At 65.8% G+C, this 54,695-nt stretch carries 54 protein-coding genes, 2 tRNA genes and 3 other RNA genes (2 of these 59 running past the window's edge); 29 read left to right on the top strand and 30 right to left on the bottom strand.

Going from position 1 to position 54,695, the window contains the following annotated elements; all coding sequences use genetic code 11:
- A protein-coding gene (locus ABQZ00_RS18115) for a haloacid dehalogenase-like hydrolase (RefSeq protein WP_055853237.1) crosses the window boundary here: on the top strand, positions 1 to 537 show its 3' portion. It extends 180 nt beyond the left edge of the window; 537 of the gene's 717 nt are visible here — the last part of the coding sequence; its start codon lies off the left edge, out of view; the stop codon is at positions 535 to 537.
- A 316-nt stretch (positions 538 to 853) separates the two neighbouring features.
- Here ABQZ00_RS18115 and crp read toward each other — a convergent pair whose 3' ends face one another.
- Complete coding sequence (gene crp / locus ABQZ00_RS18110; protein WP_055853235.1) at positions 854 to 1,546, bottom strand: cAMP-activated global transcriptional regulator CRP; 693 nt, start codon at positions 1,544 to 1,546, stop codon at positions 854 to 856.
- 137 nt (positions 1,547 to 1,683) lie between these two features.
- Between crp and speD the strand changes: the two genes are divergently transcribed.
- Both speD and ABQZ00_RS18100 read left to right on the top strand, forming a co-directional pair.
- A complete protein-coding gene (speD, locus tag ABQZ00_RS18105; RefSeq protein WP_005990692.1) occupies positions 1,684 to 2,478 on the top strand; it encodes an adenosylmethionine decarboxylase in 795 nt (264 codons plus the stop codon).
- 165 nt (positions 2,479 to 2,643) lie between these two features.
- The gene (locus ABQZ00_RS18100; RefSeq protein ID WP_055853233.1) at positions 2,644 to 2,958 is read left to right on the top strand and encodes a DMT family transporter; all 315 of its coding nucleotides are present in this window, start codon (positions 2,644 to 2,646) and stop codon (positions 2,956 to 2,958) included.
- 567 nt (positions 2,959 to 3,525) lie between these two features.
- Here the strand turns inward: ABQZ00_RS18100 and coq7 are convergent.
- Positions 3,526 to 4,179, bottom strand: a complete 654-nt coding sequence (coq7, locus tag ABQZ00_RS18095; RefSeq protein WP_115512737.1) for a 2-polyprenyl-3-methyl-6-methoxy-1,4-benzoquinone monooxygenase — start codon at positions 4,177 to 4,179, stop codon at positions 3,526 to 3,528.
- A 181-nt stretch (positions 4,180 to 4,360) separates the two neighbouring features.
- Here coq7 and rplM point away from each other — a divergent pair, with 181 nt between their 5' ends.
- Together rplM and rpsI are read left to right on the top strand one after the other, a co-directional pair.
- The gene (gene rplM / locus ABQZ00_RS18090; RefSeq protein ID WP_006451009.1) at positions 4,361 to 4,789 is read left to right on the top strand and encodes a 50S ribosomal protein L13; all 429 of its coding nucleotides are present in this window, start codon (positions 4,361 to 4,363) and stop codon (positions 4,787 to 4,789) included.
- A 2-nt stretch (positions 4,790 to 4,791) separates the two neighbouring features.
- A complete protein-coding gene (gene rpsI, locus ABQZ00_RS18085) occupies positions 4,792 to 5,184 on the top strand; it encodes a 30S ribosomal protein S9 (RefSeq protein WP_055853228.1) in 393 nt (130 codons plus the stop codon).
- A gap of 494 nt (positions 5,185 to 5,678) precedes the next feature.
- On the opposite strand, the gene ABQZ00_RS18080 is transcribed toward rpsI, so the two are convergent.
- Positions 5,679 to 5,752, bottom strand: a tRNA-Gln gene (locus ABQZ00_RS18080).
- A 52-nt stretch (positions 5,753 to 5,804) separates the two neighbouring features.
- Positions 5,805 to 5,881, bottom strand: a tRNA-Met gene (locus ABQZ00_RS18075).
- Positions 5,882 to 5,999: 118 nt separating this feature from the next.
- Between ABQZ00_RS18075 and ABQZ00_RS18070 the strand changes: the two genes are divergently transcribed.
- The 3 genes from ABQZ00_RS18070 (at position 6,000) to bfr (ending at position 7,646) form a co-directional block, all read left to right on the top strand.
- Positions 6,000 to 6,617: an RNA pyrophosphohydrolase gene (locus tag ABQZ00_RS18070; protein ID WP_055853227.1), complete on the top strand. Its 618-nt coding sequence runs from the start codon at positions 6,000 to 6,002 to the stop codon at positions 6,615 to 6,617.
- An 80-nt stretch (positions 6,618 to 6,697) separates the two neighbouring features.
- On the top strand, positions 6,698 to 6,907 hold the full coding sequence (locus tag ABQZ00_RS18065; RefSeq protein ID WP_115526897.1) for a (2Fe-2S)-binding protein: 210 nt from the start codon (positions 6,698 to 6,700) through the stop codon (positions 6,905 to 6,907).
- Between the two features lie 268 nt (positions 6,908 to 7,175).
- Positions 7,176 to 7,646: a bacterioferritin gene (bfr, locus tag ABQZ00_RS18060; RefSeq protein ID WP_055853222.1), complete on the top strand. Its 471-nt coding sequence runs from the start codon at positions 7,176 to 7,178 to the stop codon at positions 7,644 to 7,646.
- A 637-nt stretch (positions 7,647 to 8,283) separates the two neighbouring features.
- On the opposite strand, the gene ABQZ00_RS18055 is transcribed toward bfr, so the two are convergent.
- The 3 genes from ABQZ00_RS18055 to ABQZ00_RS18045 are packed head-to-tail and all read right to left on the bottom strand — an operon-like array spanning position 8,284 to position 13,211.
- The gene (locus tag ABQZ00_RS18055; protein ID WP_323538553.1) at positions 8,284 to 10,542 is read right to left on the bottom strand and encodes an ATP-binding protein; all 2,259 of its coding nucleotides are present in this window, start codon (positions 10,540 to 10,542) and stop codon (positions 8,284 to 8,286) included.
- A gap of 39 nt (positions 10,543 to 10,581) precedes the next feature.
- Complete coding sequence (locus ABQZ00_RS18050) at positions 10,582 to 12,546, bottom strand: EAL domain-containing protein (protein ID WP_323538554.1); 1,965 nt, start codon at positions 12,544 to 12,546, stop codon at positions 10,582 to 10,584.
- A gap of 38 nt (positions 12,547 to 12,584) precedes the next feature.
- Entirely contained in the window at positions 12,585 to 13,211 is a 627-nt protein-coding gene (locus ABQZ00_RS18045; protein ID WP_311239004.1) for a DUF4126 domain-containing protein, read from the bottom strand.
- Between the two features lie 128 nt (positions 13,212 to 13,339).
- Between ABQZ00_RS18045 and ABQZ00_RS18040 the strand changes: the two genes are divergently transcribed.
- From ABQZ00_RS18040 to ampE, 5 genes are all read left to right on the top strand, one after another.
- Entirely contained in the window at positions 13,340 to 14,077 is a 738-nt protein-coding gene (locus ABQZ00_RS18040; protein WP_055853215.1) for a DUF6776 family protein, read from the top strand.
- A 3-nt stretch (positions 14,078 to 14,080) separates the two neighbouring features.
- Positions 14,081 to 14,530, top strand: a complete 450-nt coding sequence (locus ABQZ00_RS18035; RefSeq protein ID WP_115552778.1) for a bactofilin family protein — start codon at positions 14,081 to 14,083, stop codon at positions 14,528 to 14,530.
- A gap of 80 nt (positions 14,531 to 14,610) precedes the next feature.
- Positions 14,611 to 14,997 (top strand): iron-sulfur cluster insertion protein ErpA, encoded by a 387-nt coding sequence (gene erpA / locus ABQZ00_RS18030; RefSeq protein WP_055853212.1) that lies wholly within the window; start codon positions 14,611 to 14,613, stop codon positions 14,995 to 14,997.
- 313 nt (positions 14,998 to 15,310) lie between these two features.
- Positions 15,311 to 16,210, top strand: coding sequence for an NAD(+) diphosphatase (gene nudC, locus ABQZ00_RS18025; RefSeq protein WP_115552779.1), 900 nt, complete (start codon positions 15,311 to 15,313; stop codon positions 16,208 to 16,210).
- A 136-nt stretch (positions 16,211 to 16,346) separates the two neighbouring features.
- On the top strand, positions 16,347 to 17,240 hold the full coding sequence (ampE, locus tag ABQZ00_RS18020) for a regulatory signaling modulator protein AmpE (RefSeq protein WP_115512732.1): 894 nt from the start codon (positions 16,347 to 16,349) through the stop codon (positions 17,238 to 17,240).
- Between the two features lie 217 nt (positions 17,241 to 17,457).
- On the opposite strand, the gene ABQZ00_RS18015 is transcribed toward ampE, so the two are convergent.
- From ABQZ00_RS18015 to ABQZ00_RS17995, 5 genes are all read right to left on the bottom strand, one after another.
- Positions 17,458 to 17,916, bottom strand: a complete 459-nt coding sequence (locus tag ABQZ00_RS18015; protein WP_323538555.1) for a DUF4240 domain-containing protein — start codon at positions 17,914 to 17,916, stop codon at positions 17,458 to 17,460.
- A 383-nt stretch (positions 17,917 to 18,299) separates the two neighbouring features.
- Positions 18,300 to 18,710, bottom strand: a complete 411-nt coding sequence (locus ABQZ00_RS18010; protein WP_055853205.1) for a DUF2752 domain-containing protein — start codon at positions 18,708 to 18,710, stop codon at positions 18,300 to 18,302.
- On the bottom strand, positions 18,710 to 19,054 hold the full coding sequence (locus ABQZ00_RS18005; protein WP_115512730.1) for a CD225/dispanin family protein: 345 nt from the start codon (positions 19,052 to 19,054) through the stop codon (positions 18,710 to 18,712). The genes ABQZ00_RS18010 and ABQZ00_RS18005 overlap by 1 nt, the downstream gene beginning before the upstream one ends.
- Before the next feature lie 308 nt (positions 19,055 to 19,362).
- Positions 19,363 to 21,285, bottom strand: coding sequence for an MFS transporter (locus tag ABQZ00_RS18000; RefSeq protein ID WP_323514474.1), 1,923 nt, complete (start codon positions 21,283 to 21,285; stop codon positions 19,363 to 19,365).
- A 66-nt stretch (positions 21,286 to 21,351) separates the two neighbouring features.
- On the bottom strand, positions 21,352 to 22,254 hold the full coding sequence (locus tag ABQZ00_RS17995) for a LysR family transcriptional regulator (protein ID WP_055853198.1): 903 nt from the start codon (positions 22,252 to 22,254) through the stop codon (positions 21,352 to 21,354).
- A 97-nt stretch (positions 22,255 to 22,351) separates the two neighbouring features.
- Here ABQZ00_RS17995 and ABQZ00_RS17990 point away from each other — a divergent pair, with 97 nt between their 5' ends.
- Together ABQZ00_RS17990 and ABQZ00_RS17985 are read left to right on the top strand one after the other, a co-directional pair.
- On the top strand, positions 22,352 to 23,542 hold the full coding sequence (locus ABQZ00_RS17990; protein ID WP_115552783.1) for an MFS transporter: 1,191 nt from the start codon (positions 22,352 to 22,354) through the stop codon (positions 23,540 to 23,542).
- A 61-nt stretch (positions 23,543 to 23,603) separates the two neighbouring features.
- A non-coding RNA gene (locus ABQZ00_RS17985) (sX9 sRNA) lies at positions 23,604 to 23,680 on the top strand.
- A gap of 165 nt (positions 23,681 to 23,845) precedes the next feature.
- Here the strand turns inward: ABQZ00_RS17985 and yccS are convergent.
- The gene (gene yccS, locus ABQZ00_RS17980; protein WP_323538556.1) at positions 23,846 to 26,059 is read right to left on the bottom strand and encodes a YccS family putative transporter; all 2,214 of its coding nucleotides are present in this window, start codon (positions 26,057 to 26,059) and stop codon (positions 23,846 to 23,848) included.
- Positions 26,060 to 26,436: 377 nt separating this feature from the next.
- Here yccS and ABQZ00_RS17975 point away from each other — a divergent pair.
- A non-coding RNA gene (locus tag ABQZ00_RS17975) (sX9 sRNA) lies at positions 26,437 to 26,512 on the top strand.
- A gap of 4 nt (positions 26,513 to 26,516) precedes the next feature.
- Here the strand turns inward: ABQZ00_RS17975 and purD are convergent.
- Genes purD through purH form a run of 3 tightly spaced genes read right to left on the bottom strand, consistent with a single transcriptional unit; the run spans position 26,517 to position 30,304 of the window.
- Positions 26,517 to 27,812 carry a phosphoribosylamine--glycine ligase gene (gene purD / locus ABQZ00_RS17970; RefSeq protein ID WP_323538557.1) on the bottom strand — a complete coding sequence of 432 codons (1,296 nt, stop codon included), beginning with the start codon at positions 27,810 to 27,812 and terminating at the stop codon, positions 26,517 to 26,519.
- 34 nt (positions 27,813 to 27,846) lie between these two features.
- Complete coding sequence (locus ABQZ00_RS17965; protein WP_323538558.1) at positions 27,847 to 28,698, bottom strand: hypothetical protein; 852 nt, start codon at positions 28,696 to 28,698, stop codon at positions 27,847 to 27,849.
- 22 nt (positions 28,699 to 28,720) lie between these two features.
- Positions 28,721 to 30,304, bottom strand: coding sequence for a bifunctional phosphoribosylaminoimidazolecarboxamide formyltransferase/IMP cyclohydrolase (purH, locus tag ABQZ00_RS17960; RefSeq protein WP_323538559.1), 1,584 nt, complete (start codon positions 30,302 to 30,304; stop codon positions 28,721 to 28,723).
- 75 nt (positions 30,305 to 30,379) lie between these two features.
- Here purH and ABQZ00_RS17955 point away from each other — a divergent pair, with 75 nt between their 5' ends.
- The 8 genes from ABQZ00_RS17955 (at position 30,380) to ABQZ00_RS17920 (ending at position 38,336) form a co-directional block, all read left to right on the top strand.
- Complete coding sequence (locus ABQZ00_RS17955; RefSeq protein WP_323538560.1) at positions 30,380 to 30,994, top strand: CDP-alcohol phosphatidyltransferase family protein; 615 nt, start codon at positions 30,380 to 30,382, stop codon at positions 30,992 to 30,994.
- Positions 30,995 to 31,079: 85 nt separating this feature from the next.
- A complete protein-coding gene (locus ABQZ00_RS17950; RefSeq protein ID WP_323538561.1) occupies positions 31,080 to 32,834 on the top strand; it encodes a bifunctional alpha/beta hydrolase/class I SAM-dependent methyltransferase in 1,755 nt (584 codons plus the stop codon).
- Positions 32,831 to 34,168, top strand: a complete 1,338-nt coding sequence (locus ABQZ00_RS17945) for a phosphatase PAP2/dual specificity phosphatase family protein (RefSeq protein ID WP_323538562.1) — start codon at positions 32,831 to 32,833, stop codon at positions 34,166 to 34,168. Before ABQZ00_RS17950 ends, ABQZ00_RS17945 begins: the two co-directional genes overlap by 4 nt.
- A complete protein-coding gene (locus tag ABQZ00_RS17940) occupies positions 34,165 to 34,608 on the top strand; it encodes a hypothetical protein (RefSeq protein WP_323538563.1) in 444 nt (147 codons plus the stop codon). The genes ABQZ00_RS17945 and ABQZ00_RS17940 overlap by 4 nt, the downstream gene beginning before the upstream one ends.
- Positions 34,605 to 36,092 (top strand): TIGR04222 domain-containing membrane protein, encoded by a 1,488-nt coding sequence (locus ABQZ00_RS17935; protein ID WP_323538564.1) that lies wholly within the window; start codon positions 34,605 to 34,607, stop codon positions 36,090 to 36,092. Before ABQZ00_RS17940 ends, ABQZ00_RS17935 begins: the two co-directional genes overlap by 4 nt.
- Entirely contained in the window at positions 36,092 to 36,736 is a 645-nt protein-coding gene (locus ABQZ00_RS17930) for a CDP-alcohol phosphatidyltransferase family protein (protein WP_323538565.1), read from the top strand. Before ABQZ00_RS17935 ends, ABQZ00_RS17930 begins: the two co-directional genes overlap by 1 nt.
- Positions 36,733 to 37,365 carry a lysophospholipid acyltransferase family protein gene (locus ABQZ00_RS17925; RefSeq protein ID WP_323538566.1) on the top strand — a complete coding sequence of 211 codons (633 nt, stop codon included), beginning with the start codon at positions 36,733 to 36,735 and terminating at the stop codon, positions 37,363 to 37,365. Before ABQZ00_RS17930 ends, ABQZ00_RS17925 begins: the two co-directional genes overlap by 4 nt.
- Positions 37,362 to 38,336: a phosphatidate cytidylyltransferase gene (locus tag ABQZ00_RS17920; RefSeq protein ID WP_055853171.1), complete on the top strand. Its 975-nt coding sequence runs from the start codon at positions 37,362 to 37,364 to the stop codon at positions 38,334 to 38,336. The genes ABQZ00_RS17925 and ABQZ00_RS17920 overlap by 4 nt, the downstream gene beginning before the upstream one ends.
- A gap of 79 nt (positions 38,337 to 38,415) precedes the next feature.
- Here the strand turns inward: ABQZ00_RS17920 and fis are convergent, their stop codons facing one another.
- The 3 genes from fis to ABQZ00_RS17905 form a co-directional block, all read right to left on the bottom strand.
- A complete protein-coding gene (fis, locus tag ABQZ00_RS17915; RefSeq protein ID WP_002804983.1) occupies positions 38,416 to 38,688 on the bottom strand; it encodes a DNA-binding transcriptional regulator Fis in 273 nt (90 codons plus the stop codon).
- A 114-nt stretch (positions 38,689 to 38,802) separates the two neighbouring features.
- Positions 38,803 to 39,879: a DUF3426 domain-containing protein gene (locus ABQZ00_RS17910; RefSeq protein WP_323538567.1), complete on the bottom strand. Its 1,077-nt coding sequence runs from the start codon at positions 39,877 to 39,879 to the stop codon at positions 38,803 to 38,805.
- Between the two features lie 301 nt (positions 39,880 to 40,180).
- A complete protein-coding gene (locus ABQZ00_RS17905) occupies positions 40,181 to 40,558 on the bottom strand; it encodes a helix-turn-helix domain-containing protein (RefSeq protein ID WP_055853170.1) in 378 nt (125 codons plus the stop codon).
- A gap of 144 nt (positions 40,559 to 40,702) precedes the next feature.
- Here ABQZ00_RS17905 and ABQZ00_RS17900 point away from each other — a divergent pair, with 144 nt between their 5' ends.
- A complete protein-coding gene (locus ABQZ00_RS17900; RefSeq protein WP_323538568.1) occupies positions 40,703 to 41,200 on the top strand; it encodes a hypothetical protein in 498 nt (165 codons plus the stop codon).
- 12 nt (positions 41,201 to 41,212) lie between these two features.
- Here the strand turns inward: ABQZ00_RS17900 and prmA are convergent, their stop codons facing one another.
- A complete protein-coding gene (gene prmA / locus ABQZ00_RS17895; protein ID WP_323538569.1) occupies positions 41,213 to 42,133 on the bottom strand; it encodes a 50S ribosomal protein L11 methyltransferase in 921 nt (306 codons plus the stop codon).
- 932 nt (positions 42,134 to 43,065) lie between these two features.
- Here prmA and ABQZ00_RS17890 point away from each other — a divergent pair.
- Together ABQZ00_RS17890 and ABQZ00_RS17885 are read left to right on the top strand one after the other, a co-directional pair.
- The gene (locus ABQZ00_RS17890; RefSeq protein ID WP_323538570.1) at positions 43,066 to 43,992 is read left to right on the top strand and encodes a hypothetical protein; all 927 of its coding nucleotides are present in this window, start codon (positions 43,066 to 43,068) and stop codon (positions 43,990 to 43,992) included.
- The gene (locus ABQZ00_RS17885; protein ID WP_311239392.1) at positions 43,989 to 44,354 is read left to right on the top strand and encodes a hypothetical protein; all 366 of its coding nucleotides are present in this window, start codon (positions 43,989 to 43,991) and stop codon (positions 44,352 to 44,354) included. The genes ABQZ00_RS17890 and ABQZ00_RS17885 overlap by 4 nt, the downstream gene beginning before the upstream one ends.
- A gap of 316 nt (positions 44,355 to 44,670) precedes the next feature.
- On the opposite strand, the gene accC is transcribed toward ABQZ00_RS17885, so the two are convergent.
- The 7 genes from accC to ABQZ00_RS17850 all read right to left on the bottom strand — a co-directional run bounded on the left by accC (position 44,671) and on the right by ABQZ00_RS17850 (position 49,815).
- Entirely contained in the window at positions 44,671 to 46,038 is a 1,368-nt protein-coding gene (gene accC, locus ABQZ00_RS17880; protein WP_055853158.1) for an acetyl-CoA carboxylase biotin carboxylase subunit, read from the bottom strand.
- Between the two features lie 42 nt (positions 46,039 to 46,080).
- Positions 46,081 to 46,410, bottom strand: a complete 330-nt coding sequence (locus tag ABQZ00_RS17875; protein ID WP_236699304.1) for a four helix bundle protein — start codon at positions 46,408 to 46,410, stop codon at positions 46,081 to 46,083.
- Positions 46,411 to 46,487: 77 nt separating this feature from the next.
- Entirely contained in the window at positions 46,488 to 46,970 is a 483-nt protein-coding gene (gene accB, locus ABQZ00_RS17870; RefSeq protein ID WP_055853153.1) for an acetyl-CoA carboxylase biotin carboxyl carrier protein, read from the bottom strand.
- A gap of 98 nt (positions 46,971 to 47,068) precedes the next feature.
- Complete coding sequence (gene aroQ, locus ABQZ00_RS17865) at positions 47,069 to 47,515, bottom strand: type II 3-dehydroquinate dehydratase (RefSeq protein ID WP_055853151.1); 447 nt, start codon at positions 47,513 to 47,515, stop codon at positions 47,069 to 47,071.
- Between the two features lie 329 nt (positions 47,516 to 47,844).
- Positions 47,845 to 48,141 (bottom strand): YciI family protein, encoded by a 297-nt coding sequence (locus ABQZ00_RS17860; protein ID WP_115512714.1) that lies wholly within the window; start codon positions 48,139 to 48,141, stop codon positions 47,845 to 47,847.
- 55 nt (positions 48,142 to 48,196) lie between these two features.
- Entirely contained in the window at positions 48,197 to 48,655 is a 459-nt protein-coding gene (locus tag ABQZ00_RS17855; protein WP_323538571.1) for a GFA family protein, read from the bottom strand.
- 347 nt (positions 48,656 to 49,002) lie between these two features.
- A complete protein-coding gene (locus ABQZ00_RS17850) occupies positions 49,003 to 49,815 on the bottom strand; it encodes an oxidoreductase (RefSeq protein WP_055853145.1) in 813 nt (270 codons plus the stop codon).
- A gap of 216 nt (positions 49,816 to 50,031) precedes the next feature.
- On the opposite strand from ABQZ00_RS17850, the gene ABQZ00_RS17845 reads away from it, so the two are divergent.
- Positions 50,032 to 50,607 (top strand): TetR family transcriptional regulator, encoded by a 576-nt coding sequence (locus tag ABQZ00_RS17845; protein ID WP_311239394.1) that lies wholly within the window; start codon positions 50,032 to 50,034, stop codon positions 50,605 to 50,607.
- 79 nt (positions 50,608 to 50,686) lie between these two features.
- On the opposite strand, the gene ABQZ00_RS17840 is transcribed toward ABQZ00_RS17845, so the two are convergent.
- Both ABQZ00_RS17840 and cutA read right to left on the bottom strand, forming a co-directional pair.
- Complete coding sequence (locus ABQZ00_RS17840) at positions 50,687 to 53,011, bottom strand: protein-disulfide reductase DsbD family protein (protein WP_323538572.1); 2,325 nt, start codon at positions 53,009 to 53,011, stop codon at positions 50,687 to 50,689.
- Between the two features lie 5 nt (positions 53,012 to 53,016).
- The gene (gene cutA / locus ABQZ00_RS17835; protein ID WP_055853136.1) at positions 53,017 to 53,349 is read right to left on the bottom strand and encodes a divalent-cation tolerance protein CutA; all 333 of its coding nucleotides are present in this window, start codon (positions 53,347 to 53,349) and stop codon (positions 53,017 to 53,019) included.
- 358 nt (positions 53,350 to 53,707) lie between these two features.
- Between cutA and ABQZ00_RS17830 the strand changes: the two genes are divergently transcribed.
- Positions 53,708 to 53,784: non-coding RNA, sX9 sRNA (locus tag ABQZ00_RS17830), on the top strand.
- Positions 53,785 to 54,139: 355 nt separating this feature from the next.
- Here the strand turns inward: ABQZ00_RS17830 and ABQZ00_RS17825 are convergent.
- Positions 54,140 to 54,695 carry the 3' end of an endonuclease gene (locus tag ABQZ00_RS17825; RefSeq protein ID WP_323538573.1) on the bottom strand. Its footprint extends 1,220 nt past the window's final position, so 556 of the gene's 1,776 nt are visible here — the last part of the coding sequence; its start codon lies off the right edge, out of view; the stop codon is at positions 54,140 to 54,142.

The raw sequence follows: 54,695 nt of genomic DNA, 5'->3' as shown, positions 1-54,695 counted from the left end.
CTGCCCACCCGCCGCCGCGGGGTGTCCGGCTATGTCTGGATCGCCACGTTCGGCCTGCACCGTACGCGCGAGTTCAATCGCTTCATCGATGCTTACGTGCTCAAGCATGAAGCGCAGATCCGGCAGCGTCTGCTTCCGCATGCATTGAAAGTCTTCACCGACCACCGGGCCGCCGGCGATCGCGTGGTGGTCGCCACCGGCGCGCCGCCCGAGCTGGCGCGCGCGATTCTCGGTTTCGTCGCCCATCAGGACGTGCCGGTCATCGGCAGCCTGGTCGGGCCACGGCTGGGCGCGGTCACTGCGCGGCGTCACTGCCACAACGAAGAAAAGATGCGCATGCTGCGCGAACGCGGCTACGCGGACATCGCCATCGCGTATTCGGACAGCACCGCAGACTTGCCGTTGTTGAAGGCCGCACGCGCACCGGTGGTGGTCAATCCCAAGGCCAATCGCGAAGACCTGTTCCGCCAGGTGCTGCCCGCCGGCACGCCGATCCTCAATTGGGGTTGCCGCGACCGTGGTGGCAAGGCGCTCTGAGACAGGCGCAAGCCTCTATGTGGCGGACTGTGTGCAACTGACAAAGACATCGCCCAGTCCGGCTACCGGCTGCCCGCCTCGCAAGTGAGTAGGCGGCACGCGCATGAGGTTGCTGCAATCAACGGATCGTCAGGACTGTGATGCAGTCGCGATGCAGACCGTGCGGTCTGATCGGTCGAAAACACTCGTATAAGAGGTATCGCGCAAAACTGCAGTATTGCGGCGCGCCAAGCGAGCCCAAGAACACAGCAACATTGCCTAAATTCTGCCGTCTCGGCATGCAGCCAGTGCGCTGGGCACTGGCTGCATCGTGCGCTTAGCGCGTGCCGTACAGCACGACAGTCTTGCCGCGTGCATGCAGCAGGCCATCGGCCTGCAGCTTCTTGAGCACACGTCCGGCCATCTCGCGCGAGCAACCGACCAGGCGTGCCAGCTCCTGTCGCGAGACACGCAGCTGCGTGCCCTGCGGATGGCTCATCGCTTCCGGTTCCTTGGACAGATCGTGCAAGGTGCGCACGATGCGGTCGGTCACATCCAGGAACGCCAGGCGGCTGGCTTTCCTTGTGGTGTCGAGCAGTCGTTTTGAAAGCTGAACGCCCAGCGCGTAAAGGATGCGGGGGGCATCCGGCGACAAACTGGTCTGAAACAGCTGCTGCAGGCGCTCGTAGCTGATCTCCGCCAACTCGCACTGGGTGCGGGTGCGCAGGATCACCTCGCGCGTATCGGATTCGATGAACAACCCCATCTCGCCAACGAACTCGCCGTTACCGAAGTAGCCCAGCACCAACTCACGATCGTCATCTTCCTCGGCAATGATGCTTACCGAGCCGCTGATGACGTAGTAGAGGGTGCCAGCCGGGTCTCCTGGCCGGAACACATCGGTCCGGGTCGGATAGCGCCTGCGGTGGCTGTGCGCAAGAAAACGCTCAATGGTGCCTGCGTCCAGCGCCAGCGAAGGGGAAGCGTTACGTACCGTCGTAGTGACAACCGTCGTGTTTCCTGGGCTCATGGTAGTTCCGCGTGTAATTCCTGAAGCTTAACGGCATGAGTCATGCAAGGTAAACCATTCTTAACATCGGCATTTCGTTGCTGGGATCTTTGGCTCATAATTGTTTCCTTTCCCGCCTTCCATAAGGACAGACCGACGTGGTCAAGCCGTTGCCTCGCCTGAGGCTACAGGGGTTCAACAACCTCACCAAGGCGTTGAGCTTCAACATCTACGACGTCTGTTACGCGCGTACTGAAGAGGAGCGTCAGCGCTACATCGAGTACATCGATGAGCAGTACGACGCCGATCGTCTGACGCAGATCCTGACCGATGTGGCCGAGATCATTGGCGCCAACATCCTCAATATCGCACGTCAGGACTACGATCCGCAGGGCGCATCGGTGACGATCCTGATTTCCGAAGAGCCGGTGATCGACAAGAAGCAGGCCGGCAAGGAGCTCATCTCCGACGCTGTGGTTGCTCATATGGACAAGAGCCATATCACTGTGCACACATACCCGGAGACGCATCCGCAGGAAGGCATCGCCACGTTCCGCGCCGACATCGACGTTGCCACCTGCGGCGTCATCTCGCCGCTGAAGGCGCTGAACTACCTGATCGAGAGTCTGGAATCGGACATCGTGATCATGGATTACCGCGTGCGCGGCTTTACGCGTGACGTGAAGGGTAAAAAGCACTACATCGATCACAAGATCAACTCGATCCAGCACTTTCTTGCCAAGAATGTGAAGTCGCGTTACGAGATGTTCGACGTCAACGTCTACCAGGAAAATATCTTCCACACGAAGATGCACCTGAAGGATTTCGATCTCGATCAGTACCTGTTCGAAGAGCGCGCCAAGAACCTGTCGTTCAAGGAGCGTATGAAGATCGAAACGCTGCTCAAGCGCGAGATCGAAGAGCTGTTCCACGGGCGCAACCTGAGCGAGTAATCGCAAAGAACGACCGCTTGCGCGCCTGTTCGCAGGTGCGTCAACGACTCAAGGCGGGACGGCCCGCCACGCGATGACCTCGCGTTCCACAGCCGACGGCGGCCCAGTGTGCAGACACTGGGTCGCTTTTTTTTTGTCCGTTTTTTTCTGTTGAGGAGTACTGCAATGCCCTGGATTTATCTCGTACTGGCCGGCCTGTTCGAAATCGGCTTCGCACTGGGCCTGAAATACAGCGACGGCTTTACGCGACTGTGGCCAACCGTGCTGACGATCAGCTTGGCCGGCATCAGCCTGTGGTTTTTGACCCAGGCACTGAAGACCATTCCGGTCGGCACCGGCTACGCGATCTGGACAGGTATCGGTGCGCTGGGCGTGACCATCGCTGGCATCGCATTGTTTGGCGACAGCGCATCGTGGTCGCGTCTGGCCTGCATCGGACTGATCGTTGCCGGTGTGATCGGCTTGAAGTTGGTCGGTTAGTCAGCCCCGCTACGCGGGCCTGACCCCCAAAGGTTTGCTTCGCAAATCTTGGGCCCCGACTTCGTGGCTGCCTATCCCCGCGCCCTCGGCCGTGGCCATGCACGCTTCGCGGACCTGACCCCCAAGGTTGCTTCGCAAATCTTTGGGCCCCGACTCCGTGGCTGCCTATCCCCGCGCTTATCGGCGCGCCCCCTTAACAAAGGGGGCTTTGCCCCAGTTGGGTGCTGCGGGGCGTGCTGCGATGTTTTAGCAGGCGACGAGTCGCGTGTTGCGCTTTATGGCCTGCTTGCGCTGCGATTGCTGCTAGGGATTTCGAATGCGTCGCTGCTTCTTGCTGCTGGTTGGGCGCAGCCATGTTGTGCTGAGTGGGCACTGCCTTCGAAGTGGCCGTGTTGACGGCAGGCTGCGTTTTCGCAATCACTTTCGGCCCGCGTTGCAGCGGTGTTTCTTACTCTGCGGTGTGTACGTCACTGCAGGCCGGAACCTGCTTGCCAACTGCCAACTGCCAACTGCCAACTGCCAACTGCCAACTGCCAACCGGAAATTCCCAATCCCCAATCCCCACTCCTAGAAGCGGTAAGCGACGGTCTTCATCAGCTTGGAAGCCAGGGCCATGGCGGTGGGGATGGGCGGCGGGAGGATGCGGGCGCCGGCTTGTTCGGCCTGGTCGGCGTGGCGGGCTTCGTCGATCTTCATCACGCGCAGGATCGCGCGGCTGCGTTGGTCGATCTCCGGCAGGGTCTCGAGATGTTCGTCCAGGTGAGCTTCCACCTGGCGCTCGGTCTCGACCACGAAGCCCAGGCTCCAGTCGTCGCCGCGCAGCCCGGCCAGGGCGCCCAGCGCGTAGCTGCCGGCATACCAGACCGGGTTGAGCAGGCTGGGGCGGCTGTCCAGTTCGTGCAGGCGATCCGCGCACCAGGACAGATGGTCGGTTTCTTCCTGCGCGGCTTCCAGTAGGTGGTGCTGGGTGTGCGCGTCGCGGGCGACCGCAGCCTGGCCGAAGTACAGGCCTTGCGCGCACACTTCGCCGACATGGTTGATGCGCATCAGGCCGGCAGCATGGCGACGCTGGTCTGGTTGCAGCGCGACATCGGGGGTGTCGGCAGCGGGGTTGGGGCGCTCGGCGGGCGGGTTGCCGAAGACGGTCTCCAGCGCGCGCTGGGCTTCGACCAGCAGCCGATCGAGCGGGCTGTGCAGTCGGTTGGGGGAGGTCTGGGTCATGCGTCGATTCTGGCGCCCGGCCGATCCGCTGCCAACCGCCTTGACCCTGATGGACGCGCGACTTGCGCCGCTGCGGGCTGCCGCGTACAATCCCGCCTCTTCTGTTTCGCCTTCACAACGCGTGGCAAAGTTCCAGCGGTCATCGCCTCTGCAATCCGCCCGACTACTCAAGAGCTTCCTCATGACTACGTTCACCGCCAAGTCCGAGACCGTCCAGCGCGACTGGTATCTCGTTGACGCCGCCGGCAAGACGCTTGGCCGTCTCTGCACCGAACTGGCTAGCCGCCTGCGCGGTAAGCACAAGCCGATCTATACCCCTCACGTCGATACTGGCGATTACCTCGTGGTGATCAATGCCGAAAAGATCGTGGTCACGGGCAACAAGCTGAAAGACAAGAAGTATCACCGCTTCACCGGCTACATCGGTAACTTGAAGACCGAGAGCCTGGAGCAGGCGCTGCAGCGCCACCCGGAGCGCGTGATCGAAATCGCCGTCAAGGGCATGTTGCCGAAGGGCCCCCTGGGCCGCACCATGTACCGCAAGCTCAAGGTGTATTCGGGTGCCGAGCATCCGCACGCCGCCCAGCAGCCGCAAGTTCTGGATATCTAATCATGGCTATCACGCAAAACTACGGCACTGGCCGCCGCAAGTCCTCCACCGCTCGCGTGTTCCTGCGCAAGGGTACCGGCAAGATCACCGTCAACGACCGTCCGCTGGATGAGTTCTTCGGCCGTGAGACGGCGCGCATGATCGTGCGTCAGCCGCTCGAGCTGACCAAGAACACGGAAAGCTTCGACATCCTGGTCACCGCCTCCGGCGGCGGCACCACCGGTCAGGCCGGTGCGATCCGTCTGGGCATCTCCCGTGCGCTGGTCGAGTACGACGAAACCCTGAAGTCCGAGCTGCGCAAGGCTGGCTTCATGACCCGCGACGCCCGTGAAGTCGAGCGTAAGAAGGTCGGTCTGCACAAGGCCCGTCGCGCGACCCAGTTCTCCAAGCGCTGATTCATTGCGTTTGCTGCGTCCCGGCTTGCTGGGACGCCTGCTTCAAAAGCCCGGCATTGTCGGGCTTTTGTCGTTTTGCAGTGGTGCTGGCCGGAATCCTTGTTGGTGTGCGCGGCAAGGCCACGGCTCTGATGGCGGCGCCAGGTGCGCGCCGAGGTCGCTGGCTGGCGCGGGGATCTGTGTCTTGGTGTGGCGCGATCGTGAGTGGGTACTGGTCAGCTGGTGTATGTCCACGTCCGTGCGCGCGCATGGGAAAAGGTCGGTGACATTCCCGCGCGACAAGGCTGCGCTACTGGTGGATTCCGGCGCGCGGCAGTTGCCCGATGTCGCGGAGATGTCGAAGGTTTGGGAGTTGCGTAGTTCCGGGGTAGGCAGTGGCCGGATGCAGGGCGCTGCCTCCGCAGGTGGGCCAAATGCTGTGTAGAGATTCGGGTCATCTGCATGAGGCGGATGCAACAAAAAAGGCCCGATCTTTCGATCGAACCTTCTGTGTTTGGCTGCCCCGGATGGATTCGAACCACCGATGCCTGAGTCAGAGTCAGGTGCCTTACCGCTTGGCGACGGGGCAATAAAAACATGTTGTCCCAGAGTATCGCATGCCTGTGCAGGCTTGAATACCGTGGTGGCTATGGGTGGACTCGAACCACCGACCCCAGCATTATGAGTGCTGTGCTCTAACCGGCTGAGCTACATAGCCTAGGGAGCCGGCAATTCTCGCGATGCGCCTGGGTGTTGTCAAGTATTTCGTTTTCAGCTTGTGAGCCGGGCGTCGCCGTGGCAGAGTCGGTCACAGTAGATTTTCAGGAGTCCGCATCGTGATCGATCCGGACGGCTTCCGGCCAAACGTTGGCATCGTGCTGATGCGGAAGGACGGTCAGGTGTTCTGGGCACGACGTGTGCGCAGGGACGGCTGGCAGTTCCCGCAAGGTGGCATGAACACCGATGAGACGCCCGTTGAAGCCATGTACCGCGAGTTGCGCGAAGAAACCGGGTTGTTGCCCGAGCATGTGGAATTGCTCGGCGCTACGCCTGGATGGCTACGCTATCGCCTGCCGAGCCGGGCGGTGCGCCGCAATGAGCGCCAGGTGTGTATCGGCCAGAAGCAGGTGTGGTTCCTGCTGCAGTTCACTGGCGACGAATCCCATCTCAAGCTCGACCACACCGATACCCCCGAGTTCGACCATTGGCGCTGGGTGGACTTCTGGTACCCGGTCGAGCACGTGGTGATCTTCAAGCGTGGCGTCTATGCGCGTGCGCTGCGGCATTTGGCGCCGCTTGCGCAGACGCTGGCAGGCCCTGCGGCGGTCGGTGTGATGCCCGAGCGTGCGCTGGAAGCCTGGTTGCCCGGTAGCAGCGCGGCCGGCCACGACAGTCCGCGCAAGCGTCCACGCAAGCGTGGCGGGCCTCGGCAGGTGCGGATTAATAATGATTAACGTTTGGAATTGACACCTATTCTCGTTTGCGGTGCAATCAGCACTGGTCCTCTCCGGATCGCCAGCACCCGACCGATACCGTGTACGTCTGCATCTGTAATGGGGTCACCGACCACCAGATCCGCGAAGCGGCCGAGAACGGCTGCGCCAGCCTTGCTGAGTTGACCATGCGCACCGGTTGCGGATCCAATTGCGGCTCGTGCCTGGACATGGCGGCCGACCTGTTGAGGCAGGCGCACGCGACCCGCGCGCTGCCGCTTCCGTTGCTGGGTCTGGCAAGCGCTGCCTGAGTGGTGTGGGGCGCGCTTGGGCTGCTTACAGCATGTGACGCGATCTGGCTGCGTTGCCGCCTCGATCAGCGGTTGGTATGCAAATCCTGTCTTACGTGGTGCACGGTTAGCCGCAAGGCTCTCCTGCGTCCCCTAGTCGCTTTCCATGCGGCATGCGTGGCGTGGTAGCCGCCCGGTCGGCATCACGCAACTGATCACGATTCGCGTTCCTTCATGCGCCGCGCCAACGCGTTAGAGTGCGGCCGGCTCACTGTCTCGGAGAAATCGCATGAAGGGCGATACCAAAGTCATCGAGTACCTCAATAAGGTGCTCTACAACGAACTCACTGCGATCAACCAGTACTTTCTGCATGCCAAGATGCTGAAAAACTGGGGCCTGAAAGAACTGGCCGAGCATGAGTACAAAGAATCCATCGACGAGATGAAGCATGCGGACAAGTTGTCCGACCGCATTCTGTTTCTCGAAGGGCTGCCTAATTTTCAGGCGCTCGGCAAGTTACGCATCGGCGAAAACCCGACCGAAATGTTTCGCTGCGACCTGACGCTGGAGCGCGAAGCTGTCGCGGTGTTGCGCGAAGCGGTCGCATATGCGGAAACCGTCAACGACTACGTGAGCCGCCAGTTGCTGGTGGACATCCTGGAGTCGGAAGAAGAGCACATCGATTGGCTGGAAACCCAGCTGGATCTGGTGGCGCGGATCGGCGAGCCGAATTACCTGCTGACCAAGCTGGACGACTGAGCGCGCGCTCAGCGCGGTGCTGGTCGGCGTTGTGTTGAGTGCAGCGCAGATGGTGGTTAGTGAGCGCGTGCCATGCTGGGGAGCATGCAAGCGCTGCGGTCGATGCGTGTGTGTTGTGTCGTGCTGTAGCTGCTTGGCTGCCTGTGGCTTCGCGCGCACGCTCACTCCAAACCCCGCTCTGCGCCCCCCCAGCCCGCGTTTGCGACGCGGGCGCTCCAAGGCACGCGCGCCAGTGGCGTGCGACCCGTGCCTTCTCGCCCCGTCCGGCGAGGGGCTTTATTTGATTCCCTCGCGCATCGCGTGAGTGAGGGTTTGCCGTTGCTGCTTTGTGAGTGGATCAGCGCCTCTGCGGAACTTCAGCCTGTCCAGTGCTGCTCAGGTAATGCTCCAGTGCTGCTCAAGTACCGCTGCAGATGTAGCGCAACGTTCGACGCCGATGACCGGTCAGCCTTGCGGTTGAGATGCAGGTGTTGCTGTGCCGGCATGGCACGCGATCGGGCGTCTTGGATCGGGTGATCCTTACCCTCACCCCAATTCCTCTCGCGAGGGGAGAGGGGCGCGACCGTTCTTTCGCTGCGGGATTTCTTCGACTGCAGTGCCTGGTCGGTTCTTGTCACCGGCTTACGAGCTGCGCGGCTTAGCCGGCTGCGCGGGTTGCGGCTTGCAGGCGGGCGACCTGGCCTAGCAGGGCCAGGCGGGCGCGGGCGTATTCGGCGATCACCAGGGCGACCATCACCGAGGGGCGTTCGATGGTGCCGGTGCGGGCGGCCAGTTCGATGCGCCGTGCGGCGTTGGACACGGCCTGGGCGCCGACGTTGGCGCTGGACGATTTAAGCGTGTGGGCCAGGTCGCGCAGCTGCATGCTGTCGCGGTTGGCGGCCGCTGCTTCCAGCTGTTCGATGATGCCTGGGGCATCGTCCAGGAACAGCTGCAGGATGGTGATGGTGTCCGCGCCGGCCACTTCGTACAGCTCGTCGATCACGCTGCTGTCCAGGATCGGCAGCGCACGTGCCTGGGCGCCCGCGCTGGCGCTTTCCGGATCGGCCGGGGCTGCGCCGTTGGTTGGGCCGGGCAACACCGGGTGGCGCGGCAGCCAGCGCTGCAGGCAGGCATCGAGTTGTTCGCGGGCGACCGGCTTGGAGAGGTAATCGTCCATGCCGGCGGCCAGGCAGCGTTCGCGGTCGCCAGCCATGGCGTTGGCGGTCATCGCCACGATCGGGATCGGGCGGCCGCCGCTTTCGGTTTCCATCGCGCGCCAGCGGCGGGTGGCGGCGTAGCCGTCCAGCACCGGCATCTGGCAATCCATGAAGACCATGTCGTAGCGCGTGGATTCCATGCTGCTCAGCGCGGCCTCGCCGTCGGTGGCGGTGTCGGCTTCGAAGCCCAGCACCCCCAGCAGCTTCTGCGCGACCAGCAGGTTTACCGGGTTGTCCTCGACCAGCAGGATGCGCACTTCGCGCGCGTTGGCCATCGGTGGCGGCAGCGGCTCGGGGATCATCGACGCGGCCAGCGCATGCACCGGCTTGGCGTCCTGCGGCAGCACCAGCGTCCGCAGGATCTCGTCCGGGCTCTGACGCGGCACCAGGGTGGCGTTGTCCTGCAGTTCGACCGGCACCGGCTCGTCGCCGTAGAGCCAGATCAGCTTCGAGCCGCTGATGTCTTCCGGGCGAGCCAGTGCGCGATGCACGGCGCGCGCGCTGTAGCGCAGCGTGTCGTGGTCGGCGATGACGCAACGGAAGCCCTCTCCATCGCTGTGGCGGCGCACGCGTTCCAGCGCTTCCTGGGTGGTTTCCATCAGCACGTGCGACACACCCCAGCCGTCGAGCAGGCGCTTGAGCCGTTGCGTCAGGCGTGCGTCGGAGCTGATCACCATGACGCGTGCCGCATCGGCGCCGGTGCTCTGCTGCAGGTCGCCGATCACCTTGAGCAGCGGGATCTCGAACCAGAACGTGGCACCGCGGCCGGGTTCGGATTCCACGCCGATGCGCCCGCCCATCAGGTCGATGATGCGCTTGCAGATTGCCAGGCCCAGCCCGGTGCCGCCGTACAGGCGGGTGGTGGAGGCGTCGGCCTGGGCGAAGGAGCGGAACAAGCGGGCCTGCTGATCCGGTGCGATGCCGATGCCGGTGTCGCGCACCTGGAAACGCAGCAGGTGCTGCGCGCGGGTTTCGCCCAGGCGGCGCAGCTGGATATCGATGCTGCCACGCTCGGTGAACTTGATCGCATTGCCGATCAGGTTGCCCAGCACCTGACGCAGGCGGATCGGGTCGCCGCGCACCAGCAGGCGCACCGAGGGTTCGATGTCCAGGCCCAGGCGCAGCTGGCGGCTTTCGGCGGTGCGTTGCAGCAGCTGCACCACACCGTCGAGCAACTCGCGCAGGTTGAAGGTGGTGATCTCCAGTTCGAGCTTGTTCGCTTCGAGCTTGGAGTAGTCGAGGATGTCGTCGACGATGCGTAGCAGCTGCAGCGAGCTGCCGGTGGCGGTCTGCAGCATGTCGCGCTGGTCCAGGCTGAGCTGGCCGCTGGAGATGAGCTCCAGCATCGGAATGATGCCGTTGAGCGGGGTGCGGATCTCGTGGCTCATGGTGGCCAGAAACTCACCCTTGGCCAACGTCGCGGCTTCGGCCGCCTGTTTGGCGCGCAGCAGTTCCTGTTCGAGTTCGCCGTGGCGTTGCAGTTCCTGTTGCAGGCGCTCGCGGGCCAGCTCCGCCTCGTCCAGGCGCTGCGACAACCGCTGCTGAGCGCGGGCGCTGCGCTGGGCGGCAACGGCTGCGCACAGGGCAAACACCACGACCAGCGCCGCAGCGATGGCGGTGAGCGCGCGCCACGGGCCCTGGATGTCGCTCCACTGCAGGCCTGCGCCCACCGCTGCGGTGAGTGCGGTCACCGTGGCCAAAGCGCTCCAGGCGCGAAGGCCTCCCGCCTGCGCCGTCATTTAGAGCACCGCGTTCGTGAAGTCGAAATCCAATTCCTTGCCGACGGTCTGCACCAGGTTGCCCTGAATGAAATCCACGCCGCTCATCCACATCGCGGCGGCCGCCTGCGGGTCTTCGATGCGCTGGCCGATGATCAACAGGCCACGCTGATGGGCGACATCGATGACGCTGCGCAGTTCGTCGCGCACTGCGGCATTGCCATGCGCATCGGCAAAGCGGTTGGCCATGCGCACGAAACTCAGCGGCAACTGGCTTAGCAGCGCGTTTGCTTCATCGCCAGGTTCGAACTGGCTCAGGCAGAACTGCACGCCGGCCGGCATGAGCTTGGCGCAGAACTGCTGCACGGTGACCGCGTGGATCAGGGCATCGTCCAGACGCAGGTCCACGATCAGCGATTGCCCGGCCACGCCGCGTTCGACCAATGCCTTGAGCAGCCAGTCGGCGAAGGCATCGCGGGCCAGCGTGCGCGGCGATTGCGAGACGAACAGGCGCAGCGGCGGGCTGGCGTGCTGATACAGATGCAGCAAGCCAAGCGCGTGATCCATGACCTGCTGGTCCAGATCGGCGATGCGTCCGGCCGCTTCGGCGGCAGGGATCACCTGGCCGGCCGACAGCAGCGTGCCGTCGGCTTGACGCAGCCGCAGCAGCACCTGGTACTGCGCGGTGTCGCCGCCAGCCACCGCCACGATCGGCTGATAGGCCAGTTCGAGTTGGCCTTCGACCAGGCGCAGTTGCTCCTGCTGCTCAGCCTGGCTGGGCGCCAGATAGGCCTGCACACCGTCGCTGCGCAGGCGTGCCTGCAACGCGGTGCGCTCGACCGCTTCCAGCGCGCTGCCGGTGTCGTCGAAGCCCAGGCCCAGCGGAGCCACGCCGATGGCGCAGCGCACATGCACAGATTCTTCTTCGCGCACCGGGAAGGCGTTGGCGGAAAGCCGCTCGCGGATATCCAGCGCGCGTTGTTCCAGGCTGGCTTCGTCCATTTCCACGGCCAGCAGCAGGAAGCTGTTGTCGTTCAGACGCGCCAGCGGATATGGCTGGGCGGCAGTGGCCAGGCGATGCCCGGCCTGGGTCATCAGGCGTTCGTAGGCGGCATAGCCGTAGCGTTCGCGCAGGCCAAGTGCGCTGGCGATCTCGATGAAGAACAGCCCGCCGGGCTGCTTGCGCTCCAGTGCATTGGCGAGCAGCTCCATCACATGGCCGCGCGTGGGCAGGCCGGTTTCCGGGTTGCTGCGCACGCTGACCTGCTCGCCGGCCAGCTGCAGCGCCTGTTGGCGCGCGCGGCGGATACGGTTGGACACCGCGGCGATCAGATGGCGCGGGCGGATCGGCTTGGTGAGGAAATCGTCGGCGCCGCTGTCGAGCACTTCGAACTGACGTTCCGGGTCCGGGTCGCCAGTGAGGAACACGATCGGCAGCAGCTGCTGCCCCGGCTGTTGGCGGATCAAGGTGGTCAGGCGGATGCCGTCCAGCTCGGGCATGTGCAGATCCATCAGGATCAGATCCGGGTGATAGTCCTGGATCGCCTGCGGCACGCTGGCGGCGGTCATTTCGACCTGCGCGTGCATGCCGGCTCCGTGCAGCACGCTCTGTGCGAACAACGCCTGCGAGCGGTCGTCCTCGACGATCAGAACGCGATACGGCGCATCGGCCGCGACGTTGTCGCCACCGTCGTTGTTGACTGCGGACGCGGCGGAGGACGGCGGCAACGCCTGCGCAACGCGCGTTGCGCCTGCGTTGGACACGGCACGCGCCGGTGCAATGGGTGTCGCATGGCTGGGAACGTTGGCGGCGGCGGGCGCGGGAATGATGGCCGCACTCACCGGCGCGCTGTCGTCGGGCGCGCTGGCAGCCTCGTCGGCCCAGCGACGCCAATAGTCGGCCGGCGGCGTCTCGGCGCGCAGCGGGCGATTACGCGTGGCGGTGTCGTCACGGGTGGTGAAAGGAACCGGATCTCGGGCGGCCATCGATACTCCCTGCAGTCGCGATGATTATGCGATGAACTTCACGATAGCGGGGAGCGGCGTGCAGCCGGCGTGCTTGAAGCGCGCATCGGCGCGACCAGCCGGCGCATGCCACGCCACAACAATCGCCACACCCACCACACCATCAGCGCGACCAGCACGCTGGACCCCACTGCCAGACTCAATGCCAACCAGGGGTGCGCCAAGGCCAGCGCCAGTGCAGTGGTGGCGATGGTGTCTTCGGCCAGCGACGCGACCCAGTTGCTGGCCGGCTCCGGCGAAGTGTTGAGCAGTGCGCGGGTGCCGGCCTTGAGCGTGTGGCTGGTCAACGCCACGCCAGCGCCGGCCGCCAACGCGCCCGCGCCCAGGTCGCCGTCCGGCGACAGTGTGGCGGCGGCCAGAAACGCGCCGGCCGGCACCCGCGCCAGGGTCTGCAGCAGATCCCAGCCCGAATCCACGCCGGGAATCTTGTCGGCGAAGAATTCGGCCACCGCCAGCGCGCCGGACGTGCCCAGCACCCACAGCGATTGCGCGGGATGCAGGGCCGGCGGCAGCTCGATCCAGCCGAGCAGGCCGGCCAGGCCGACGCCGAACACGGTGAGGTAAACGCGGATGCCGGCCAGCCAGGCCAGCAGGATGCCGATCACGAACAGATGGGCTTCGCTCATCGCGTTGCTTCCTGCGAACAATGCGGAACTATCGGATAACCGTCGGCCCAGCGCCAGCGCGACGGCCGTCGAGGCTCTGGCACACTACGCCGCCGCCCACACCGCCGGCCCGTCCGGACCCGATGCCCATGAGACCAGCCGCACGCGTTCAGATCGTCCAACGTGACTCCGGTGGTGGCCCTTCCAGCGGCCGCTGGCTGTGGATCGTGGTCGTCCTGCTCTGGCTGGCATCGCTGGGCGGTGTGTGGTGGATGGCCAGCCGCACTGCCGCGCCGCGCCTGGTCGAGGCCGAGGCTGCGCTGCAGCAGGCGCAGCGCAGCCAGGCCCAGCAGCGCCGGCTGATCGAGCAATTACAGCAGCGCCAGGTCAATCTGGCGATGTCCGACAAGATCAGCCGCGTCGCCAATACCGAAGTGCAGGCCTCGCTGGCCGAGCGCGACGAGCAGATCGCCGCGCTGCGCGCCGATGTGGCCTTCTACGAGCGGCTGGTGGGCTCCACCGCGCAGCGCAAGGGGCTCAATGCGCACTCGGTGCAGTTCACCGCCGAGGCCGGCGGGACCTGGAATTACAGCGTGGTGCTGACCCAGAACCTCAACCGTGGCGCGATCAGCCAGGGCCAGCTGCGCTTTGCGGTGGAAGGCGTGCGCGCCGGCAAGCTGGTGACGGTGAGCTGGAACGAGCTGCACCAGAAGCCCGATGCCGCCGCCCAGCCGTATTCGTTCCGCTATTTCCAGCAGTTGGACGGTAGCGTGATCCTGCCGAAGGATTTCACTCCGCAACGTGTCAAAATCTCCCTGAGCGGCGATGGGGCGCCGGTCAACCAGACATTCGATTGGAAAGTCGCCGGCAATGGCGCGGGGGAGTAGCTCATGTTCGGAAACAAGTCCAACCGTGGTGCGCAGACCGTGGTCGATACCTTGATCGGGCCGCAGGTGGTGATCCGCGGCGACCTGACCTTCAGCGGTGGCCTGTATGTGGAAGGCCGCATCCTGGGCAAAGTGATTGCCGAAGACGGCGCCAGCGCCATCCTGACCGTGGCCGAGCAGGGAAGTATCGAGGGCGAAGTGCGTGCGCCGGTGGTGATCATCAATGGTCAGCTGATCGGCGACGTGCACGCGGCCGAGCGGGTCGAACTGGCCGCCAATGCGCGGGTGCAGGGCAACGTGCACTACCAGGTGGTGGAAATGAGCGCCGGTGCGCAGCTCACCGGGCGGTTGATCCATGCCGCCACGGCGGGCGCGACCGCCGCGCTGCCGGCTCCGGAAGGCAGCCGCACCGAGCCGGTCAAGGCGCTGCAGGCCGAAACCGCCGAGGCCTGAGCGGGCACGCGGCTGAAGCGCGAGCCTGTCGCTGGCACAACCGGCTTGAAGTGGGGCCGCCTGGCCCCCATGCTGACGCCATGAGTACGCTCGTTTCACTTCCTACTGCCGCCCCGGCCCCGGACTATCAGTCCATCGACCGGCCGCTGAATTTTTCCGGAGCTGCCGCCGCCAAGGTGCGCGAGCTGATCCAGGAAGAGGGCAACGCCGAGCTGGCGTTGCGCGTGTATATCCAGGGAGGCGGGTGTTCCGGCTTCCAGTACGGTTTCGAGTTCGACGAGAACCGTGCCGAAGACGATCTGGCCGTGGCCACCGATGGCGTGACGCTGTTGGTCGACCCACTGAGCCTGCAATACCTGATGGGCGCCGAGGTGGATTACACCGAAAGCCTGACCGGTGCGCAGTTCGTGATCCGTAACCCCAATGCCAAGACCACCTGCGGCTGCGGTAGCAGCTTTAGCGTCTGAGGCTGTTCGGCGGTCTGACGCGGTCGTGATCGTTTGACGGCGCGGGTCTGCGTCGCCAATGGTCCTGTCGCACACTTGGCTGACGCGTCCTGATCGAGCACAGCGGGCAAGCCCTGTTGCGATGATCGATGCAGATGGAGCAAAACGCGTTTCGGCAGGTCCGCATTGCGGATGCATGGCGTCTGCAGCGACGAACCGGTTGTAATCATCAGCGACCTGTCACAAGTGCGAGCGCAGTGCATGCGATTACGCTGCGGCGATCGTCATGCACTGCCGGTTGCGGGTGTCGCCAATTATCGGCAGGCTTGCGCCGATGTCCGAGTCTATTTTTCCGTTGTCCGGTTTTGCCTTCACCCACGCGCCGCTCGATCGTGGAGATGCGTTGCGTGACGATCCCGCTGCGTTGGCGCAACTGTGGCCGCAAGGCAACGTGTTGCTGATCGATGCCAAGGGCACCGCGCTGGCCGATGCGCAGGGGCAACCGTTGCTGCTGCAGGGCTCGGCGCTTGCCGATAGCCCGGAGGCGGCGATCTTCCTGGGCGTGCGCGATGGCCAAGGCTGGTTTTGCCTGTCGGCCGACCCGCTCGACGTCAAGGCGCCGCAGCGTGTGGACCTGCGCCAGGCGGCGGCCGAGTGGCCGGCGGAGATCGCCACCGCGGTGTCGTATGCACGGGCCATGCTGCACTGGCAATCGCGCACGCGCTTTTGCGGCGTGTGCGGCGGGGCGATCGTGTTCCGCCGCGCCGGCTTCATCGCGCATTGCACGCAGTGCCAGACCGAGCACTATCCGCGCGTGGACCCGGCGATCATTGTCGCGGTCAGCGACGGGCAGCGGTTGCTGTTGGGCCGCCAGGCCAGCTGGGCGCCGCGGCGTTATTCGGTGATCGCCGGATTTGTGGAGCCGGGCGAGTCGCTGGAACAGACGGTGGCGCGTGAGGTGCACGAAGAGACCCGGGTGCGGATCCAGCGTTGCAGCTATGTCGGCGCGCAGCCGTGGCCGTTCCCGGGTGCGCTGATGCTGGGCTTTACTGCGCATGCGGCGGCGAGCGAAGTGCCGCAGGTGACCGGTGAGCTGGAAGACGCGCGCTGGGTAAGTCATGCCGAGGTCGGCGCTGCGCTGGCCGGGCAAGGCGGCGAGGACGGGATTGGGCTGCCGCCTGCCATTTCGATTGCGCGCGCGCTGATCGAGCAGTGGTATCGCACGCATGGCTGAGGGCATCGCTTGCGCATGCACGCGGCTTGCGGCGAGCGCATGCGCGCCCCTGCCCGGTGCGCACGGTACCGGCGCGCGAAACGCGTTACGGGGCGGTTGTGCCCGCTCGGCTAGACTCGGCTGAGGAGGGACACCCATGTTCACCACCCTGGTTGCCGTCGTCGTCGCACTCACGCTGGGCCATCTGGTGCCGGCGCAGGTGGCCAGGCTGCGGCGTTTTGAATGGTTTGGTCATTGGCTGCGGCGGCTGGACAGCTATGCCGCCGGACGTGGCGCCTGGCAGGGCCGCTATGGGGTGCTGCTGGCGCTGTTGCCGGCCCTGTTGGTGGTGCTCGTGCTGCAGTGGCTGCTGGACGATGTCTGGCACGGGTTCCTGTCGCTGCTGTTCGGCGTGGCGGTGCTGGCCTGGACCTGGGGGCCGCGCGATCTGGATCGCGATGTCGAGGCGGTGATCGATGCCGACGAACCCGGGGCGCGGCGCGATGCGATCTCGCAGTTGCAGGCCGCCGGCGGCAGCGTGCATGAGGACGCGCCATCGCTGGTTGAAGCGGTGGTAGTCAATGGCCTGCGGCGCTGGTTTGCGGTGCTGTGGTGGTTTCTGTTGCTGGGGCCATTCGGCGCGGTGTTGTATCGCCTGACCGCGCTGGCGGTGGAAAGCCCGCTGGCGGTGCTGCTGCCGCCGCGCAATCTTGCCGGCGCGCGCTGGCTGCTGGCGGTGCTGGAATGGCCGGTAGCGCAGCTGATCACGGTATCGATGGCATTGGTCGGCAACTTCGATACGGTGTTCCGCGCGTGGCGGCAAGCGCATGGCAACCGTTGGTCGTTGGAGCCGCATTTTCTCGGTGCCGTTGCGCGTGCCAGTGTCAGTGCCGAGCTGCGCGAAGAAGCGCACGACTATACCGATTCGGGCCTGGTGCCGGTCTGGCGCCGGCTACCGGAAGTGCGCGATGCAATGAGCCTGGTCTGGCGCGTGCTGCTGCTGTGGATGGTGGTGCTGGCGTTGTTGGTGATTGCGGGTTGGGTGCGGTGATACTGCGCGCCACACTAAAGTAGTTACGAGCGCAGTACTGCTTCTCGTTCCGGCACCAGGTTTCAATCGTTTCAGCGTAAGTTTTTGAATGCGGGTCCGGCGGTACGCCTTCCGGCACACGTTGCTTACGCGTTGAACGGGCGCCCATCGGCTCGTCCGCTATGGTTCGAGGCCCGAAGTAAACCGACACGCGAGACGTGTCGGCTTTGATGGGATGTTATGCGCCGGCCTCAGTCCAAAGATCGGGGTTACTGCCCGACTCATAGCTAACAGTTGCCTCAAATGGCCAGTCTGATGGGTCTCTGCCGCTACCTGCTGCCCAGGCGTTTGGGGCGACGTAAAGTAGCGACTCGCACCATTGGTCAGCCGAGCGTTGCATTTCAGCCGGAGTCCTCTTTACGCGTGAATAATATTCCTCACCACAAGCGACCACATAGCATCTGGCATAGAGAAAACCATCATCGGACTGCCCGGAGTCGCCGGCATTTTCTGCGTACTTCTCTCCGTCAATGGCGAAAAGATGCTGCGAGAGATGCTCATGGAAAGCTTCGATGCTTGTAATCTCCATGGCAGTTAAGGCCGGTGTGAGAGAGGCCAGAGCGCGATCCTCGTCTCCGTCCTTCAATGCAACACGATCAATAAGTTTCATGAGTTGCCAGAATTGGCTGTTTTCCATAACTTGCTCCATTGAGCGTCTGATTGCTGGTGCAATAGCGACCCGCGTCGCGAAGTGGTGTTGCTGTGACTGGTTTGCCAGTCGAGATACAGAGATTCCGGCTTTTCTGATCGAATAGATGAGTTCTAAGGCATGGGCGTGCTGCAATGCTTTTCACCAAAGCTAGTCGTAACGATCAAGGCGTTTCTTTGCAAGCACCTTTATTGTCGGTGGCGCTCGTTTCGTAGTGCTTGAAGTCATTACGGCCTACCCACTGCCCTAGTTATACGCGTTCACTTTCAACGAGAGGGTGGATAAAATTTTTCTCTGCGGATGCATTACGTACGATGTCGCGTAAGAAGCTCTCATCGATGAAGCACTGCCTCGTAACGTCTTTATTCCATCTAACCCGGCGCCAGCAGCGTAAACGGGTACCACGGCAGATTTCGTGCAATCCAGTACGTGGGGAGTGCCCATAACCAGAATTTCGGTTCGGACATCACGCTCACCACCGGTGCGAACCAGCGGGCGCGCCAACCGGCTTTCCAGGCGATCAGGCCGGGCAGGGTGAACAGGCCGAGTACGGCGGCCGGATTCATGGCGAAGGCGCCAGGAAGATCGAAATGCACCAGCGCATACAACGCGCGGGTCATGCCGCAACCGGGGCAGTAGCAGCCGGTGACGGTGCGAAAAATGCAGGGCGGGAACGGGCTGTTGCTCGCGTTCGGGTCGAAGCGATAGAGCAGCGATACGCCAAAGGCGGCCACGCTGGTGGCCGCCCCCAGTCCAAGCCAATGGCGTGGACGCAGTTCCATTACTGCATGTGCTGCAGCTGCTGCATGTAATCCGAGTACCCCTGCATGCCGCCGGTGGCGACCATGCCGATGTTGACCAGCAGGCCGATCGCGGCCAGCACGCTGGTCACGATGCACCAGGTCTTGGCGGTGTTGGAGGCGCGACGCGCGCCGTCGATGTCGCCCTGGTTGAGCAGGCCGTTGACCTTGCTGGAGAACACGATCGCCACGATGCCGGTGATCAGGGACGGGCAGCACAGGCAGAAGCCGAGCACGGTGGAGACGATCGCCCAGATCAGGTGATTGGGCACCGGGCCGGGCGCTGCGCTGGACGAGGGGTGGATCGGCGGTGGGATGGCACTCATGGTGAAGCTCCTTGGGTGGTAAACGACAACAAACGGATCGGGTGCGTGGGGAGGGTGATGCCGGTCGCAGCGCGACGGATGGCAGCGTGCGTCCTGCCCGCAGGACCGCGGTGCAGCGCTGCAACCGCAGGTCGCCGACAGGCGCGACGGCTGCCGGTTGCGGCAGATGCCTCAGACACGATGTTGCGCACGACGACTTCCCCCGGTACGACCTGCCGCGTCCGCTTGGCGAACGCGGCGACAAAGCGTGCAGTGGCGCACAGGCTACTCGCGGTCCGCGACGGACGCAAAGCCCGCGCCGGCGCGGCTCACGGTTGGTCCTGGCGCAGTGCGCGGACCTGCTGTTCAAGCAACGCGGCGCTAGCCTGGTCGCCGGCAACGGCGGGGCCTGCAGCCACTTCGATCTGCGCACGCATCCGGCGCGGCACGCGCATGCGGCCCAGGCGGGTATCGCGGCGGCTCCACATGCTCGACCACATGCCACGCAGCGCCATCGGAATCACCGGCACCTTGCGGCGCTCCAGGATCTTTTCGACGCCGGATTTGAACGCGGCAATCTCACCGTCCTTGGTCAACGCACCTTCCGGAAAGATGCACACCAGCTCGCCATCGGCCAGCGCGGCATCGATGCGGTCAAACGCCTGCTGCATCAGTGCAGGGTCTTCGCGCGCGCCGGCGATCGGAATGGCCTTGGCGGTGCGGAAGATCCAGCGCATCACCGGGATGCGAAAGATCTTGTAGTACATGACAAAGCGCACCGGGCGCGGAATCACCGCCGACAGAATCAGCGCGTCCATGTAGCTGACGTGGTTGCACACCAGCAAGGCGGCGCCGTTGTCGGGCACATGGGTGTCGATGTCGCGTGTGCGCAGCCGATACAACACGCTCACCAGCACCCAGCTGAGAAAGCGCATCAGGAACTCGGGCACCAGGGTGAAGATCCACAGCGCCACCAGCGTATTGGCAATCGCCAGCGCCAGAAACACCTGCGGAATGCTCAACCCCGGCATCGGGATGCGGTGGCCGAACAGCACCACCTGCGGCAGCTGCAGCGCAATGCCGATGACGGCGGCGGCCACGATGAAGAGCGAATTCTGGATATTGAGCCCGGCGATCACGCGCGAGAGTTCGGCCTTGGGCGTGCGGCTCTGGATCAGCGCGAACAACGGCACTACGAACAGACCGGTGAACAGACCGATGCCGACCAGGTCGATGATCAAGCGCACGCTGCCGGCCTGCTGCACGAACTGACCGATCGACAGATCGCTCACCGGCGCGGCACCGGGGCGGGCGAAATACAGGTCCAGCAGGAACGCGCTGATGCCGAACGCACCCAGCGGCACCAGGCCGATTTCCACCGTGCGCCCGGACAGCCGTTCGCACAGCAGCGAGCCCACGCCGGTGCCGATCGAAAACAGCGCCAGCGCAAACACGTACAGGTCTTGCTGGCCGCCGAGATTGAGCTGCGCGTAGGTGGGCAGCTGCGCGGTGAGCACGGTGCCGACGAACCAGAACCACGACACGCCCAGCACCGAGTTGCGCACGGCCGGCGTGCGCCGGGTCAGGCGCATGATGGCGCGCGATTCGGGGATGGGGTTCCAGTTGATCTTCAGCTCCGGCGCGCCGGCATCAACCTTGGGCACCAGCCGCGCCACCAGGTTGCCGGTGACGGCGATGGCGATCACGGCGGTGGCTGCAGCGACCGGGCCATGGCTGCCGGCGATCTGGAAGATCAGCCCGCCGAAGATCATGCCGCACAGGATCGAGATTGAGGTGCCCATCTCGACCAGGCCATTGCCGCCGGTGAGTTCCTCGGGTTTGAGCACCGAGGGCAGGATGGAATACTTCACCGGCCCGAACAGCGTGGATTGCAGGCCGGTGCAGAACAGCGCGATCAGCAGGATCACCATGTTCTCGGTGATGAAGCCCACCGCGGCCAGCGACATGATGGCGATCTCCATCGTGGTGGTGATCACGATGAGCTTCTGCTTCTCCATCTTTTCGGCGATCTGGCCGGCCAGCGCGGAGAACAGGAAGTACGGCAGGATGAACAGCGCCGGCGCCAGATTGGTGTAGAGCGTGCGCTGCGCCGCATCGATGCCGAGATAGAACAGCAAGCCGATGATGGCCTGCCGATAGACGTTGTCGTTGAACGCGCCCAGCGCCTGGACAGCGAAGAACGGCAAGAAGCGGCGCTGCCTGAGCAGGGCGAACTGACTGTGACCGGACATGCAGTTTCCTTTGCGAACGCGCGCAGCCTAGCAGGCTTCCACGGTGCTGGTGGAGGGCCTGTGCGCTTAGCGCGACCGGCCAGGCGATGGCGCACGCGGCGCCGCTTGGGCACGCAGCAGCGCCACGAACGCGCGTGCGGCTGGGGTGGGGTCGGGCCGCCACACCGCGTAGGTCAAGAAGCGGAAGCGCTCCTTGAGCGCGACCGTCACCACCTCGCGCATGGCACTGGCCATGGTGTGCGGCACGATGCCCACGCCCAGGTCGGCGGCGACCAGTTCGCGCATCAGGTCGGCGTGAGTCACCTCGTATTGCTGGCGCTGCCGCAGCCCGGCCTGCTCGAAGGCCGCATCGATGATGCCGCGCACCCCGGCACCGGGGATCAGCCCGGCCATCGGTTCGTCCTCCAGCTCGGCCAGGGCCACCCGCTTGCGCGCGGCAAAGCGATGGCCGGGGGCGACGATCAAGGCGAGCGGTTCTTCGTGCAGGAGCAGGCGCTGCTCCGGTACCGCGACCTGCGGGCCGACGCCGACCAAGGCCACATCCAGCCGGCCTTCGCCCAGATCGTGCAGCAAGGCCTCGCTCATGGCGGTGCGCAGGTGCACGTCTACCCGCGCATGTGCGGTGCGGAACTGGCGCAGCAGCTGCGGCACCTGCACCGTACTGAGCGAGGAGATCTGCCCCAGTGTGAGCCGGCCGCGTACGGTACCCAGTGCCTGGGCCATTTCTTCGTGCAGGCGTTCGGCCGCGCGCAGGGTTTCGCGTGCGTTGTGCAGAAAGACTTCGCCGGCCGCGGTGGGGCGTACCCGGCGGGTGCCGCGCTCGAACAGCCGCGCGCCAAGCGTCTCTTCGATCTTGGCCACCTGATGGCTGAGCGCCGATTGCACCGTGTTGCAGCGGCGTGCGGCCGCGGTGAAGCCGCCTTCGTCGGCCACGGCCACGGCAAATTCCAGCTGGCGCAGGGTGAGCATGCGATCTCGAAACGCGATGGTGACGGTGAAAACAATACATTGGAAAGATGCATCGCCGCTGCCCACACTGCCTCCATTCCTTCCACAGGCCTCTGCCATGACCGTCGACCCCGCCGCCCATCCGCCATTGCCGCGCCGCCTGGTGCTGTTGATGGCCGCCGCCACCGGGCTGGCAGTGGCGAGCAATTACTACGCCCAGCCGCTGCTGGAAACGCTGGCGCAGACCTTCGGCATCCAGGTGCGCAGCGCCGGGGCGGTGGTGACCGCGGCGCAGCTGGCGTATGCGGCCGGGCTGCTGTTGCTGGTGCCATTGGGCGACCGGCTGGAGCGGCGCAGCCTGATCGTGGGCCTGTTCGTGCTCAGCGCACTGGGCCTGCTGATCAGTGCCAGCTCGCACAGCTTTGCGATGTTGCTGGTCGGCACGATTGTCACCGGCGCCAGTTCGGTGGCGGCGCAGATCCTGGTGCCGTTCGCCGCCACGCTGGCGGCACCGCACGAGCGGGGGCGGGTGATCGGCACGGTGATGAGCGGCTTGCTGCTGGGCATCCTGCTGGCGCGCACCGCTGCCGGGCTGCTGGCCGGCGTGGGCGGCTGGCACACGGTGTACTGGATTGCCGCCGGCCTGCTGCTGATCACCGCCGCGCTGCTATGGCGCGGGCTGCCGCGGCATCCGGGCAATGCGCAGTTGTCGTATCCGCAGTTGGTGGGATCGGTGTTGACGCTGCTGCGCGACGATGCGGTGCTGCGCGCGCGCGCGGTGCTGGGTGGGCTGATCTTTGCCGGCTTCAGTATGTTCTGGACCACGCTGGCGTTTCTGTTGTCCGGTCCGACGTATGGCTATGGCACCGCGGTGATCGGGTTGTTTGGCTTGATCGGTGCGGCCGGTGCGTTGGCAGCCAATCGTTCCGGGCATTGGTCCGACCACGGCCATGGCGATCGCGTGAGTTGGGGTGGGCTGGTGATGTTGCTGGTGTCGTGGGGGCTGCTGGCGTTTGCGCCGCACTCGATGGCGTTGCTGATCGTGGGCGTGCTGCTGCTGGATATCGCCGTACAGGGCGTGCACATCGCCAATCAGAGCGTGATCTATCAGCGCAATCCGGATGCGCGCAACCGCATCACCTCTGCCTACATCACCTGCTACTTCATCGGCGGCGCGCTAGGGTCGACCTTGAGCACCGCGGCCTACGCGCAGGCCGGCTGGAACGGTGTGGTGATCGGCGGTGCGCTGCTGGCCGTGGCGGCGTTGGGCTGGGTGGGCTGGAGTGTGTCGCGCAACACCTGGAAGTAGCAGCGGCTAACACAACGACTGCGCTTACCGTCAGGCGGGCGTCGCCGGTGCTCGGTGCGGTAGGTACCACCCGTGCATTCCGGTTCTGCGTGCGCCGTCCGCACGCACCTGACGGCGGCTCGCTACGGTGTGTTAGCCGCTCCACGTGCTGCCGACACGCAGTGACGCGTCCTTGCATGCTTCACGGATGCGCGCATCTGAAAAGCTTGGCTTTTGCGGTGTTGCGCGCAGGTGTTGCGCCAACGCCGCCGGGCTGTGCGGCGTAGTCGATACCGGCCGCACCCGCACTGTCGTTAAACGCCGCTAGTGTTTGCTCACCGCCAGACGCGCCGCACTCTCGGCCGGCGCATCGGTCACCGCCACCGCAGCGGCGCGCAGCTTGGGCAGCAGGCGCAAGGTGAGTGCGAGTTGGTCGCGCACCAGACGCTGCTTGGGCGGCAGCTGCACGGCGTGCTGTTCCAGCGCATCGGCCATGGCCAGTTCTTCGGTTTCGTCATGCACCGGCAGTGGGTGGCGTTGGCTCAATGCGGTAGCGATGTCGCCAAGCGCACGCTGCAGATAGTCGCCGGCCCGGGCGATGGTGGGGTCGTGTTCGCCATCGAGCGCGGCGCGGTGCGCGCCTAGCGCCGATAGATAGCCCAGCAAGGTATTGGACAGCGCCAGGAAGCGGAAACCTGCATCCAGATTGCGTCGAAAGCGGCCCGGCTCGCGCAGCATGTTGGACAGCGCCACCGACAACGCCGCATCGGCGTTGTGCATGTCGCGGCGTGCGATGCGGTAGGGCAGATCGTCGCGCATGCCGCTCGCATATTGCTCCAGTACCTGGGTGAGATAGCGCGCGCAGCTGGCCAGTACTGTGGCCATCACCTGGTTGAGGCGACGGCCCTGCCAGTCGGGCAGGATCAGGAACGAGGCCGCCGCGGCGATGGCGCAGCCGATCACGGTGTCGATCAGTCGCGGCCAGATCAACACGAAACCATCGCCGAGCAGGTTGAAGCAGAACAGCGCCATGACCGTGATGCCGGCGGTGGCCAGCATGTAGCGATCGGTGCGGGTAATGAAGAACACCAGCGCCGCTACCAGGGCCAGCAGCAACTGCACCTCAGTGCCGGGGAATAGCTGCATCAGCGCCCAGGTGGCGACCAGGCCGATCAAGGTACCGGCGATACGCTGCACCAGCCGCAGTCGTGTGGCGCCGTAGTTGGGCCGGCACACGAACGCGGTGGTGAGCAGGATCCAGTAGCCGTTGTCGGCATGGATGGATTGCATCACCGCATAGCCCGCGACCAGCGCGATGGCCATACGCAGGCCATGCCGGAACAGCACCGAGCCAGGCGTGAGTTGCTGGCCGAGCCGCGCGGCCATTTCGCGCAAGGTGTGCGGCGAGGAATCGCGCAGGCGGGTGTCGAGGTTGTCGCTGGTGGAATCGGATTGCGCCGCTTCGGAGAGCTTGCGTTCGATGGTCTGCAGATTGGTGACCAGCAGTTCCAGCGCGCCGAGCAGGCGCGCCAGTGCGGGGTCGGCGCGCGCATGCAGATAATCCAGCGACTGGCGCAGGTCTTCGGTGGCCAGACGGCTGTTGTCGCCATAGTCGAACGGCTGCCGCAGCCGGATCGCCTCGCCCAACGCGGTGCAGGCCTTGCCCTGCAGTGCGAGCAGGCGCTGGCAGCGGTACAGCACATCGCTGTGGAAGAACGCATCGGTCAGCGCTTCGTAGGGATAGTGCGACGAACTGGCGCGTTCGTGGAACTCCTGCGCCATGTAATACAGCCGGAAATATAGGCCCGATTGCACGCCCGGCCGCCCCGAGCGCCCGAAGCGGCTGATGATCGCGGTCTTGGCGGCATTGAGTGCGCCGACGACCTTGGCGTTCTGTTCGGCCAGCGCCAGCCGGCGCGCATGCAGGTCGCTTTGCCGCACCGGTTCGAACAGGTCGGCCTTGCGCTTGAGATAGAGGCCCAGCTCGAAGAACAACCGCGACAGCCGCTCGCGCACCGGGCGATTGGCGAACAGGATGGTCCACAGGATCGACAGCACGCCGTACCAGGTGGCGCCGATCAACAGCAACGCCGCGCCATGCCAGGCCACCAGCGGATCGTGGCTGCCGTGCTGGTCCATGCCGATCATGGCGTAGATCGACAACGCCACCGTGGCCTGCGCGATGGAGGCGTAGCGCTCGCCCAGTGCGCCCAGCAGGGTGAGCGAGAAAGTGGCCACCGCCATGCCGATCACGAACGCTAGCGGGTACGGGAACAGCAGCGTCACTGCCGCCGCCGCTGCGGCAAAGCACAGCAACGACAGCAGCACCGATTTGATGCGGCCCAACCAGTTGTCGTCGGTTTCGGCGATGGCGCTGGCGATGGTGCCCAGAAACAGCGCCGGGACTGCGGTGAGTTGCTGCCAGTGCCAGCACACGCCCATGGCCACCGCCAGCGCGATGAACACACGCAGCCCGTAGCTGGCCTTTTCATGGGCCCACAGGCGGCTGAGGCGGGATTCGAAAGAAGTGGTGGCCACGGTCTCTGATGGGCAAGCGTGCCCGGGCATTATTGCCGCAGGCACGCGCCACCGGTGTGGAGAGCGGCTAGTTCTTTGTCAGTAGCCAGCATGTGTGCGGACTGGAGCGGAGTGCGCGATTGCACCGCCGCCCCCGCTGCACGGCCGTCTACCGCGCTTGGCGACCTTGCAACCTGTGGTTGCGAGCTTGAACACCGCCTTGTCGGCGACCACCAGCGAGCTGTTGCTCTGTTCGGCCGACAACCAGCGGATGTCCGTGCTTGCCCCCATCCGCCCTTCGGGCACCTTCCCCCGCCGGCGGGGGAAGGACGCGGCTTAGCAACTAACAAAACTATTGCGCTCCCCGCCAGGCGGGCGCGGCCGGTGCTCGGTGCGGCATGTACCACTCGTACACTGCGGTTCCTCCGCGCCGCCCACGCCCACCTGACGACTGCTCGCTACGTTTTGTTAGCCGCTCTTAGCCCTGCGCGTCGCGCTCGCGGGCGATCGCACGCCAGCCGATATCGCTGCGCTGGAAGGCGTTGGGCCAGTGGATCGGCTGCAGGCCGGCGTAGGCGGTGCGCTGTGCGTCCTGCACGCTGTCGCCCAATGCGGCAACGCACAGCACGCGGCCACCGGCGCTGATCACCTCGCCTGCGGCATTCAATGCAGTGCCGGCATGGAAGACCTTGGCGCTGGCCGGTACCTGGTCCAGGCCGGTGATGACCTCGCCGGTGACCGGGGTTTCCGGATAGGGCTTGGCGGCGATCACCACGCCCAGCGAGGGGCGCGGGTCCCACTGCGCCTGCGCGGTGGCGAGTTCGCCATCGATGGCCGCTTCGAGCAGCTCCACCAGATCCGACTGCAGCCGCAGCATCACCGGTTGGGTTTCCGGGTCGCCAAAGCGCACGTTGAATTCGATCACCTTGGGCGCGCCATCCGCATCGATCATCAGCCCGGCATACAGAAAGCCGGTGAACGGTACGCCGTCGGTGATCATGCCCTGCACGGTCGGCTCGACCACTTCGCGCATCACCCGCGCATGCACCTCGGGCGTGACCACCGGGGCCGGCGAGTACGCGCCCATGCCGCCGGTGTTGGGGCCGGTGTCGCCATCGCCGACGCGCTTATGGTCCTGGCTGGTAGCCATCGGCAAGGCGTGGGTGCCGTCGACCATGGAGATGAAGCTGGCTTCTTCGCCATCGAGGAATTCTTCGATCACCACGCGCGCGCCGGCATCGCCGAACGCATTGCCCGAGAGCATGTCGCGCACCGCGTCTTCGGCCTCGCTCAGCGTCATTGCCACGATCACGCCCTTGCCGGCGGCCAGACCATCGGCCTTGACCACGATGGGCGCGCCTTTCTCGCGCACGTAGGCGAGTGCGGCGTCCACCTCGGTATGCACGGCGTAGTACGCAGTGGGGATGCCATGACGGGCCAGGAAATCCTTGGCGAAGGCCTTGCTGCCTTCCAGCTGCGCGGCCTTGGCGGTGGGCCCGAAGATGCGCAGGCCGGCCGCGTGGAAGCGGTCGACCACGCCGAGTACCAACGGCACTTCCGGGCCGACCACGGTGAGCGCGACGGCTTCGCGCTGTGCCAGTGCGAGCAGGCCATCGAGGTCGTCGACCTTGATCGCGACATTGCGGCACTTGGCCTCGGTGGCGGTGCCGGCATTGCCTGGCGCCACGAGCACCTCGCTCACGCGCGCGGATTGCGCGATCTTCCAGGCCAGGGCGTGTTCGCGGCCGCCGGAGCCGATGACAAGGATTTTCAAGAGAGCTGCTCGCTAGGACGGGGGAAAGGGCGCGCTACTTGCAGCCTTCGCGCTGCAGAGCGTTGGGGAAGGGGTAGGTCCAGGTCTTGGGGTCGAGTGCGAACACATGCGTGGTGTCCAGCGTCTGCCCGCAATCGCTGCCGTGTTCGTGGATGCGCAGCGGCCAGATGCGTGCCTGTGCGTTGCTGCTGTCCACGTCCAGGGTGAAGTCCACATCGAACGCTTCGGCCATGCATTGCGCCTGGGTTTGATCCGGCTCGCGGGCCTGGTCGTCGCAGTCCAGCCCGCCGCTATTGTCGATATGCGCGCGCAGCGAGCCGGCGCCGACCAGTCCCTTGGGGCCGGGCACCACCAGATCCTGCGATTCCAGCATCAGGCCCTGACCCATCCAGAAACTGTGCACGATGAAGCCGTAAAAATCGCTGCCCAGCCGCAGCACGTCCACGCTGCCAGGATTGCCATCGCTGCCGAAGGTGTCGGACAGTTTTTCGGCCACCACCTTGAACGTGTCGCCGTCGCTGCGCAGCACGAAAAAGTCGATCAGCCCGGGATTGCCATGGCCGCCATCGCTAAGGCTGTGGCACACCGCCAGCAGCTGCTGAACCTGCTCACCAACCACCACCGGCTGCTCGGCGCAGACCTGGCTGTCGGCCTTGAAGCCATCGGCCTCGCCGCTCCATTGCGCGGCCAGACCGGCCTTGGCGCCATAACGCGTGCGCAAAAAACCGTCCAGGCGCTCGGTGCGGCTCAGCTGCGTGGTGGCGGCCGCAGCAGGGGTGGGCGCTGCGGCGGCGGCGGGCGCCGCTGCAGGCGCGGGATCCTGCTTGCATCCACCGAGCAAGCCGGCAGCAGCCAGCACGGCGGCGAGGGAGCGCAATCGGTACATGGACCTGTCCTTGTCGTTCGGCTCAGTGACGGAAATGGCGCACACCGGTGAACACCATCGCGATGCCGTGTTCGTCGGCGGCGGCGATCACTTCGCCATCGCGCATCGAGCCGCCCGGCTGGATCACTGCCTTGATACCGGCAGCAGCGGCGGCGTCGATGCCGTCGCGGAACGGGAAGAACGCATCCGATGCCATCACCGAGCCGGCCACTTCCAGTTTGGCTTCTTCGGCCTTGAGCGCGGCGATCTTGGCACTGACCACGCGGCTCATCTGCCCGGCGCCGACACCGATGGTGCGGCTGTCCTTGGCATAGACAATCGCGTTGGATTTGACGTACTTGGCCACGCGCCAGGCGAACAGCAGATCGCCCAGCTCCGCATCGCTGGGCGCGCGCTGGGTGACCACGCTCAATTCGCCCAGCGACATGCCGCGGTTATCGGCCGACTGCATCAGCAGGCCAGAGCCAATCCGCTTGGTGTCGTAGTTGTTGAGGCCGGCGCCGTGCGGAATCTTGAGCACGCGCACATTGGCCTTTTTGGTGGCGTATTCGAGCGCGCCGGCCTCGTAGTCGGGGGCGATCAGCACCTCGACGAACTGGCGATCCAAAATGGCCTTGGCGGTCGCTGCATCCAGGGTCTTGTTGAAGGCCAGGATGCCGCCGAACGCGCTGGTCGGGTCGGTAGCGTAGGCCAGCTCATAGGCATCGCCGCAGGCCACGCCCACGGCTACGCCGCAGGGGTTGGCGTGCTTGACGATCACGCAGGCCGGCGCATCGAACTGACGCACGCATTCCCACGCCGCATCGGCGTCGGCCAGGTTGTTGTAGCTCAGCTCCTTGCCTTGCAGCTGCTGGAAGGTGGCCAAGGTGCCCGGCACCGGATACAGATCGCGGTAAAACGCGCCGGACTGGTGCGGGTTTTCGCCGTAGCGCAGGTCCATGACCTTGATGAAGTTGGAATTGATCTGCGCCGGGAACGGGCTGCGCGTGGGGATGTTTTCCGCACTGTCGGCCACTGCCGAGAGATAGTTGCTGATTGCCGCGTCGTATTGCGCCACACGGTTGAACGCAGCTACCGACAGCGCAAAGCGCTTGGCGGCCGACAGCTGGCCGTCGTTGGCTTCCAGCTCGGCGAGCAGGTCGGCGTATTGCGCCGGGTCGGTGGCCACCGCCACGCGGGCGAAATTCTTGGCTGCGCTGCGCAGCATCGCCGGCCCGCCGATGTCGATGTTTTCCACCGCGTCGGCCAGCGTGCAATCGGCCTTGGCGGTGACCGACTCGAACGGATACAGGTTGAGCACCAGCAGATCGATCGGCGCGATGCCGTGTTCGGCCATCACCGCTTCGTCGATGCCGGCGCGGCCGAGCAGGCCGCCGTGCACCAGCGGGTGCAGGGTCTTGACGCGGCCGTCCATCATTTCCGGGAAACCGGTCAGGTCGGCAACGTCCTTGACCGGGAGGCCAGCCTCGCGGATCGCCTTGGCGGTGCCGCCGGTGGACAGCAGCTCGACCTTGCGCGCCACCAGCGCGCGGGCCAGGTCGATCAGGCCGGTCTTGTCGGAAACGGAGAGCAGAGCCCGGCGCACGGGCAGGAAATCGGAGGCCATGAGTGAGGGAACAGTCGTTGCGGGGCAGCCGATATTGTAGGCTGCGCCAGCGCTCGAATGGACTCAACCACTGGTATGGCCTCGATCTATGCTCTGAAAGGACGCTTCCAGGACCTGCTGCGGCCCATGGTCGGCGCGCTGTACCGCGGCGGCATCACCGCCAACCAGGTGACGCTCATCGCCGCAGCGGTGTCGGTGATGGTGGCCGCGGTGGTCTACCGCGCCGGCGCCAGCTGGCCGCTGCTGTATCTGTTGCTGCCGGTGTGGATGCTGCTGCGCATGGCGCTCAATGCGGTGGATGGCATGTTGGCGCGCGAGTTCGGCCAGCAGTCGCGCCTGGGCGCCTACCTCAATGAGCTGTGCGATGTGGTGGCCGATGCGGCGCTGTACTTGAGCCTGCTCGGCGTGCCCGGCGTGGGCGCGCACTGGCTATGGATCTTTGTGCTGCTGGCGGCGCTGACCGAATACACCGGCGTGCTCGGGCTGATGGTCGGTGCCAGTCGCCGTTACGACGGGCCGATGGGCAAGAGCGACCGCGCCTTCGTGATCGGCGTGGTGGGGGTCGGCCTGGCCTGCGGGCTACTGGGCGCGCGCGGCGTCACCTGGGTCGCCATTGCCTTGAGTCTTGCCTGCAGTGCCACGGTGTGGCGGCGGGTGCGCGCCGGGCTGGCCGAGGCAGCGGCGCGCTGACCGACATCGCGACGCGCCGTGCGCTGCCGCGTCTCATTGGCGCTGCACGGCTTTCACTCTTTCTCACTGATTTCAGGATGATCCGATGCGTGATGTCGTAGAGCGCGAATTCGCCAGTTTCGATGGTGCGCAGCTGTTTTATCGGCACTGGCCGGCGCAGCTGGCAGGTGCTGCACCCAAGGCGGTGGTGCTGCTGCATCGCGGGCATGAGCACTCCGGCCGGGTGATGCATCTGGCCGAAGAATTGAATCTGCCCGATGCGCAATTCTTTGCCTGGGACGCACGCGGCAATGGCCGCTCGCCGGGCGTACGCGGCGATGCACCGGGCTTCGATGCGCTGGTGCGCGATCTGGACAGCTTCATCGCGCATCTGGGCACCACGCACGGCATCGCCGTGCAGGACATCGCGGTGATCGCGCAGAGCGTGGGCGCGGTGGTCGCAGCCACCTGGGTGCACGATTACGCACCGCAGCTACGCGCGCTGGTGCTGGCCTCGCCGGCGTTCAAGGTCAAGTTGTATGTGCCGTTCGCACGTGCCGGGCTGGCGCTGATGCATGCGCTGCGCGGCAACTTCTTCGTCAACAGCTACGTCAAGCCGCAGTGGCTCACCCACGATGCGCAACGCGTGGAAAGCTACCGCACCGACCCGCTGATCACCCGTCCGATTTCGGTGCGCGTGCTGCTGGGTCTGTATGCAGCAGCCGATCGCGTGGTGGCCGATGCGCAGGCGATCACCGTGCCGACGCAACTGCTGGTGTCCGGCTCGGACTTTGTGGTGCATCGCGGCCCGCAGGATCGGTTTTACGAGAACCTGCGCTCGCCGATCAAGCAGCGGCATTGGCTGCCCGGTTTCTTCCACGACACCCTGGGCGAGCGCGACCGCGCGTTGGCCATCGCGCCCATTCGCGCATTTATCGAAGCGCGTTTTGCACAGCCGCCAGTGCGCGCGGACTTGCGCGATGCGCATCGCGCCGGACCCAGCTTCGAAGAAGCCGAACGGCTGGCCTGGCCCCCGCAACGCAACAGCCTGCAGGACCTGCGCTGGCGCGGCGTGCGTGCCGGGTTGCGCCTGGGCGGCACGTTGTCCGAGGGCATTGCGCTGGGCCTGCAGACCGGCTTCGATTCCGGTAGCACGCTGGATTACATCTACCGTAACCAAGCGCGTGGACGTGGCCCGCTGGGGCGCATGATCGACCGCAATTATCTCGATGCGATCGGCTGGCGTGGCATCCGCATCCGTGGCGCGCATCTGGGCGAACTGCTGCGCGATGCGGCAGGCCGCTTGCGTCAGGCCGGCCAGCCGGTGCGCGTGCTCGATGTTGCTGCGGGCCACGGCCGTTATGTGCTGGAAGCGCTGGGCAGCGGTGCGCAACGTGCCGATGCCATCGTGCTACGCGATTTCAGCGCGCTCAACGTCACCCAGGGCGGTGCGCTGATTGGCACGCTCGGCGCCGGCGACATTGCCCGCTTCGAACAAGGCGATGCGTTCGACCCGGCCGCCTTGGCGGCGGTGCAGCCGGCGCCCACCCTGGCGGTGGTGTCGGGGTTGTACGAACTGTTTGCCGACAACGACCAGGTGGCGCGCTCGCTGGCCGGCCTGGCCGCCGCGGTGCAGCCGGGCGGCTATCTGCTCTACACCGGCCAGCCGTGGCATCCGCAGCTGGAATTCATCGCGCGCGCGCTCACCAGTCACCGCGATGGCGTGGCCTGGGTGATGCGCCGGCGCAGCCAGCAGGAGATGGATGCGCTGGTGGAGGCGGCAGGCTTCCGCAAGGTGGCGCAGCGGATCGATGCATTCGGCATCTTCACCGTGTCGATGGCGCAGCGGATCGACGCATGACGCACGGCGCGCGCCCGAGTGGTCGTGCCGCGTTGTGGTTGGCGCTCCTGGGGCCATTTTTCTTCCTCAGTTATGGCCTAGCCAATACGCTGGCCGGGCGTGCGGTACAGGTGCCGTCGGTGGTGTTCGGCTGGGAACACGGCATGCCGTTCTGGCCGTGGACCATCGTGCCGTATTGGACGATCGATCTGTTCTACGCCGCCTCGTTCTTCGTCTGCCGGACCCGCCGCGAACTGGATACGCATGCGCTGCGCCTGCTCAGCGCGCAATTGCTGTGCGTGGCCTGTTTTGTGCTGTGGCCGTTGCGGTACAGCTTCGTGCGCCCGGACACGGACGGTGTGTTCGGCTGGTTGTTCGCCGTGCTGCTGGGCTTCGACAAGCCGTTCAATCAGGCGCCGTCGCTGCACATCGTGTTGCTGGTGGTGCTGTGGGTGCGTTACGCGCAGCATCTGTCCGGTGTGTGGCGCTGGCTGTTGCACGGTTGGTTCGGCTTGATCGGCGTGTCGGTGCTGACTACGTATCAACACCATTTTCTGGATATCCCCACCGGCCTTGCAGCGGGTTGGCTGTGCGTGTGGCTGTGGCCGGAGCGGATCGCCGCACCGTTTGCGCAGGCGCACCTGGCGCGCGATCCGCGGCGTTGGCGTTTGGCCGCGTTGTATCTGGTCGGTGCAGTCGCCAGCGCCGTGGCGGCGTTGTACATCGGCGGCGTCGGGTTGTGGATGCTGTGGGTGAGCCTGTCGCTGGGCCTGGTCGCGCTGAACTATGCAGTGCTTGGTGCGCTCGGCTTCCAGAAACGCGCCGATGGTGGCTTGAGCCTGGCCGCGCGCTGGTTGTATGCACCGTATCTGCTGGCAGCCTGGTGCAACTCGCGGCTATGGACCCGCCGCGACCCGCTGCCGCGCGTGGTCTGCGATGGCGTGTGGCTGGGCCGCATTCCGCTGCCCGGCCAGCGCGCTGCGTTCGCCGTAGTGGTGGACGTGAGTGCGGAGTTGTCCTTGTACGCAGCGCGTGCGCACGACCGCACGCTGCCGATGCTGGATCTGGTGGCGCCCACGCCCGCGCAGCTACGCGCCGCCGCCGACGCGATCGAATCCGCGCGCGTGCATGGCCCGGTGCTGGTGTGCTGCGCACTGGGTTACTCGCGCAGCGCCGCCAGCGTTGCGACCTGGTTGGTGCGCAGTGGCCGCAGTAACGATGTGGACGCGGCCATCGCGCAACTGCGTACCGCCCGCGCTTCGATCGTGCTGGGCGCACAGCATCGCGCTGCCATCGTGGCGGCGTGCACGGGTCAGCTAGAACACGACGGCGCGGCCAAGCGGAGTCTCCAATGAATACCTCCCCGATGACCTTGGCAGCCATGCGCGCGGTGTTGCGCCAGGGCGCGGCACTGGACCGGTTCTCGTTGCTGCTGCTGGCCGCCGCGATTGCCTTGCTGGGCGTTGCCGAAGCGCCGCCATCGATACAACTGAGCTTTGCGCTCAGTGCAGCGGCCGGGCTGATGCAACGCTATTGGGCATTCCGCGTCGGCCTGGATGCCGACCTGTTGGAAGGCGTGATCGCGCAGATCGCGCGCGGCAGCGACGAGACACAGGCTGCGCAACAACTCGACACGGCCCTGCATGCCATCGGCCTGCGCGCGACGCTGCCACCCACCCGCGATTGGTCGGCACGCTGGAGCGGCATGCGCCGCTTGCTGCGCTGGCAACTGGCGAGCGTGGCAGCGCAGTTGCTGTGGATGGTCGCAGCACTGGCACTGCGGGTGTTCGGATGAGCAACACGCACGCCTCCGGTCAGCCCGAACCGATGCAGGCCACCGCGGCGCAGTTGGCGCTGTGGCAGCGCTTGCAGGCGTATCGGTTCGGCAGCGATGCCGATGCGTTGCCGGCGTTCGTGCGGCGTGTCGCCAAGCAGGCCCACTGCAGCGTGGCGCAGGCGCAGCTGGCGGTGGACGAATACCGACGGTTCTGTTTTCTGGCTTGCAGCGACACCCACGATGTCACGCCCAGCCCCTTGGTCGATCAGGTCTGGCACACCCATCTCACCGATACCCGCGAGTACTGGCAGCAGTTCTGCCCGCAGGTGTTGCAGACCACGCTGCACCATCAGCCCGGACGTGGCGACAGCGACGACGCTGCGCGTTTCCAGACGCAGTATCGGCAGACCCTTGAGCGGTACAGCACGCACTTCGGCGCGCCGCCGACGCAGGTTTGGCCTGCAGCGCAGCCGCACTCGGCGCCGAGTGACGCCACGCCTGCGCAGCAGCACGATGCCGAAGCCAGCTTGCGCGCCCTGCGCGGCGAGCCGATGCGCGCGCGGCGCGGTGCCGGCCTCGGCACGCTGCTGGTCTGGGCGGTGGCGACGCTGGTGATTGGCGTGGTTGCCGGCAGCGGGGAGGCCGCCTCCCCGCTGCACTGGCGCGGCAGCAGTTTTCTGGCGGTGTTTGTGGTGGGCATCGGCCTGGCCTGGTCGGCTTCGGCGTGGTTGCGCCGCCAGTTGCGCAGTATCGGACGCGCCTCGCCGGTGCACGCGGTCGATGCGATGGAACTGGCCTGCCTGAGCGGTGGCGCCGGGCGTGTGGCCGATCTGCTGTTTGCCCGCTTGCTGGCCTGCGATGCGGTGCATCTGCAGCGCGATGAAGATGCGCAGGCGCGCAAGTGGGTGCATTGCGATCCCACCGTTGCAGTGCCGGCGGCGCTGCAACCGGCACTGCAGTGCGTGCGCGATGGAGAAGATCCGGTGCTGGCATGGCAGACGCTGCGCACGCTGGCCGCACCGGTGCAGCAGCGGCTGATCGACAAGGGGTTGTTGCTGGATCGGCGTATGGCGCTGCTGGTGCGCGCGATAAGCGCCGTGCCGGTAACCGCACTGTGGGCGCTAGGCGCGTGCAAGCTGGTGATCGGGCTGCAGGGGGGGTATCCGGTGGGCTATCTGCTGGCGTTGATGGTGCTGGTCAGCATGCTGCTGCTGGGATTTTTGCTGGTGCCGGTGCGCCGCAGCGGGGCCGGCGACGCGCGCCTGCACGAGCGCAGGTCGGAAGTCCGGCCCGATGCGGCGCGCACCGGCAACGACCCCGGCGAAGCGGTGGCGTTGTACGGCACCGTCGCCTTGGTGGGTACGCCCTGGGTGAGCTACCACACGCTGCGCGCGCCCACATCCAGCAATACCGACAGCAGCGGCAGCAGTTGCAGCGGTGGCGGCGATAGCGGTGGAGACGGTGGCGGTGGATGTGGTGGTTGCGGTGGAGGAGGCGACTGATGCAACGCAAGCAGACCCTGTTGCAACGACGCCAGCGCTGGGCACGCGCCTTGCGTGGACGCGGCGCAACGCCCAATGGCGTGTCGTGGGCCGGCATCGCCTTCGCCGCGCTGGCCGGCGTGATGTTCTACATCGCCTTGAGCGCACCGGCGCGCGAAGGCGCCGCCCCCCTGCTGCTGGCCTTGCTCGGCCTGCAGGGGCGGCTGTGGTGCAACCGCCTGGATGGCGTGCTGGCGCGACAGGCGCGGCTGGTGTCGCGTGCCGGCGAGGTCTACAACGATGCGCCGGACCGGCTGTCGGATGTGCTGGTCTGCGTCGGGCTGGGCTACGGCTTGCAGGCCAGCGTGCCGTGGGCCGCGCAACTGGGCTGGGCGGCGGCATTGTGCTGTGTGGCCACCGCCTACGTGCGCATGCTTGGCCTGGCCTGTGGCACCGCCGAGCCACGGCAGGGGCCGATGGCGCGCGTGCAGCGCATGCACTGGCTGTCGCTGATGACCGTGCTGGCGATGCCGTTGCAATGGATGGGCCAGCCGCGCATCGCGGCATGGGTGTTGATCGGCGCTCTGGCGGTGTTGATCGCCGGTGCGGTGCTGACGGTGGTGCTGCGGCTGCGCATGATCGTGCGCACATTGGAGTGGACATGATTGCCCGTTTGATTGCGCGTGCCTGCAGCGGCGCCATCCGTACCTTGACCGGGGCGCGCGCGTTGTGGCGCGGCTGTGCACCGTCCAACGAGCGCCGCGTGTATTACGGCAACCACGCCAGCCATGGCGATTTCGTGCTGATCTGGTCCTCGTTGCCGGCCAGCCTGCGCCACGAGGTGCGCCCGGTGGCCGCGGCCGATTACTGGCAACGCACTGCGTTGCGGCGCTATCTGATCCATGCGGTGTTCAATGGTGTGCTGGTCGAACGCAACCCGGCGCACCGCACCCGCGACCCGATCGAATGCCTGTGCGACGCGGTGGATGCCGGCGATTCGCTGATCCTGTTTCCCGAAGGCACGCGCAACCCGGACGAAGGCGTGCTGCCGTTCAAAAGCGGGCTGTATCACCTGGCGCGGCAACGCCCGGAACTGGAGTTCGTGCCGGTGTGGATCGACAATCTCAAACGCGTGATGCCCAAGGGCAAATGGCTTCCGTTGCCGCTGTTGTGCACCACCACGTTTGGCGCACCGCTGCGGCTGGATGCCGATGAAGACAAGGATGCGTTCCTGGCGCGCGCACGCGAGGCGTTGCTGGCGTTGTCGCCGGACCAACTGGAGGCGCGCGCATGAATCCTTATGCCTTCAGCGGGCAGTTGCAGCAGTCCTCGATGCATCAGCAGACGCTGTGGTTATTCAGCGGTATCGCACTGGTGCTGATCATCGCCACGCTGATTTCCGAAACGCTGCGTTGGCGTGCGCGCGAACGCCCGAGCGCGGTGCTGGACAACCTGGTGGCGCGGATCCGTGCGTGGTGGGTGATGGCGGCAGTGGTTGGCATCGCGTTCGTGTTCGGGCGCGCCGGTGTCATCGGATTATTCGCACTGGTGTCGTTGTTCGCGCTGCGCGAGTTCATCACCCTGACACCGACGCGGCGCGGCGATTACTACGCGTTGTTGGCCGCGTTCTACATCGTGCTGCCGTGGCAATACGGGTTGGTGTGGACCGGCTGGTACGGCATGTACACGCTGCTGATTCCGGTCTACGCGTTCTTGGTGTTGCCGATCCTGGCCACCATCGGCGGCGATACCACGCGCTATCTGGAACGCACGGCCAAGGTGCAGTGGGGCTTGATGATCAGCGTGTTCTGCATCTCGCACGTGCCCGCATTGCTGAATCTGGAAATCCCCGGGTATGCCGGGCGCAATCTGTTGTTGATCGCGTTCCTGGTGATCGTGGTGCAGTCGTCGGACGTGTTGCAGTACGTCTGGGGCAAGTTGGCCGGCCGCCATCTGATCGCGCCGAAATTGTCGCCGTCCAAAACGGTGGAAGGCTTCATCGGCGGCGTGCTGTCGGCCAGCCTGCTCGGCATGGCGCTGTGGTGGATCACCCCGTTCGCGCCGTGGCACGCGTTCGCGCTGGCGCTGGTGGCCAATCTGATGGGGTTCTTCGGCGGTCTGGTGATGTCGGCGATCAAACGCGACCGCGGCATCAAGGACTGGGGCCACATGATCGAAGGCCACGGCGGCGTGCTGGATCGGCTGGACTCGGTGTGCTTTGCCGCACCGGTGTTCTTCCATCTGATCCGCTACGGCTGGGCGTAATCGCGCAGCAAAAAATTACGCACATCGCAGGTCAGCAACGCGGCACCGCTCTCACGATTCGCCAATCCCGATTCCCGGCTCAGGTCAGCCCGTACTCTTTCAACTTCTTGCGCAAGGTGGCGCGGTGGATGCCCAGCATCGCCGCGGCGCGGCTCTGGTTGCCTTCGCAGTGATTGAGCACTTCGACGAACAACGGGATCTCCATTTCGCGCAGCACGATTTCGTAGACATCGTCCGCGTCGCTGCCGTCCAGATCGCGTAGGTAACGGCGAACGGACTGGGCCACGTGTTCGCGCAGCGGCGACTTCGGGGCGCCACGACTGGTGTCAGGACGAGAGGGGGCTGCGTTCAAAGAAAGTTCCCAGTGTCACGAGGCCGGGGCGCGGGCCGGCGAGGGGGAGTGAGTCTAGCGCGTGACCTCATCGCTCGCCACGCCCATGTGGCGATCGGACGAGGTTGTGTCCGCTTAGCGGAAGTCGAAACTGAAGGCAGCGGTACTGGCAGCCGGTTCGCGCACGCGAAATGCCACCTGCACGGCCTGACCCGGCGCCAGCGTGTCGTGCTCGGCTGGCGCCTGGCCCAGATACTCCTGCGGCGACAGCACCCGGGTGCCGATCACCCGCCCATCGGCATCGGACAGCGACAGCTGCAACCATGGCCAGGCCTGTGCCCAACGCGCATCGTTGCGGAAACTGGCCTGGATCTGCAGCACGCCGGCGAGGCCCGGCAGCGGGCGCACATCGCGATTGAGCAGGGTCAACGTTGCCGGTTCGCGCCATGCAGGCAGCGTGCAACGCATCACCGCGCAGGCAGCGGTGACCAGCGGCCGCCAACGCGCGTCGCCGGCCAGGTGCGCACGGTCGGCAATGACGATCTGCAGTCCCAGCAGCCCGACCAGACCGATCAACAGCACCCACTGCCGCCCGCTGGCGCGCAGCCGAGGGCGGCTGAGCCCGCGGCGTGCGAAGGCGGGCGCTGCCACCGCAGCGGTGGGCAAGGGGTGCAATTGCGCTGCGTGGGCGTGCGCCTCGCTGGCGCTGGTGTCGCGCTGCGCATGGGCTGCGATGTCGGCAGTGGACGCGGCGTTGCTGTCGTCATCCAGCGCCTCACTGTCCTGCCGGTCTGCGGCGTCGCGCGCGCTGTTGGACGCGGTCTCGGCAGCGGGCTCGTAGCGCGTTTCGTCGGCCGCCTGCCGCTCGACCGGCAGCTGCGGCGCCCCGCGTTCAATCGGCGCGGTGTCCTGCAGCCCGGCGGCGTCTGCAGCAGTGCTGCCGTGTTCGTTGGTGGGTGGCGGCGTCTGCGGCAGCGCGGTGCGCGGCGCGCTCACGACCGGCCCGCCTGGTACAGCGGCCTCGGACGTCGGCGGCGCAGGCACCGGTTGCCGCACGGGCGCAGCTGGCGTCTCAGCCGCGGGCATCGGCACCACCTGCTCCGCAGGCGCGGTGGCCGGCAGCACCGGCGGTTGAATCAACGTCGGTGCAGGCGGCGGCGTTGCCCGCAGAAAGGTGGCAAGGGGGCGGCGCGGTGGCGGAGTCTCTGACATCGGCAGGCGTGCAGCGGGAAGACCGCTATTCAACCACGTGCGCAGCGATGGGCGAACGCCCGGATGGGGAAGTGCGACGCGTGCTTCCTGGCGCAGTGCCTTGGCAACGATGCCGCGACGCTACCGAGAAAGACAGATTCACCGAAAGCAGGTGTCTGCGGCCAGCGCCTTGGCGGCGACGCTAACGAGCAATAGAGGTACGGAAAGTCGCTGTCCGCCTACGGAAAACGCCAACACCACCGCAGCTCACGCCACGGCGCAGCAAACCGCTGTTTCGATTCCCGATTCCCGATTCCCAGCCTCACCGCCTGCGCCGCGTCTTGCCCTCGGCCAGCAACAGATCCAGCAGCCCGCTGCGCTGACGCGGCGCCAGGGTGTCGAAGCGGGCCAGCAGCACGCGTTGCTGGTCGTCCAGGCGGCGGTACTGGGCCGGTTCCTCGGCAATCGCCGAGACCGGCGGGCCGAACACGCGATCGCCGCGGCCGGTGGCCAGGTATTCGAACGCCATGCCGCTGCGCTTGGCCAGGCCGATCAGGTTCTCCACCGACGGGGCGGTGCCTTCGGCCATTTCCCACTGCGCCACCGCGCTGCGGGTAACGCCCAGCTCGCCGGCCAGGGCTTCCTGGGTCAGCTTGGTGAAGCTGCGGGCTTCGCGTACTCGTTCGTACAGCTTGCTCACACGGCACCGGATGGGAGGCAGGCAGGGCCGGGAGATATAGCCCTAGCAGCACTTGGGGATAGTTCGTATGTCTTTCATATCGGCATATGTTTGCGATACTGTCGCGATGACATCGATGACGTGATCGCAGCGAACTCAAGGAGGATGTTCATGGTCGAGCCTGTCACTCCAACACCGGACCATCGCGATGGCCGGACACCGCCGCCGAGCGCGCCGTGGCCCGCCGATTCGCCGCTGGATCCGGCGGTCAGGCACTTTCGCGGTGCGGCCTGCTACCAAGTCTGGCGACGCGCCCAGGACTGGGCCGCCATCGTCGAGGGCGTGCACTGGTCAGCGGCGCTGGCGCCACGGGTCTGGGCGTTGCGCTATCGGCACTGGCCGTTGCTGGGAATGGGGGCGACGCTCGCTGGTTTGGCCGCAGGCATGGCGCTGGCCGGCGCGCAGGCGTGGTCGGCGGGCGTCTGGGGGGCGCTGTTGCTGGCCGAGGTGGTGCTGCGTGTGTATGCGGCCCGGCATGCCGAGCGTTGGCGTAGTGCGGCGTTGCAGCGTGCCGGCTGGCAGGCGGTGACCCGCCTGCGTGCGATCAGCGTGGCCGATGCGCTGACCACCGCGCAGATTCGCGCCGGCCGCCCGCGCCGGTGAGCCGGCCCAGAATCAGCTGCGGCGAACGCCGTCGATGCGCATCCAGTCTTCGTCGCGCTCACAGCGCAGCTGATCGAACCACGGTGCATAGCGCTGCAGCAGGTCGTCTTCCTGGCCGTGCAGGATGCCCGACAGGGCAATGCGGCCACCCGGCGCCACGCGCGCGGCCAGGGTGTCGGCCAGCGCATCCAGCGCCGAGGCCAGAATGTTGGCGACCACCACCGGATAGGTCTGCACCGGCTCGTCCTGGGGCAGATACACCGCCAGCTGCGCGGCCACGGCGTTGCGCTCGGCATTGTCGGCCGTTGCCAGCAGCGCCTGCGGGTCGTTGTCCACCCCCACGGCGCTGGTGGCACCCAGTTTCAGCGCGGCGACCGCCAGAATCCCCGAGCCGCACCCGAAGTCGAGCACGCTGCGCCCCTGCAGCTCGCCGCTGCCGGCCAGGCGATCCAGCCAGCGCAGGCACAGCGCGGTGGTCTGATGCGTGCCCGACCCGAACGCCAGGCCCGGATCCAGCCGCACCACGGCGGCCTCCGCTGTGTCGGCCGCCTCGGGCAGGTCGTGATTCCACGGCACGATGAAGGTGCGCGCACCGAACTGCATCGGCTTGAACAGATCCATCCACGCGCGTTCCCAGTCGCTGTCTTCGACCATGCGCAGCGCCACCTGGCTCCAGTCCAGCTCCGGGTCGAACGCTTCCAGCGCCGCAAGCACCTCCAGCGCGTCGCTCTCGCCATCGAACAGCGCAGTCAGCACCAGCGCATTCCAGAGCGGCATCTCACCCACGCCGGGCTCCAGGATGGCGCGCTCGTTGCTGGTATCGGCATCGGCATCGAGCAGGGTCACCGCCAGCGCGCCGACTTCCTCCAGCGCGGTCTGGAAGCGGGGCTGGGTGGTATCGGAGCAGGGCAGGGTCAGTTCAAGAAACGGCATCGTGGCAGTCGGCAATCATCAAGGCGTGCATCGTAGACGATTCGCGCCGGCGGGCTGACACGGTGCCCCAGGCGGGGCGCACGGTTCGTTGGAGGATGGCGGCACCGGAATCGAGCAGCGATGCGCAAGATCGGCCGATCAACGCCAGCGACCGATCTGCGTTGCTGTGGGCACTGGATGAAGATGTGTGCCTGGAGAGTGCTGCACGCACGTCGCAACCACGCCGCGCTCGGCTCGCGATCCGGGCAGTGGTGTGTCGGCCGCGCAAGCGTCATGCATCAACAACGCGCCAAGCCGGCCCCAAGCAGCCAGTACGCCACATCGCGCGTCACCCATTCCGTCTGTCAGACCGATCCGGCTAGCGCGCCGGCATCGCGATGTATCCAAAGGCGAGACGCGTGCTGGATGCGGCATCCGGGTCGCGATGCGACCAGACAAACTCAGCGCGAGCAGCATGCACATTGGGATGAGCGCGCTCGCTCACCGGCTGCCACGCATTCCGTTTGTCAGGTAGAAAGCCGCGAGTGCGCCGGTATCGTGACGTGTCTACATGCAATACGTACCTGCACACGCACACGCACCAGGACCAGGACCAGGACCAGGATCGCGATGCGACCAGACATCCGCAGCGCGCACGCAATAGGCGCATCCCACGAAGAAAGCCAAGAAGTGCAGCGAGTGGCTGACAGGCGGATCTGGACGCTGCGCAGAAACCGGTGTGTACGCGTGCTGCCTGCCGCACCCAGCACCGGCCGCGTCCGGTTGGTGGTCCCGTAGTCGTTGTTATCGGTCGCTCTCGCGATCACTGCAGGCACAGCCCATCGGTACCGCACGCGCTGGCAGCGACCGCTTGGCGGCCGCTGCCGACACAGCCGAGTGCTAGACTCCGCGCCGTTGCTGCGGGCGTCTTCCGCAGCTGGGTTGCCGCTGTCATGCCGCTTGTCCGTGCCCGCCATCTCTGGCTGTTGCTCGCTCCCGTCGCGCTCGCGGCGGCAGCCTGGTGGCAGCTGCGCGCGCAACCGACGGCGCTCGCCACTGCAGTGCCCGCCGCCAGCGCCACTTCCGCGCGCGCCGCTGTTGCAACGCCAGCGCGCCACACCTCTTCCGAACGCGGCAACGCGCTGCATCTGCCGTATCGCGATGCGGTGGATGCGCAGCCGGATCTGTATCGCTACGCGCAGCAGTTGCAGCAGAAGGCGCGCGCCGGCGATGCGCAGGCCGGCTGGCGCCTGAGCCGGGTCTACGATTACTGCGCGCCGTATGCAGACAGCCCGGCCGGCTACGCCGCCGATAGCGACTGGATCGCCGCGCACCAGACGCCTGGCGTGGCCGCGATGCACGCTGCGCGCGATCGTGTCGCGCAGCGCTGTGCCGGCTTCGCTCCCAGCGATGGGCTGAGCCCGCGCCTGGTGGCGCAACAACGGCTGCGCGCCGCGCGCGGCGGCAGCCTGGCCGCCGAAGCCGCGTTGCTGGCCCTGGGCGAACCGCTGCAGGCAACCCCCACCTACAAGCGCGCGCTGGTGCAGCGCGTGCTGGCCTCGCGTGACCCGGAGGCCTATCTGGCGCTGGCGCCTGCGATGGGCGCGCGTGCCAGCGGCGATGACAGTCTGGAAGGGTATGTGGCCGGCGATCAGTTCGCCGAACTCGCCTGGCAGGTGGCCGCGTGCCGCCTGGGTCTGGACTGCAGTGCCGACAGCACGCTGGTCACCAGTTATTGCGCCAACGCGGGCATCTGCTCGCGCGATAGCGCACAGGATTTTGTGTCGTTCGTATTCGACGCCGCGGTGCCGCGGCAGGGAGCAGACAGGGTGGATGAGATGGTCGATACATTGGTGTCCGATCCGGGAGCGCAGTCATGAATTACCGTCGGTTGGCGCATGGCGCCAAGTTCTGGTTCTGGGTGGCGTTATTCGTGGCGTATTCGGCCGCGGCGGTGGGCATCGTGATGATCGATACCGCCGATCACCGCTACCAGCCGCTGTCGATCAAATCGACCACGGTCGGCGCCGACGCGCAGCAGCGACAGCATGGCGCCAGCCAGGTGGCCGCGGTATATCGCGCCAGCAGCGCGATGCCGTTCTCCACCTTGTCGGCCGGCTCGATGTTTCAGGTGGTCTGGCCAGATGGCTCCACCGAAACCATGATGGTGGTCGACCCGGCATCGTCCAGCGGCATCGTGCCGGTACCGGGCAGCCAGCAGGCGCCTGCGCCGCGGCGTTGAACGATGCAGCGCATCGCGCCCCGATGCGAGCGTGATGCGCATCCGCGCGGACGACTGAAGGTCTGCGCAGCGAATCCGGTGGCACCCCGGATCCCTTAGGAGCGCACCCGGGCGTACGAGGTTTCACCGATAAAGCGCGGTCGCGCCCGGGTGCGCTCCTACGCATCGGTCGGCTGGCCGCATGGTTTTGGCGGTGCGCGGGTGTCGTCTAGCTGCGTGCCTGGCCTGCGCGATGCACTGCCGGCGCGATGTACCGGGAACCAACGCAACAAGCCCGGTTTCCCGGGCTTGTTGCGTGGTGCAATGGCGCTTGCGATCAGGTCAGTGCAATCGACTTGTTCTTGCGCTCGGCCAGGCGTTTTTCCAGGTAGTGGATGTTCTGCCCACCGGCCTGGAAGCCCTTGTCGCGCATGATGCGCTGCTGCAGCGGGATGTTGGTCTTGATGCCGTCCACCACCATCTCGCTCAGCGCCACGCGCATGCGCGCGATCGCGGTCTCGCGGTCGGGCCCGTGCACGATCAACTTGCCGATCATCGAGTCGTAGTTCGGTGGCACCTTGTAGCCGGCATAGATGTGCGTATCCACGCGCACACCCGGGCCACCGGGCGGATGGAAGGCGGTGATCAGGCCCGGGTTGGGCATGAAGGTTTCCGGGTCTTCGGCATTGATGCGGCACTCGATCGCATGCCCGCGCAGCACGATATCGCTCTGCTTGATGCTGAGCTTGTGGCCGGCGGCGATACGCAGCTGCTCGCAGACCAGATCGATGCCGGTGATGCGCTCGGTGACCGGGTGCTCCACCTGGATACGGGTGTTCATTTCGATGAAGTAGAAACGCCCGCCTTCGAACAGGAATTCGAAGGTGCCCGCACCGCGATAACCGATGCGGATGCAGGCATCCACGCAGACCTTGCCGATTTCAGCGCGCAGTTCTTCGGTGATGCCCGGTGCCGGTGCTTCTTCCACCACTTTCTGATGGCGGCGCTGCATCGAACAATCGCGTTCGCCCAGATGGATCGCACCGCCCTGGCCATCGGCGAGCACCTGGATTTCCACGTGACGCGGATTTTCCAGGAACTTCTCCATGTACACCTGATCGTTGCTGAAAGCGGCCTTGGCTTCGGACTTGGTGGTTTCGATCGCCGCCTTCAACGCCGCTTCCGAATGCACCACGCGCATGCCGCGTCCACCGCCACCACCGGCGGCCTTGATGATCACCGGGTAGCCGATCTCGCGCGCCACCTTGGTGTTGGCGACGATGTCATCGCCCAACGGGCCGCCCGAGCCGGGCACGCACGGCACGCCGGCGGCCTTCATCGCACGGATCGCTTCCACCTTGTCGCCCATCAGGCGAATGGTGTCGGCCCTGGGGCCGATGAAGATGAAACCGGATTCTTCTACGCGCTCGGCAAAATCGGCGTTTTCCGACAGAAAACCGTAGCCGGGGTGGATGGCCTGCGCATCGGTCACCTCGGCCGCAGCGATCAACGCCGGGATATTGAGGTAACTGTCGCTGGAGGCGGCTGGGCCGATACACACCGACTCATCGGCCATGGCCACGTGCTTGAGGTTGCGGTCGACCGTGGAATGCACCGCGACCGTGCGGATGCCGAGCGTATGGCACGCGCGCAGGATGCGCAGCGCGATTTCGCCTCGGTTGGCAATGACGACTTTATCTAGCATGGGAATAGGGAGTCGGGAATGGGGAATGGGTAGATGCGGGCATCATGGTGCGGCTCCACGTCTGCGTAAGGCATTCATCAATGCGGTGAGCTTGGCGAAGACCTGGTCGACCTGCTGGCTGACGATGTCTTCGTCTTCGGTGTTGCTATAGCCCAGTCGTCCGGCGATCTGGACCTGTGTATCCAGTTCGGAGAGCGAGCCGCGCGCAATCGAGAGAAACCGCGCGTAATCGGGGGTGGAGCGTCTCGCCGCACCTTCGGCGATATTTGAAGGAACGCTGACGGCTGCACGGCGCAATTGCGCTATCAGGCCGTAACGTTCCTGCTCGGGAAAGAACTCGGTGAACCGATAGATCATTTCGACAAGCTCCATGGAATCGCGCCACGCCTCAAGACGTTCGTGAGGCCGCTTTGCCGATTCCCGATTCTCCACTCCCGATTCCCGGCCGCTCAGCCAATCACAAACAACGGCTGATCGAATTCCACCGGCTGGCCGGTTTCGCCGAGGATGGCGACGATGGTGCCGGAGACGTCGGCTTCGATCGGGTTGAACATCTTCATCGCCTCGATGATCGCCAAGGTGTCGCCGGCCTTGACGGCCTGGCCCACGGTGACGAACACCGGCTTGTCGGGGGAGGGCGAGGTGTAGAACGTGCCGACCATCGGCGCGCGCAACACATGGCCTTCCGGCAACGCGGCAGCCTGCTTTGCCCCCCCGGTGGACGCCTCGGTGGGCGACTGCATCGCCATGGAGGCCGCTTGCGGCGGCGCGGCGGGGGCCGGTGCGTACTGCTGCATCGGCGCGCTCACCACCTGGGTGCCCTTGGGCACACGCGCCAGACGCACGCTTTCTTCGCCTTCCTTGATCTCGATTTCGGCGAGATTGGATTCTTCGAGCAGGTCGATCAGTTTCTTGATTTTGCGGAGATCCATAAGGGCCTCTTGAGGTGAATCGGTGGAGAGTGTCGGCGGGGTGCCGGCGGAATGGGGTCAGACCGTCGGCGTGGGCGCCGTGGTCGTTGCTGCAGGTGTCATGCGTCGCGCTCCAGGCGCGCGATTGCCGCTTCCAGCGCCAACCGGTAGCTGTCTGCGCCGAAGCCGCAGATCACGCCGTCGGCCTTGTCGCTGAGATAGCTGTGGTGGCGAAATGGCTCGCGCGCATGCGGATTGGACAGATGGATCTCCACGAACGGCAGGCCCACGCCCAGCAGCGCGTCGCGCAGCGCCACCGAGGTGTGAGTGAAGGCGGCCGGGTTGATCAGGATGTAGGCGGTGCCGTCCTCGCGGGCGGCGTGAATGCGCTCCACCAGCACATGCTCGGCGTTGGACTGCAGGCAGGCCAACGTGTGTCCGGCTGCCTGCGCGCGATCCACCAGGGCTGCATCGATCTGCGCCAGCGTGGTGCGCCCGTAGACCTCCGGCTCGCGGGTACCGAGCAGGTTGAGGTTGGGGCCGTGCAGCAGCAGCAGGTGGGCCATGAGATCCAGCAGAGCGGAAAGGCCGGAAGTCTGCGCGATGTGGGCGATGCTGTCCAGATAGCAGAAGTTATAGCTGTTTTAAACAATTGTTTGATTATTCTGCAGCGCCGTCGCTTTGGCAGGGCGTGCGGGTGCTTGACGCGGAACGGATATCGGTGCGCCGCTGGCTTTCCTGCGTCATGCCGCGCTTGATTGGAATCTTGCACCGGCTCCACCGGCACCGGAGCTCAACGAGTCGGCACTGCCCCGGTGGTTCGGTCTCGCCTTGCCTGCATCGCTGATGCTCATGCAGGCAAGGCGGCCTGCCTTTGACGCACGTTTGCTTGGAGTCAGCCGTGCGCTTTGAGTTGAAGCATCGGGAAATGCGCGTAGTGACCAATGCCTGCCCGAATGATCGGGTCCTGTGCGGTCAACTCGCTGATGTCCTGGTCGTCCTGAAGTTGCCAGAGTGCCACGCCATAGCTACCGGCAGGGTCCAGCACCGGGCCATGCGCAACGATCCTGCCGTTGTGCAGATGATCTTCCAGCCAGGCGCCATGCGCTTGCATTTGCCCGGCCTCCTGCTCGGTCATCGTCGGCAGGAAATCGGCGCGTGGCGGGATCCACTTGGTCAGGAATGCTTTCATTTTGATGTCCAGTTAGAGCGGAGGGAGGGGGGCGTGGCGCCTGGCTGGCGGATGCCTACAGGCCCATGATGGTTTTTACAATGGCGAACTGGCTTGGCCAGTAGTGGGAGTACTTAGGCAAATCGTCTGCAACATCGATCTTGCGACGGTTATAGAACGCATGAAGCTGGACGGGCGGCAGCCTGGCCTTTTCGACAACGTGCTGCGATGGCACAAATACCAACTTCAAAGGTCCGGCGCCCATCGTCTCCATGGCCGGCTTTCTGCAATTGGCGCAGACGGCGCGATCAAGATTGGGCGGGCCGCGGTACTTCTTGTGGACGAGTGCGTCGGCGCCGGTGATGGTGAGCTGATGCGCCAGCAGCACCGAAACATCGGAAAAAGCCTCGCCCGTGAAGTCCTGACAGAACAGGCAGTGGCAAATGAAACGGGCGCGTGGTGCCTGACTGGCCACGTACGAAAACTGTCCGCATGCGCAGCGGCCATGCAGATGCGGGTGGGTGTGTCGGCTCATGTGCGTTCTATCCGAATGAAGTGGAAGACAACAGGGATGTGATTGCAGGGGCGCAGGGTGGATGTAGCAGCGGCCCTGTCCTGGATAGAAGCGCAGCACGTGCGCTGCATTCGCGCGCAGATGCCGTTAGCGCGACAGCATGCCGACTGCCTTGCGGGCGTTGGTGGATCAGTCGTCTCCGGCGCCGGCAATCGGCGCTGGCACCTCGCGGAAATTCAGTACATCGGCATTGCCGGTGTGGTCGATCTGTATCGCTTTCATCGAGGTCCACTCAGCAGATCGGTGCATGACGCGGGTGGCCAGCTGCGGGCACCCGCGCGTGTCGGTTTTGCGCTTTGGTTTTGCGCTCAGGCAGGAAACTCGTTGAACTTGCGCAGCGTGCTGTCGACCATCCGCTCGGGCATGAAGCGGCGCAGCGTACTTACCTGCGTGGATTGCTTTCCGGCCGAGTAGCGCAGTTTCGGTTTGGTCGCCGTGGCGGCCTTGACCACGGTGTCGGCCACGACTTGCGGCAGATCGCCCGATTCCACCCACTTGCGCATCAACGTTTCGCTGCGCGCGCGCTCGGTGGCGTACACCGGCAGCGGCTGGTCGGCGCGGGTCAGGTTTTCTTCGAATGCGGTGCGGGTCACGCCAGGCTCCACGAGCAGGGCGCGGATACCCAAGGCGCGCACTTCGTGGTCGAGCGATTCGGTATAGCCCTCGATGGCGTGCTTGGTCGACGCGTAGTAGGCGTTGAACGGCGAGGGGATCAGGCCAAGGATCGAGCTCATATTGATGATGCGGCCGCTGCGCTGCGCACGCATGATCGGCAGCACCGCATTGACCACACGGGCAACGCCGAACACGTTGACGTCGAACAGGCGCTGCGCCTGGGCAATGGATGAATCTTCCGCGGCGCCGATCAGGCCGATGCCGGCGTTGTTGACCACCAGATCGAGACGGCCGGCTTGTTTGACGATCTCCTCGATCAGCGTCTGCACCGAGGTCTCGTCGGTGACGTCGCAGACCAACATGGTCACGCCCGGCGTGCTGGTTGCCGGCTTGCGGCTGGTTCCGAAGACGCGGTAACCCGCAGTGACCAGTGCCTTGGCGGTGACTTGGCCGATGCCGGAGGAGGCGCCCGTGACCAGGGCAACTGCATTTTTCGCGTTGTTCATTTGTCGAGTCTCGGATGAGGTGTGGTGGTTCCGGAGCGGCGACGCCAGTCCGGTGAGTGATGTAGGTAAGCGGGTCGCCGCAGGTGATCGGATGAGTCGAAGCACCTCAGTTGGCCTAATGATGTCGATAGTAATCTAAGTTGTCAATAGTTTGATTACGATCAACATCAATGAAATACTGGCTGCCCTTGTCGTCCACAGCAGAGACATCCACTCATGAAAGTCACCAAGGCCCAGGCGCAGGAAAATCGCGCCCATATCGTCCAGACCGCCGCCGCGCTGTTCCGGGAGCGGGGCTACGACGGGGTGGGGATTGCCGAACTGATGTCTGCCGCCGGTTTCACCCAGGGCGGGTTCTACAAACACTTCCGTTCCAAGGCCGACCTCATGGCCGAGACGGCGGCCAGCGGCATCGCGCAGCGCCTGGCAAACGACAAACATGCGGATCTGTCGGCGTTCGTCGACTCCTACCTGTCCCGCGACCACCGCGACGATCGCGGCGCGGGTTGCACGATGGCGGCACTGAGCGGTGACGCCGCGCGCCAAGGCGAGGACATCCGGGCAACGTTTGCGCAGGGCATCGAGAACAGCCTGGCGAACTTCGTCGACAGCGAGGCGGGCCCGCAGGGTGCGGGCCAGGCGCGGGAAACGATGCTCGACACATATGCCCGCGTGGTTGGCGCGGTGATGTTGTCGCGTGCGTGTCCGGACGATTCGGCGCTGGCCGAGGAGATCCTGCAGGTCAGCCGCGCGCGCATCCTGGCCGCTCTCGGCACGCAGCAGGACGGGTGAGCGTGGAATCGGCCGACGTGGGCAATGCACCGCTCACGCAGGGCGTATCAAGCGCCTTTTCCGGAGCAGCAGGCTGTTTTCAGCGCGCCGCGCGCAACAACGCATCCTCGGTGATCGCGTTGGTCAGCACCGTGGGCAGGATGGCCGGCGGGGCGCCGGGGCCGTACACCACGTACAACGGCACGCCGACTGCCTGGTGCTGGTCGAGGAAGGTGCTGATGGCAGGGTCGACATTGGTCCAGTCGCCTTTCATGTAGACCGCATCCACGCGGCGCAGCGCATCGCGGAACTCGGCGCTGCTGAGCACGTTCTTTTCGTTGGCCTTGCAGGTCACGCACCAGTCGGCGGTCATGTTGACGAACACCACCCGGTTGTCGGCGCGCAGACGGTCCAGCAGCTGCGGCGAGAACGCGACCGCGCCTTCGCTGGCAGCGGTGGCGGCCGGCAGGCGCAGGCGGGTGACGCCCACCACCGGCACGATGGCCAGCACCAGCATCGCCACCGCCAGGCGCATGCCCGCGCGGTTGCTGTTCCAGCGGCTGCGCTCGAAACACCACAGACCCAGCGCCAGCAGGGTGGCGCCGACCAGCATCAGGGCCAGCGCATCCACGCCGCGCTGTTTGCCCAGCACCCACAGCAGCCAGATCGCGGTGAGATACATCGGGAACGCCAGCACCTGCTTGAGCGTTTCCATCCACGCGCCGGGCGTGGGCAGGCGCCGCGCCAGCGACGGGATGAAGCCGATCAACAGGAACGGCAGCGCCAGGCCCAGGCCCAGCGCCAGAAACACCAGCATCGCCAGCGGCGCAGGCGCAGTGAACGCATAGGCCAGCGCGGTGCCCATGAACGGGGCGATACAGGGGCTGGCGACCACACAGGCCAGCACACCTGTGAAGAAATCGCCCAGCGGGCCATTGCGCGCGGCCAGCGACTGGCCAATGCCGCCCAGATTGCTGCCCAGCGTGAACACGCCCGACAGGCTCAGGCCCACCGCAAACATCAGATACGCCAGCGCCGCCACGAACCACGGCTGCTGCAGCTGGAAGCCCCAGCCAGCCGCCTGGCCGGCTGCTCGCAGGGCGATCACCAGCCCACCGATCGCAGCGAACGACACCAGCACGCCCAGCGAATACCAGATGGCATGGCTGCGCGCGTGGCTGCGGCTCTCGCCGCTATGCGCCAGGCCCAGCACCTTCAGCGACAGGATCGGCAGCACGCACGGCATCAGGTTCAGCACCAGCCCGCCGAGCAGCGCCAGCGCCAGCATCGCCAGCAGGCCCTTGTCGGTGTGCGGCGGCTGGGTGCGCTGCGGGTTGTCGGCTGCCGCTGTCGGCGCGGGCTGCGTCTTGCTGCCCGATGCCGTTGCCGGGGCGGGCCCGGGCGGCGTTTGCCCGGCGGCCAGCGGCGAGATCATCAGCGGAGCGGCTTGCGCCTGGTTCTGCGGCGACACCGTGCCGGCGGGCAGGTCCAGCGTCACGCGGCGGGTCATCGGCGGGTAGCAAATGCCATCGGTCTGGCAGCCCTGGAAGGTCGCCACCAGGGTCACGCGCGCCGGGTCGGCACGCTCGCGCAGCAGCGGCAAGGTGACTTCGGCCTGATCGAAATACACCACCACATCGCCGAAGTGTTCATCGCGGTGGGTCTTGCCCTGTGGCCAGCGCGGCAGCCCGGTGCGCACGCCACTGCTGCCTTCCACCGCCAGTGAGGTGCGGTCGCGGTAGAGGTAATAGCCCGGCGCCGGGGTGAAGCGCAGCAGCAGGCTGTTGCCGTCGCCGACGATGGCTTCGAAGGTGAAGGCCTGCTCGGCCGGCAGCGGCAGTGCATCTACGCCGGCAGTCTGGCCGGGCGCCCCGAACAGGCGCGGGCCGGGCGCGGCGCGCGGCACCAGCGCCCCCAGATTCTCGCGTTGCGGCGTGGAAGCGGCTGCACCAGCCGCTTGCGCGCCGGGCAGGGTCACGCGGATCTCGCGCCGTTGCGGCGGGTAGCACACCCCGGCATCGGCGCAGCCCTGGTATTGCACCTGCAGGACCGCGGTTTTCAGTGCCGGATCGGCCTTGCCGGCCAGGGTGGCCTGCAGTTGCTTGCGGTAGGTCTGCACCTGGCCGAAGAACTCGTCGTGCTTGCTCTCGCCTTCCGGCAGGGTCAAGTCGCCGGCAGAAAAGCCTTGCCCGGATTTGACGCTGATGCGGTGCCGGTACAGGTAATAGCCGGGCGCGATTTTCCAGGTCAGGCCGATGCTGTCGCGGCTGTCGGCCTGGGCGCTGAGCACGAAGGCCTGGTTGACCGGCAGCAGGTCGGCCTCGCTGACCGCCTGCGCGGCAGGTGCCACCAGTGCGAGCGAGGCGGCGATGACAGGAGCGGACAGCAGTGCGCAGCGGGCGATCCAGCGGGACAAAGACTTCATGGACGTCAAATTTCCTTGCGGGTGTCGGCCCGGACCCAATCGAGATACGCCGGCAGCCCGGCGCTGGCTTGGACAGCGACCGCCTCCGGCAGTTCATACGGATGCAGTGCCTGCAGCCGCGCGATGGCGTCTGGCAGGCGGTCTTCCCAGGTCTTGATCAGCAGCTGCACTTCGGTGCTGCGCGCGATCGCCCCGTTCCAGCGGTACAGCGATTGTGCGCCGGGCAGCTGGGTGACGCAGGCGGCCAGCCGTTCGTCGAGCAAGGCATGCGCGATGCGGTCGGCGCTGTCGGCGTCCGGGCAGGTACTGAACAACAGATGGAGGGAAGAGGCGTTCATTCGGCCCGGCAGTGTAATCCCCTGCCTGCGGGGGATCGACCGCACATTCCGGAACAAGGCGTCAACTTCGCTGGATTGCCGCTGCAGACGGGCGATGCGTCAGCGCCGCCGTGGTCGTTGGGTAGCCAAAGCGGCGCGCTGGGCTGCTTTGAGGGCATAGGCATGCACGCCGACGAACGCAGTACGCCGGGTGACTCGCCAGCGTCGAATGCTGCGCTGTGCAATGCGTGCCTGGACCGCGCGCCGCGCCAACACCAGGTTTGCGCAGAGGCAACGAGGCGACGAACAGCTAACAAACTGACTGTGCTCACCGCCAAGCGGATGCGGCCGGTGCTCGCTGCTCGCTACTCGGTGCGGTATGGGCCACGCGTGCACTCCGGTTTTGAGCGCGCCGCCCACGCCTGTCTGACCACTGCTCACTACGTGGTGTTAGCGCGCTAATCCGCGATCAGCAAGCAGAGAGCCCGCTCCGACAGTAGAGATGGGTTGGAGCGACCAACGTCCCAGGCCCGGCAGGGCGATGCGCCGGGTCTGCGGACTGCATGACCGACTGGCTCTAACGGCGGTATTCGCGGCACCTGCGCCATGGGCCGCCGTGCAATGCAGGGCGGCAAGGGACGTGCGATTGGCGAGATGCTGCCGGTCGACGATCACTGGCACTGGCACTGGCACTGGCACTGGCACTGGCACTTGGCACGGGCACTTGGACAGCGCGCCGTCGCTGTCGGTCTCCGCTGAAAAGCGCTTCAGCCACACCGGCCCGACGCAGCACGCGCCGGGCCGATGGGTTTCAGTTGGCCAGCTGGCAGCTGGCCGGCTTGGCCGAATTGAACAGGCCGGCGGTGGCCCATTCGGGGTGATCGACGAACGGGTTGCGGTTGCCCTGGAAGCTGAAGACCACCTGGTTGCGCGCACGCTCGGCATCGTCCGGCGGGTCGGCCTGGTGCCAGGCCAGCAGCGTCGACAACAGGCCCATGTACGCGGGCGAGGACGAGGTCTGCACGATCCGGCTGCGGTCGTCGGTGAGCTCCAGATCCGGTTCGGACTGGCCGGTGGACGCGTCGGTGCCACCTTCGTAGCGGATCGCCATGTACATCACTGCGCGTGCCATGTCGCCCTTGCGCCGGCCCCACACCTCGAAGGTGCCGCCGTTGCCATCGGGCGTGCGTACCCAGTTGGAATTGCCCGGATAGCGCCCGCTGCCGCCGCCACTGCCGTCGTTGACCTCGGTCACCCGCTCGCCGCAGCTGCTGGTGCAGGTGGCGTAGGGCTTGTTGCCACGGTCGGCGTTGAAGGTGGTGTCGGTCAGATACAGCATGTGGGTGTCGGTGTAGGGCGCGTACGGC

It is taken from the genome of Xanthomonas sp. WHRI 10204, assembly GCF_040202875.1.
GTDB lineage: Bacteria > Pseudomonadota > Gammaproteobacteria > Xanthomonadales > Xanthomonadaceae > Xanthomonas.
The sequence above is the reverse complement of the archived record's forward strand: the minus strand, read 5'-3'. Positions and strand labels throughout refer to the sequence as shown.

Excerpts from the sequence above, each read along its gene's own strand:
- crp (WP_055853235.1), bottom strand. The coding sequence starts at position 1,546 with ATGAGCCCAGGAAACACGACGGTTGTCACTACGACGGTACGTAACGCT.
- ABQZ00_RS18100 (WP_055853233.1), top strand. The coding sequence starts at position 2,644 with ATGCCCTGGATTTATCTCGTACTGGCCGGCCTGTTCGAAATCGGCTTC.
- coq7 (WP_115512737.1), bottom strand. The coding sequence starts at position 4,179 with ATGACCCAGACCTCCCCCAACCGACTGCACAGCCCGCTCGATCGGCTG.
- rplM (WP_006451009.1), top strand. The coding sequence starts at position 4,361 with ATGACTACGTTCACCGCCAAGTCCGAGACCGTCCAGCGCGACTGGTAT.
- rpsI (WP_055853228.1), top strand. The coding sequence starts at position 4,792 with ATGGCTATCACGCAAAACTACGGCACTGGCCGCCGCAAGTCCTCCACC.
- bfr (WP_055853222.1), top strand. The coding sequence starts at position 7,176 with ATGAAGGGCGATACCAAAGTCATCGAGTACCTCAATAAGGTGCTCTAC.
- ABQZ00_RS18050 (WP_323538554.1), bottom strand. The coding sequence starts at position 12,546 with ATGGCCGCCCGAGATCCGGTTCCTTTCACCACCCGTGACGACACCGCC.
- ABQZ00_RS18045 (WP_311239004.1), bottom strand. The coding sequence starts at position 13,211 with ATGAGCGAAGCCCATCTGTTCGTGATCGGCATCCTGCTGGCCTGGCTG.
- ABQZ00_RS18040 (WP_055853215.1), top strand. The coding sequence starts at position 13,340 with ATGAGACCAGCCGCACGCGTTCAGATCGTCCAACGTGACTCCGGTGGT.
- ABQZ00_RS18035 (WP_115552778.1), top strand. The coding sequence starts at position 14,081 with ATGTTCGGAAACAAGTCCAACCGTGGTGCGCAGACCGTGGTCGATACC.
- erpA (WP_055853212.1), top strand. The coding sequence starts at position 14,611 with ATGAGTACGCTCGTTTCACTTCCTACTGCCGCCCCGGCCCCGGACTAT.
- nudC (WP_115552779.1), top strand. The coding sequence starts at position 15,311 with ATGTCCGAGTCTATTTTTCCGTTGTCCGGTTTTGCCTTCACCCACGCG.
- ampE (WP_115512732.1), top strand. The coding sequence starts at position 16,347 with ATGTTCACCACCCTGGTTGCCGTCGTCGTCGCACTCACGCTGGGCCAT.
- ABQZ00_RS18015 (WP_323538555.1), bottom strand. The coding sequence starts at position 17,916 with ATGGAAAACAGCCAATTCTGGCAACTCATGAAACTTATTGATCGTGTT.
- ABQZ00_RS18010 (WP_055853205.1), bottom strand. The coding sequence starts at position 18,710 with ATGGAACTGCGTCCACGCCATTGGCTTGGACTGGGGGCGGCCACCAGC.
- ABQZ00_RS18005 (WP_115512730.1), bottom strand. The coding sequence starts at position 19,054 with ATGAGTGCCATCCCACCGCCGATCCACCCCTCGTCCAGCGCAGCGCCC.
- ABQZ00_RS18000 (WP_323514474.1), bottom strand. The coding sequence starts at position 21,285 with ATGTCCGGTCACAGTCAGTTCGCCCTGCTCAGGCAGCGCCGCTTCTTG.
- ABQZ00_RS17995 (WP_055853198.1), bottom strand. The coding sequence starts at position 22,254 with ATGCTCACCCTGCGCCAGCTGGAATTTGCCGTGGCCGTGGCCGACGAA.
- ABQZ00_RS17990 (WP_115552783.1), top strand. The coding sequence starts at position 22,352 with ATGACCGTCGACCCCGCCGCCCATCCGCCATTGCCGCGCCGCCTGGTG.
- ABQZ00_RS17965 (WP_323538558.1), bottom strand. The coding sequence starts at position 28,698 with ATGTACCGATTGCGCTCCCTCGCCGCCGTGCTGGCTGCTGCCGGCTTG.
- purH (WP_323538559.1), bottom strand. The coding sequence starts at position 30,304 with ATGGCCTCCGATTTCCTGCCCGTGCGCCGGGCTCTGCTCTCCGTTTCC.
- ABQZ00_RS17955 (WP_323538560.1), top strand. The coding sequence starts at position 30,380 with ATGGCCTCGATCTATGCTCTGAAAGGACGCTTCCAGGACCTGCTGCGG.
- ABQZ00_RS17950 (WP_323538561.1), top strand. The coding sequence starts at position 31,080 with ATGCGTGATGTCGTAGAGCGCGAATTCGCCAGTTTCGATGGTGCGCAG.
- ABQZ00_RS17945 (WP_323538562.1), top strand. The coding sequence starts at position 32,831 with ATGACGCACGGCGCGCGCCCGAGTGGTCGTGCCGCGTTGTGGTTGGCG.
- ABQZ00_RS17940 (WP_323538563.1), top strand. The coding sequence starts at position 34,165 with ATGAATACCTCCCCGATGACCTTGGCAGCCATGCGCGCGGTGTTGCGC.
- ABQZ00_RS17935 (WP_323538564.1), top strand. The coding sequence starts at position 34,605 with ATGAGCAACACGCACGCCTCCGGTCAGCCCGAACCGATGCAGGCCACC.
- ABQZ00_RS17930 (WP_323538565.1), top strand. The coding sequence starts at position 36,092 with ATGCAACGCAAGCAGACCCTGTTGCAACGACGCCAGCGCTGGGCACGC.
- ABQZ00_RS17925 (WP_323538566.1), top strand. The coding sequence starts at position 36,733 with ATGATTGCCCGTTTGATTGCGCGTGCCTGCAGCGGCGCCATCCGTACC.
- ABQZ00_RS17920 (WP_055853171.1), top strand. The coding sequence starts at position 37,362 with ATGAATCCTTATGCCTTCAGCGGGCAGTTGCAGCAGTCCTCGATGCAT.
- ABQZ00_RS17910 (WP_323538567.1), bottom strand. The coding sequence starts at position 39,879 with ATGTCAGAGACTCCGCCACCGCGCCGCCCCCTTGCCACCTTTCTGCGG.
- ABQZ00_RS17900 (WP_323538568.1), top strand. The coding sequence starts at position 40,703 with ATGTTCATGGTCGAGCCTGTCACTCCAACACCGGACCATCGCGATGGC.
- prmA (WP_323538569.1), bottom strand. The coding sequence starts at position 42,133 with ATGCCGTTTCTTGAACTGACCCTGCCCTGCTCCGATACCACCCAGCCC.
- ABQZ00_RS17890 (WP_323538570.1), top strand. The coding sequence starts at position 43,066 with ATGCCGCTTGTCCGTGCCCGCCATCTCTGGCTGTTGCTCGCTCCCGTC.
- ABQZ00_RS17885 (WP_311239392.1), top strand. The coding sequence starts at position 43,989 with ATGAATTACCGTCGGTTGGCGCATGGCGCCAAGTTCTGGTTCTGGGTG.
- accC (WP_055853158.1), bottom strand. The coding sequence starts at position 46,038 with ATGCTAGATAAAGTCGTCATTGCCAACCGAGGCGAAATCGCGCTGCGC.
- ABQZ00_RS17875 (WP_236699304.1), bottom strand. The coding sequence starts at position 46,410 with ATGGAGCTTGTCGAAATGATCTATCGGTTCACCGAGTTCTTTCCCGAG.
- accB (WP_055853153.1), bottom strand. The coding sequence starts at position 46,970 with ATGGATCTCCGCAAAATCAAGAAACTGATCGACCTGCTCGAAGAATCC.
- aroQ (WP_055853151.1), bottom strand. The coding sequence starts at position 47,515 with ATGGCCCACCTGCTGCTGCTGCACGGCCCCAACCTCAACCTGCTCGGT.
- ABQZ00_RS17860 (WP_115512714.1), bottom strand. The coding sequence starts at position 48,141 with ATGAAAGCATTCCTGACCAAGTGGATCCCGCCACGCGCCGATTTCCTG.
- ABQZ00_RS17855 (WP_323538571.1), bottom strand. The coding sequence starts at position 48,655 with ATGAGCCGACACACCCACCCGCATCTGCATGGCCGCTGCGCATGCGGA.
- ABQZ00_RS17850 (WP_055853145.1), bottom strand. The coding sequence starts at position 49,815 with ATGAACAACGCGAAAAATGCAGTTGCCCTGGTCACGGGCGCCTCCTCC.
- ABQZ00_RS17845 (WP_311239394.1), top strand. The coding sequence starts at position 50,032 with ATGAAAGTCACCAAGGCCCAGGCGCAGGAAAATCGCGCCCATATCGTC.
- ABQZ00_RS17840 (WP_323538572.1), bottom strand. The coding sequence starts at position 53,011 with ATGAAGTCTTTGTCCCGCTGGATCGCCCGCTGCGCACTGCTGTCCGCT.
- cutA (WP_055853136.1), bottom strand. The coding sequence starts at position 53,349 with ATGAACGCCTCTTCCCTCCATCTGTTGTTCAGTACCTGCCCGGACGCC.